Origin of the sequence: Paractinoplanes atraurantiacus, from assembly GCF_900215205.1 — a bacterium.
GTDB classification, from domain to species: domain Bacteria; phylum Actinomycetota; class Actinomycetes; order Mycobacteriales; family Micromonosporaceae; genus Actinoplanes; species Actinoplanes atraurantiacus.
The window spans coordinates 55,938-103,686 of record NZ_OBDY01000037.1; the positions used below are offsets into that span (position 1 = coordinate 55,938).

Below are 47,749 nucleotides of genomic sequence, written 5' to 3' on the forward strand. Positions count from 1 at the left end.
GGATTGCCCACCACCCAGAGCCGGTCGTCCATCAGGGTGCGGTTGCCCTCGGCCAGGTGCCGCAGCGCCGCGCCGACGTCGCCGAGCGACCACTGGTGGAGGCCCCAGCCCTGTTGCCCGTACTGGCGCACCACCGGATCGGCCGACGCCTGACCCTGGGCGTACAGCCGGCGCGCAAGGTCGAGGTGATCCGGTTGCACGGAACTGAAGGCGCTGATCACGCGTGTGAAGAGGAAGTCGGCCGCCTCACCCGTCCGGCCGATCGCGCCGGCCACGTATTCGGCGCGATCGAGCAGCTCGATGTAGGAGCCCGTGTAGCCGGCCTGCCGCTTGAACACGGCTACCAGCAACGACAGGGCCGGCAACTCGCGTTCGGGGAGACCGGCCGACCGCGCGAGCTGGACGGCCGAGCGCAGATGCTGCTCGGCCGCCACGAAGGCCAGCTTGGCCACCGCGCGGCGGCCCGCTTCGGTCAGCGCGTCGGCCGTCCGGGCCGGATCGGCGAGCGGACCGGCGGCCCACAGGTGATAGGCGAGGCGTTCCACGGCCGCGTCGTCCCGCGTCCCGGCCCGCTCCAGCGCCTCCGCGACCCGCAGATGCAGCGGGGTCGCCCGGCGCGACGGCATCGCTGCGGTGATCGACTCGCGGACCAGGTCGTGCACGAAGCTGAAGGCGAACGGATCGCCGGACACGGGCCGGAGCAGACCGAGCCGGCCGAGCGGCTCCAGACGGTCGAGACAGGTCTGCACGTCGATGCCGGCCACGGTCGCGAGCAGGAGGAGGTTGACATCCCGGCCGAGGAAGGCCGCGATCTCCAGCACGTCCCGCACCGCGTCGCCGAGCCCGGCCGTCCGGTCCAGGACGACGTCGCGCACGCTGAACGGCACACCCTCACCCGCCAGCGGGCCACCACCAGCCAGTTGCCGGGCGATCTCCCGTACGAAGAACGGGTTCCCGCCCGTCCGTACGTGAACGGTGCGGGCGACCGTGGCGTCGACCTCGTTCCCGGTCTCGTCCCGGATGAGCCGGGCGACCTCGGGCGCGCCGAGCGGACCGAGCCGGATCCGGCGGTGGCCGGGTACCCGGGCCAGCCCGGCCATCACCCGGGACAGCTCCGAGCCCGGCACCGGCGCGCTGTCCCGCATCGCGCCGGCCAGCGCGGAGCCGCCGGGCAACCGGGCGGCCAGGTGACCGAACAACCGCAGCGATGCCACGTCGCCCCACTGCAGGTCGTCGATCACCAGCAGCAGCGGCCGCGCGCCGGAGAATCGGGCGATCATGTCGACGACCTGCTCGAACTGGCGGAACTGGGCGCCCGAGTCGGGCAACTCCGAGTCCGGCAGCCCCGAGTCGGTGACCGGGCCGCTCCGGGGTGCGACCAGGCGGCCGACGTCACCGACCAGCCACTCGTCACGCGTCTCGACCGGCAGGTCGGCCACCAGCGCGCGGAGGGCCCGCATCCACGGCCACAGCGACGGTGCCCCGGCGCCCTCGACGCAGGCGCCCCAGACGACGGTCACGCCGCGGCGCCGCGCCTCGGCCGCGATCTCCTCCAGCAGCCGGGTCTTGCCCGCGCCGGGCTCGCCGTCGACCAGCGCGAGGCCGCTGCCGCCGCTCAGCGCGGGGTTCACCGCCTCCCACAGCCGGGCCAGCTCGTCGTCCCGCCCGATCAGGCCGGGCGGCGCCGGCGTCACGGCGACTGGTGCCGGCGCCGCGGTTGCCTGCGGCCGTCCCAGCACCTGACGGTGCGCCTGTTCCAGGGCCGGACCGGGATCGATGCCCAGGTCGTGGGCGAGACGTTCCCGGACGGTCCGATACAGCGCCAGGGCCTCGGCCTGCTGACCGGCCGCCCCCAGCACCGAGATCAGGCTCGCCTGCACCGGCTCGTGCAGCGGCCCCATCGACGCCGCGAGGCGCAGCGCCGGCACGACCCGCTCGGGCCGGCCGCGCGAAACGGCCAGCCCGGCCGCGGCCACGCAGGCGTCGAAGAACTCGCCGTTCAGCCCCGCGAAGATCGGCATCGCGGCCGGCGTATGAGCCAGGCCGTCGCCGGCCGGCCCGTGCCAGAGACTCAGCGCCGCCACGTAGTTGTCGAGCGCCGTGTCATCTCGTTCCGCCCCGGCCGTCTCGACCAAATTGCGGAACGCCACGAGGTCGACCATTTCCGGATCCGGTACGAAAAGGTAACCGTTGCCACGTCGCAACAAGTAGGTCCCGGTTTCGCGTGCGCGCAACCCGGGTTCCAGAACATGCCGCAGACCGCCGACATACTTGTGAAGCACATTGACCGCACTGGCCGGCGAGTCCTCGCCCCAGATCAGGTCGATCAGCTCGGTCACACTGATCGGGCGGCCGGCCTTGGCCAGCAGCAACGCCAGGAGATAGGCCTGCTGGCGAGGGCCGGCGCCCAACTCGGCGCCGTCGCGCCAGAGCCGCAGTGGGCCGAGGATCCGAAGTCGCAGAGAGCCGGATTCCATGGGCCGCATAACAGGCATGACCATGTTTGTCGACTCACAAAGTAATTGCCAATAAACCGTCGCGCAGTCCTTTTACGCGTCGCGTCAGCCTACACGCTCGCCCGGCTCGGCACTCATCGCACGGGCTGAGGCAGAATGCCTGACCTGTCGAAGTCCGCATCGAACCCGGCTCAGCGAAGAGCGAGTCAGTGCCGCTTCATCCTGCCCGGCACGCCGGCGCTCCCCTGCGCTTCCAGATCCACGGGCGCGGGCGGGTGTGGCGAGACAGTGCCGAACTGAATGCCGGTCCGCGGCAACAGGCCCTTCGCCTGGCCCTGCTTCCCGCCCGAACGGACAACCCGATCAGCACGGATGAATTGATCGGTCTGATCTGGGTGACAACGCTCCCGCGAGCGCCCTCAACCTCGTCCGCAAGTACGTCGGGCTCCCTCCGGCGGATCCAGACGCGGACGCGGTCTGCCCCTCATACAGCTGCGTCAGCCCGTGCGGTAGACGGCCAGCAGCCCGGCGAGGACCAGCAAGCCTGTCCAGGTAACTGCGGTGCCAACCACGCCCCTCGGCCATTGCAGCCGGGTAGCGGTGGACACGACGACTGCAACGACGGCGGCGCTGAGTACGACGCCAGTCAAGGCTAGCGGGGCGCCGTAAAGGATGACCCCGGCCAACGCCCAGTCGCGCGAGCTGGAGCATTCCGAGCCATCACAAGGGGCCACCGGATCCGTCGTGAACGCAACGAAGATATAGCACCCCGCCCAGGCGGCGAGCCACCACAGGACAGAAACGACCATTTCAGGAAAGAACCGCACGGTGTTCAGGCGGGGCGGGACGGCAGACTCCACGAGCACTTCATCGGCGACAGCGGCCGCAACCTGCGGAGTATTAAGTATGCAAGTTCCGGGGACGGTGATGGATAACATTCCAGGATCCCGTAGAGGTCGACATGGTCGAGCATCGGCGTCGCCCCCTTAGCACAGAGAGGTGGCAAGTGAGGATGCGTCGCGGTAGCCGCGCCAAGTAAGGCCGGAGGGGCAAGCGCGGTTTCTGGCACCAGCGTGAGAATCGCTCGGTAGGTTGAGGACGTGGGCGAGTTCGTGAAGGCGACCGCGCTACGTACGAACGATCTGAATGCCGTGCAGGCGGGCCTCCTTCGCCACGGGCGGATACGCGACGACGCAGAGGGCGACGAACTGCGGACCTCGGCGAGTGTCTGGGCGCCTGTCAACGGCTGGACCGTGGCGATCTGGCCGCGATGGTTCACCGACCTGAGTTTCGTCTCGCCTAAGCTGTCGGCCGACCTCGGCACCCTGGCGAGTGCCATCGACGTCTACGACGGAAACTTCTGGACTCACCAACTGTGGCGCGACGGCGTCGAACTCGACCGCTTCAGCTCCAGTCCGGAGCACTTCGCGCAGAGCCGGGCGGAACTCCGGCGTCTACGCCAAGAATGGGCCGGCAGGCCGGACGTGATTGCCAACGCCTTCGGCGTCAACGCCAACACGGTCGCGCGCTACCTCATCCCGCCGTACACCGGCTTCTTCGGCCGCCTCCGGGGCCGCCGCAAGCCCTTCCCCGATGACGCCACCACGCTCGACGACGTCTGGATCTTCGTCGACTTCTGGCGCCGCCTGGGCATCACGTCCTTTGACGGCACGCCGCCCGCCCGGACCGTGCGCCTTCCGACCCTCCGTTTCGATTAGCTAGGCGCTACTCAACCTGGCGGGCTCGCTACGTCTGCTGCGCGCACGGACAGCGGCAAGAGAGTACGTCGGTCTCCCAGAGCTCAGTCCCCGGAGTTGAACACCGTTCCGCCCACGCTGGCCGGTCGCCACGAATCAATCTGCATCCACTCCGCCTTGCCCAACGCGGCGGTGTCCACGCCGCCGAGCGGCGAGTCGAGCACCTGACGACTCATCACGACGAAGCCGATCTCGGAGAACCTCGCGGCCCAGGTCGGCGGGTGGACGAAGGCTTTCGGCTCGAGGTCACCAGTGCCCCCTCCCGCGAAGGCGATCAGCGGGTACATGGCGTTGCAGAGGATCGCGAGCTGGTCATTCGACGTGACGACTACGGCGGAGTGGAAATTGCGCGGATATGCGCTCTCAACAAGCTGTTCAACGGCACCACCTGCGGCCCGTGCGGCCTCGTAGCAACCACGCCGGAACGTGCGGACTTGGACCTCTGGCAGCTCTGGCTCCTTGGCGGAGCGAAAACCCGTCACTCCTCGTTCCAGCCGAAACACCGTATCATCCTCCCCGCGCCCGGTGACACGATACGACGGCGCACGGACAGAGCGACTCGACGCACTCGCATCGGCACTTCAGCACGTCTGACGGCCAGGAGGCCGCTCACGGAGCGTCACGGCTCGGCTGGTCTTCCGCGCACGCTCGGCGGCAAGAGAGTGCGCGACAAGTACAGTCGATCCCTAGCGCTCCGCTTTACGGACGTCGCACAGGCCACCAGTCACGCGCCTTCGAAAAGCATCAGTAGATCGAGTGCCGCTAGAGCGCTCTTCTTATCCGCCCGAGCGCTCGAAAACTTCTTCGCCGCATCGGCGCTTTTCAAGACGCCTGCAGTCAGCAGGCTCGGCCCCAGGTGGCCGCCTAGGACGGTTCCAACGGTGGCGGCGACGCCCGAAATTGCGAAATCCGCGGTCCCGAGTCGAAGAGCGCTGATGGCTGGTGATTTTCGTGCGGCGCCTTCAATGCGTCGCCTCATCGGCTCCATGCCTTGGCGCATATCTTCACGGGCGGCATGCATTTCCTCCGGATCGTCAACGTTTAGATCGCCTAGCCGACCCAAGCACGAACCTAAAGCAACCCTCCATTCATTGAACCGTTCATCGTCGTGTCTAATATTTACAAGGGACCGGATTTCAGGCTCGAATGTTGGTACCGTGACATCTAACAGTTTCAGCATGTCTGTGGCACTGATGGCGCCTCTATTGTGGGTGCGAGCCATCCTGAACACGGCTTGCTCGGCCTTGCATTGAAAGAGGCGATGGACTCGTTGGGCCAGCACCGGATGTAAGTCTCGTGCTCGAACGCATCTATGCAAAGCTGCCCGACCGCACGAGCGTACTCGCCATCATCAACGGTCTTAGATTCTTGACTGCCGCGCTGAATCCACGCTTCAACGTAGGGATCTCCCTTCTGCGCAATTTCGATGGCTAGAGCCTTTCGGAGACTGACTGGATGCAACTTAAGCGATGTCGTGGGAGCAAAATGCACAGCCCCCTCATTGAAGAGAGACTTGATACCAAGGAGATACGCCACAACCGTCCGACGAACGGAGGATTCCGCGTGCGTAAGCGCTGCAAGCGGGTCGTCAACCACTATCTCGTGGGCGTACAGTAGGACTGTTAGCGCGGTTCTGATTAGGGTCTCGTGCGAGGCCACTGACTTGGCGGATTGACTAATCCTGGCTGATCTTCCACTCACCACTGGGCGAATGTGGCCTACCGGAAGCTCGGGCACAAATCCAATTCCCGGAAGCTCGGCCTCCGAAGCGCAGAACTTCGAGAAATCGATTAGGTGCTCAGATGGCGCTTCGGCGATGCGCTCCGCCAGTTCGGGTGTAAGGTCTTCACCCCAATAAGATTTGATTACCGCGTATGGATTCCATCTCGTAGTCTCGTTCACCGCACCCCCTCCTTTATGCGATGATAGCTAATCTCGTCACGTGCGTTCTGCACCTGATCGAGTGCACTCACATCGGCCAGATCCGCGCATGCGCGCCTCCGCCGCTTCATGAGCGTCTGCACAGAAAGCGAACACGCTTCGGAGCTACCGCCGGTGGAGATCCAATATTGGTGCCGGTTCTCGCCAACATCTCGGCATGCGGCGGCAGCAGCGTGGCGCCGGAAGTCGCGAAGGAAGCCAAGGCGGCTCCGGCCACCTGAAATGGACCCAATCAGAAAGCATGCTCCCGGTGCGGCCCAGTCATCCATGATGGCGGGATTGGCCGCACCGTCCGAGGCCAGGTACAGCACCACGCCGTAGCCGACGGCATTCGGGCGAATGCCGGCCGACGCACTCAAGGCGACGGCGGCTCGACCCGCTTGACTGAGTCGCCGTCGGCGTTGACATGAGCCTCGATCAACGCCACGGCCTCCTCCGGATCGACGTACTCGCCGCGCTCCAAGCGTTCCAGCAGACCGGGTGGCAGGGGCACCTCGTCCTCCTCAGGGCCGGGCCGGAAGAACTCAGGCGCGATCCCGTCGAGCGACGGCTCCGGCAGCGGTGGCGGCGGACCCAGTCCGAGCTGCTCTCGGGCCAACTCGAACAGGTCGCGGAGATCCCCGGTGACCAGGGCGAGCATCGCTGCCGGGTCGTTCACCGGGATCGGGCCGGGATCGCGCGTCATCGTGACCCGCACCCGCTTGCGGCCTTTCTTGACCGACGCCTCCGCCGGCGTCGAGTCCATGCCGTCGAGCATGAGCCACAGCTCGCAGGTCGGCACCCCGGCACCCGCCCACCAGCGCCGCCACGCCGGATCGGCGATGACGGCGTCGAGGATCTCGGTCTGGATCAGGTCGTACGCGCGGGGCAACCCGCCCGGGATCGCGCTGCCACCGGCGAACTCCAGCCACGCCAGCTCACCCGGTTCCTCGTCCGTGACTTCCTCAGGGGCATTGTCTCCCCAGGCCGCGACGTTGCTGCCCGTCTCATAGCTGAGCGGCGGCTCGTGCTCCCACAGCAGGCCGGTCGCCCGCTCGTAGGCCTTCCCGGCGACGGTCAGCAGTACCTCGGCCTCCCGGTCCACGAACTTGCTCAGTGCCGACGGCGTACGCGCAACCCGCTCGTAAGCCTTCCGGCCGGCCGCCACCACGGCGCAGCGCACGTAGAGGAACCCGTCGGCGCCGATCGGCCGCGCGGCCGCGAAGTGCGCCGGCGTGTCGAGCGCCCACAGCAGCGCGGCCAACCGGTCCTCGAAGCCGGTGATGTCGACCTGCGGCCGCCCGGCCAGCCGAGCCACCAGCCGCTCGACGTCGCCATCGCGCCCCACGGCGCGCATGAGCTGCCAGAACACGGCCTCGTCAATCATGATCAAGACGCTATAGCACTCCGCCGTCGTGTCAGGGCAGCAGCGACCCCCGGGACGCTGTGGCGCACATCGCGGCACGCACCGACGATGTGGTCCGGACGGAGGTGGCCGCGACCGGCTACCCGATCGCACTGGCGGTCAGCTAGCACCGTGCGGGCCGAGGGCCGGTCCGGCACTCACCTCGCACCGAGCCCATCGACACCGGATCGCCGAGCAGCAATATCGATCTACCGGGGCCGGGCCGGTGTGCGAAGGTTCGCTGCCGTTCGCGCTCACAGGCCGGGCGGCGGATCCGTACCGCCTCACGACAGGGCATGACACCACAGATGAGTATTTCCACGCTCGCCGCCGAGGATGCCGATCGCTGCCGCCGCGCGCTCGCCGACGAGCAGGCCGCCAGTCTCGCCGCGACCGCCGGCTGGGCGCATGTCGACAAGGACCAGGTCCACCGCGACTGGCACGACCTGTACGGCGAGATCACCGCCGCCATCACCGCAGGCGCCCAGCCGGGCGACGAGGCGGTCCAGAAGCCGATCGCCCGCCACCACGCCGTCGTCAGCCGGTTCTACATCCCGAGCATGGACGCCTACCTCGGGATGGCCCTGCTCTACGCCGAGGACGAGGGCATGCGCACCTGGCACACCTCCTACCACCCGCAGATGGTCGACTTCCTCGGCGCGGCGATGCGGTACTACACCGACACCCGTCGCTGATCGCTGGTCGAGCGTGTCGGTGAGAAGTTCCCGATTGCCGCGGATGGATGCCAACGGCGGCGCTGCTGCCGGACGCCACCGACCCCCGCAAGCTGACCCTCGCCGGCGATCTGCGCCACGGCATCGAACAGAACCAGCTCGTCCTGCACTACCAGCCCAAGGCCGACGCGCGGACCGCAGCCGTCCTGGGCGTCGAGGCCGTGCGCTCCACCGTCGAACTGGGCCGCAACCTGGGCCTGCGCGTGGTCGCCGAAGGGGTCGAGGACCTGCCGACGTGGCGGCACCTGGACGCGGTCGGCTGCGACGTGCCGCAGGGCTACTACATCTCCCGGCCAATTTCCGCGGAGGTGTTCGACCAGTGGCTGACGAACCGCACGACCGAAGCCGTCGCCGTGCCGTCCTGAGTGACCTGTTCCCCGGGCCAGACGTGCGGTTGCACGGGAGGCCGTAGTGTGCGGTGACCAATGTGGCTGGAGGGTTCGATGGGTGCGAAGACGGCGCTGCTGGCGTTCACCGACGGGGATCTGCGGCCTGCGATGCGGGGTGCGGTCCAAGCTGATCCGGTGGAGGTTCTCGAGCTCGTTCGGGAGTTTCATCCTGACTATGAAGTGACGCCGATCGGGGACGGCTCACTCGATGACCATTGCTTTCCGGAAGACGACGTCACCTATGCCACCGTGCTCGCCGGGGCCGAGCTCTTCTGCGATCAGCGACTCGTCGGCCTGCCGTCGGAACTGCCGGAACGGCTGCTCCGGGCCGGGGCCGGACGGCGCATTCTCATGCACGCGATGCACTCGATGTCGGACGCTCTGACTTTCGCCGTGTGGGAGGACGGGGAGCTGGTTCGCTCGCTGAGCGTTTCGCCGGACAGCGGGGTTGTGGAGAACATTGGTCAGCCGTACGAGTTCGAGCTGCCCTACTGGGCGGGCGAGCATCCCGTCGAGACGACGTTCCCCGGCCAAGGGGCGTACCCGCTGGACTTCCACCCGCTCGTGCTGGGCGAGGAGGCGTTGCGCGCGTTCTTCGGCTTCAACCTCGAAGGGTGGCGCGAACCGGACGACGTCGATCCGGTCGAGGTTCCCCTGCATGGGTTCCGCGTGGCCGACCCGACCGGCCGGGAGCAGGCCGAGCGCGAGGCCCGGATGGAAGAGCTTCTGCGGCGCATGCGACCGCCGCGCCGCTACAGCATGAACCCGGACGGGAGCCTCCGGGAGATCGGGGACGCTACAGCAATGCCGTGAGCGGGCTGTCTCGCTCTGACCGGACTCAGTAGTAGAAGGGCTGAGCGGCGGCCCGGTCGGCCGGGACGACGTCGAGGCGGGGGTCGGCGATCAGGGCGGCGATCGCCGAGGCGGAAGCGCCGATGCCGGCCCAGTGGGGGTCGACGTCGGCGGTGAGGCACCAGGCGTGGTCGGCGGGCCAGACGAACGCCGGGGGCTGGAAGTCCGCGCGTACGCCATAATCGCCGTAGTCCGTCAAAGGGCCCCGGAAAAGGAAGAACTCGCGCTCCGGGAGCAGGAGCTTGGGCGCGGGGAAATTGTCGCCCCAGCCGTCCCAGAGGGCGAAATAGCAATCGCCGGGTGTGGTCGTGTGGTGGGACAGGGTCTCCGCGGCGAAGCCGAGCTTCTGGGTGTCGGTCACGTCGTCGGCAGCGCCCTCGAAGTCGGCCTCCTGCTGGCCGGGGCGCACGGGGTCGGGGATGAAACGCAACCTTGCGTACGCCTCGAAGCCGTCCGGGCCGAAGGTGAGCAGGTGGTGCCAGTCGACGTCGCTGGAGGCGATCCAGTCGGCGGCGGTCAGGTCGGTGCACAGTCGCAGAGTCATCTCAACCGACCAGGCTACCGATGCCGTACGTGACGGCCATCGCCAGCGCACCGCCCACGACCAGCCGCAGGATGGCGCGGCTGCGGTGGGCGCCGCCGAGCCGGGCGCTGAGCCAGCCGGTCAGGGCGAGGGCGACGATCACCACGACGAACGCGACGGGGACCCGGGCGCCCGGTGGCGGCAGCAGGATGGCGGCCAGGGGCAGCAGGGAGCCGGTGGTGAAGGCGATCGCGGAGGCGCCGGCGGCCTGCCACGGGCTGGTGAGCTCCTCCGGATCGAGGTGCAGCTCGACGTCGGCGTGAGCGGCGAAGGCGTCGTTCTCGGTCAGCTCGAGCGCCACCTGCCGGGCGGTCGCCCGGGTGAGGCCCTTGGCCTCGTAGAGGGCGGCCAGCTCCTCGAACTCCTCCTCGGGGAAGTCCGCCAGCTCCGCCTTCTCCCGGGCCAGCAGGGCCTTCTCGGTGTCGCGCTGACTGCTGACCGAGACGTACTCGCCGAGCGCCATCGAGACGGCGCCGGCGGTCAGGCCCGCGATGCCGGCGGTCAGCAGCGGCCCGGTCGAGGTGGTGGCGCCGGCCACGCCGACGACGAGGCCGGCGGTGGAGACGATGCCGTCGTTGGCGCCGAGCACGCCGGCGCGCAGCCAGTTCAGCCGGCCGGACAGCGAAGCATCGTGCGGCTCGTTCGGATGCGTACTCACACCGAATTTTAAAGGTCTTCCATTCTCCTGATCTCACTGCCCTGCTCGACGGCCATCTCGCCGGCGGTCTCGCGCAGACGCTCGTCCTCGCCGCTCTTCATGACATCGCCGGCCATCTGCATGGCGCCGCGGTGATGGGAGCTCATCATGGCGATGAAACGCTCGTCGAAAGCGGCGCCTTTCAGCCCGGCCAGCGCCGTCATGTCGGCCGCGGTCTGCATGCCGGGCATGGTGCTGTGATCGTGCGAAGGGTCGTTCTCCGGCAACTTGCGCTGGGTGAGCCAGTTGCGGAGCCATCCGATCTCCGGTTCCTGTACGGCCAACATGCGCTGGGACAGGGCGAGAAGCTGCCCGTTCTGACCGCGCCCGGGCACGAGTTTCGCCATTTCGACGGCCTGACCGTGATGGGCGATCATCATCTGGACGAACGCGACGTCGGCCGCGTTGTAGGTGACGCCGTCGGGCGCGCGCACCTTGTCCGAGTCGGTCACAGTGGACGACTCGCCGGGCTTACCGGGCACCACCACCCGAACCGGCGGGCCGGCACTCTCGCCGGCCCGCGGCGCGGCGGCTTTCTGGCCGGAGCCGGAGCGGGCCGCCAGGGCGATCCCGGCCGCCGCGAGCACGATGACCAGCGCGATCAGCATTGACGTCCGTGAACGGCTCATCAAATCCCTTCATCGAAGCCTGAAGATGTTCCCGAGGCGGGCCCCGGCAATTACTGTAGCGACAGAAGTGAATACGGTCGGTGGGGCTCCATCCTGCCTCGCCGTGCCGTCATCCGGAAGGAGCTCCATGACGCACCCACGAGGGCGCCGTGCCGCAATCGGCGCGGTGGTGCTCGCGGCCGCCCTGCTCACGGCACCCGTGAGCGGCGTGGCACAAGCCGCCGAACCGAACACGATTCCGGGCGTCGACGAGATCGTCAGCAGCCCGAACCTCAAGCAGGTCGCACACCGGGACAAGATCGGCCCGTTCGCGAACTCGACGAACTCCGACTGGGCTTTCCAGGGCAAGTACGCCTACAGCGGCAACTACAACGGCTTCACCGTCTACGACATCAGCAACCCGAAGGCGCCGTTCGAGGCGGCCCAGGTGGTCTGCCCGGGCTCGCAGAACGACGTCTCGGTCAGCGGCAACCTGCTCTTCCTGGGCACCGACTCGCAGCGCACCGACGACGGCTGCACCAGCACCGGCTCCACGACGGACAACCCGGGCGCCCGCTGGGAAGGCATCAAGGTCTTCGACATCAGCAACCCGCTGACGCCGGTCTACCTCAAGTCGGTCAAGACGGACTGCGGCTCACACACGCAGACACTGGTCCCCGGCAAGAAGGGCGACCCGAACGTCTACCTCTACATCTCCTCGTACAACCTGTCGACGGTGGACCTGCCGAACTGCGCCCTGCCGCACGACAAGATCTCCATCATCAAGGTGCCCAAGCGCAACCCGGCGGCGGCCGCGGTGGTGGCCACACCGGTCATCTTCCCGGACGGCGGCTACGAGGGCGACGGCGAGCAGAAGAGCGCCACGACCGGCTGCCACGACATCACGGTCTACGCCGACAAGGACATCGCGGCCGGCGCCTGCATGGGCGACGGCGTCCTGTTCGACATCTCAAAGCGCACGGCGCCGAAGGTCATCACCACGGTCCGCGACACCGTGAACTTCTCGTTCTGGCACTCGGCGACCTTCAACAACAACGGCACGAAGATCGTCTTCACCGACGAGCTCGGCGGCGGCGGCCTGGCCACCTGCAACGAGCGCTTCGGCCCGAAGCTCGGCGCCGACGCCGTCTACGACATCGTGGGCAAGCGCAAGCTGGTCTTCCGCAGCTACTTCAAGATTCCCCGTACGAACGCGGACACCGAGAACTGCGTGGCCCACAACGGCTCCCTGATCCCGGTCCCCGGCCGCGACATCATGGTCCAGGCCTGGTACCAGGGCGGCATCTCGGTGTGGGACTTCACCGACTCGCGCCGCCCGAAGGAGATCGCCTACTGGGAGCGGGGCCCCATCTCCCTGACCACCCCGGTGGGTGGCGGTTCGTGGTCCGCGTACTGGTACAACGGCTACATCTTCTCGAACGACATCGCGAAGGGCATCGACGTCCTCGACCTGAAGGACCCGAGAACGAACATCGCGAAGTTCTTCCGCACAAAGGAGTTCAACGCCCAGACGCAGAACAACTTCCTGCGCTGGTAGACGAGCTCATCGGCCGGGTCCTGCTTCGCGCGGGGCCCGGCCTTCGTCTGCCAGGATGGCCGCATGGACGAGAAGATCACGCCCATCCTGCATACGGAGAACGCCCAAGCGTCAGAGGCCTGGTACGGCCGGCTCGGTTTTGTCCGACAGTGGGAGCACCGCTTCGGGCCCGGCTTCCCCTTGTTTCTCTGCATCTCGCGTGGGCCGATGCAGATCTTCCTGTCGGAGCATCGCGACGATGCTCGACCCGACACGCTCCTGTACCTGCACGTCGGCGATATCGAGGCCGTAGCCGCCGAGTTCGGGGTCGCCATCGAGGAGGCGCCCTGGGGGCGGGAGATCCACCTGACGGACCCGGACGGAAATCGCCTGCGCATCGGCAGCACTTGACGTCCCCGTTTCCGCCGGGTAGCCAGGTGCGGACGCTCGGCGGCGAATCCGGAGGACGATCAAGTAGGCGGCCCGCATGGTCTTGTCGCCCCCCTCACCAACCCTTGGCTTCGGTTCGCTGTTGCCCGCTTGGACATTCCTCATGCGCCCGCACTGGTCGTTGCAGATGTGCCAGCCAACGGTCGAGCCATGACCGCCATTGCGCCCTGCCAAAGGCCATCACGCGCGGCAGCGTCGTATTGGCATCACGAGGAGACCCGATAAAGTTTCGCCTCGGCTCGAACACTCGGGTTTAGGGCTCTAGAGTCCAGGAACAGCAGCCGGCAGCAACGGTGCTCGTCGCTCTTACCCAGCAATGTAGAGGGAGGCCAGGGCGGTCGCGCCCAGCCGATTTGCGGATCAGGATTTTACGCTCGCTCGGCTCAGTAACTTATGTGGGCAGCTGAACGAACTGTGGGACATGGTCCGGGAGATTGAATATCTGGAATTCCCTCGCTGGGAGCCCGGGATTCTGATCCTACCGGCACTCAACCCCCATGTCGCGGCTCTGGGAATGCAATCACCCCTGTGGATGGAGCTGTTATTTCCAGGCGCAGGCGCGGGCGCCGGCGCAGCCGCGATACATTTACTGGTCAAAGTGTTACGTGATCCGGGAGCTGTAGCGGAATGGCTGCCGACTTTTGTTGAGCGTTGGCATTCGAAGTGGGCTGCGGCGGAACGCGCACGCTTGGAGCACGCTGTGGCTCATAAACAAAGGCTTGAAGAACTAAGTAGACAGGTAGTCGGGAGCGCCGCGAGTATCGAAGTATCTCCAAGCTCAGTAAACGCCGTTGGTCTCCCCGACCCACCCCCTGAGATCGAGTAACCATTAAAAGCACCACTTAATCACGGGAGATCAGAACGCAATGGCCGATAGCGGCGTAGACACGCGGCCATCCAAAGCGGTGCCCGACTACCGACTCGGCGTCCAGGGCCTTCCGGGGCCCTCGCGTTCTACGCACTCCCCCGGGGCCAGGTCGAGGATGTCGAGCAAGGTGGGGTCCTCGTCGACGGCGTGGGAGAGGTGGCCCAGCTTTCCGGTTTTCGGGTTGGCGTCCGAGGCTCCGATCAGCTGCCACATGCCGTCGTCGGCGTCGTGGCTTACGTACAGGATGGGCTCGGTCTTTTCGAAGACCTCGCCGGTCTGGATGCTGGTGGTGCCCAGGAGCCAGTGTTGCAGCCACCACGCACGGCGGTCGCGTTCCATGACCGCGTCGGCCACGGCCCAGATGAACGGCAGGTCCTCGTGGGCGCGGGCCTGGTCGGCGGTCAGGTCGGGGCCGCCCTCGGGGACCTTCTCGAACGGCTCGTCGATCAGGGAGAAGGCGTGGCCGTCGCCGTGGTCGAAGATCACCGCGTGGAAGGTGCCGCCGCCGGGGTTGCCGGCGCCGATGCCGACCGACAGCCGGCCCACGTGCGGGTCGGCGCCGGTGGTCCAGCCCAGGGCATACGAGGCCAGCTCGCCCCGGGGACCGATGAACTCGCCGAAAGCCCGCCGGTCCATGCCCGTCGCGTCGGCTGTGGGCACTTCGACGAGCGCCCCTTCCACCACCTGAATCCGCACTCGGGCAAGATAGCCGATCATGATAGGCGAGTGGGAAGGCAGTGACGGGCGGCGTGGTCCGAGGACACCTCGGGTGCGGTGCTGGCCGCCCACATCACCGCGGCCGGCCACCGGCTTCTCTAGCGTCTCAGCGCGACGCGAGGACCTCGTTCAAGCGGGCGACCGCGGCCTCGCCGACGTGGGTGTTCAGGGTGGAGGCCACTTCTCGGAGCTCTGCCTCGGTGACACCCGTGTTCAGCGCGACGCCCACATGGGAGCGCAGCTGCGATTCGAGGCCGTCCAGGGCCGAAAGGGCGGCCACGGTGGCGACCTCGCGGGTCTGCCAGTCGAGGTTGTCGCGGGCGAAGATGTCGCCGAACAAGTGGGACTTCAGGAACTGGTCGATGGTGGGGGCGAACTCGAACAACGGGCCGGTCACCGGGGCGCCGACGAGCTTGGTCTGGTTGTCGGTGCCCAGGCTCAGCATGTCGGTGCCGGGTGGGGGCGGTGACGGCTGGGTGCCTGGCTGGTCTTCGATTCCGTTTGTACGCCGGGTGGCCAGCACCTCCATGAAAGCGCCGAGGCCGTTGAGGCTTCTCGGGAAGCCCGTGTAGGCGTACATCTGAATCAGAATTTCTTTGATCTCGCTGATCGTCAGGCCGGCGTCGAGAGCGCCGTTCAGTGCCTCTCGCAGCTGCGGGATGCGGCCGGTGGCGGTGAAGGCGGCGATCGTCGTCGTTGCTTCCAGGCGGGTGGTCACTGCTGGGCGGCTTTCAGGTAGAGGTCGTCGGGGACAGGCTCGAGCCAGGTGGTGGGGTCGCCGCCGTCGGGCTTGGCCTCGAGCATGGCCAGGTGGCTCATGAAGGTGCCGGGGGCGGCGCCGTGCCAGTGTTCCTCGCCGGGCGGGCAGATGACCGTCTCGCCGGCGTGGATGTGCAGGACCGAGCCGTCGCGGATGCCGACCAGGCCCACGCCCTCGGTGACGTGCAAGGTCTGTCCCACGGCGTGCGAGTGCCAGTTGGTGCGGGCGCCCGGCGTGAACCGGACGAGAGCAACGGTCATCCGTGACGGGCCGGTCCCGTTGTAGATCGGGGTCATGTAGACGTCCCCGGTGAACGCCTGCGCGGGCGTCTTCACTGTGGGACGGACGGGTTGAAGTTCCATGCCTTCCATGTAACCGCTTTCGGCGCTCTCCAGGGAGGCACTGTCAGAGCACCCCAGATTTCGGTGCCGCCCCTTCTGGTGTGAGGTCCCGAACTATCGCGTCTTCGCTCGCGACGAGACCGGCGTGGCGATCCGCGGGGCGAGGCTGAGGAGTTGACTCGGCTGCTTGATCTCGGGTCCAAGCGGTCGAGTATCGTCGGCCGCGGGTCTTGGAGGACCCGGAGGGCGATGAATTTTGCCTGATGGCGAAGCAGATCCCCGCGGGACCAGCTCCATTCCACGACGCGTAGTCACGCAGCGTCAACAAGGCCGCGACGTTCGGCTCTGATCCGCTCTGTGGACCTACTGGACCGCGAAGCGGTACGGGGTTAAGGTCACGCCATGATGACGATCGATGGGTTCAGTCGTCGGCCGTTAATGAACTATCCAGTACGTCCATCGGGTCGGCGGCTGACGATCGCCACGCACTGTCTGTCGGGGACGTTGGAGGACAAGCTGGCGGCGGCCGCGGCGGCGCGGTTCCATGGGGTTGAGCTGGCCGAGAGTGACCTGGTCAGCACCTCGTGGGGGCCGCGGAGGATCCGGGACGAGTGTGCGCGCCGCGGGCTCGCGGTGGACGCCTATCAGCCGTTCTCGGATTTCGAGGCGGTGCCGCCGGCGGTGCTGCGCGGCCATCTGCGGCGGGCCGAGCGGACCTTCGCCGTGCTGGGCGAGATCGGCGTGCGGACCGTGGTGGTCAGTTCGTCGATGTCCGGGGACGCCGTCGATGACGACGAGCTGGCGGCGGAGCAGCTGCGGGCGCTGGCCGGTGTGGCCGAGCGGAACGGGCTGCGGCTGGCCTATGAGGCGCTGGCCTGGGGGCGCTTCGTCAACACGACCGCGCACGCGTGGCGGATCGTGCGCATGGCGGATCATCCGGCGCTGGGGCTGTGCCTGGACAGCTTCCATGTGCTGATCAAGGAGCCGGACGCCAAGAGCATCCGCGTTGTTCCGGGCGGGAAGATCTTCCACGTTCAGCTGGCGGACGCGCCCGGCACGGCCATGGACGTGGCCGAGCGGAGCCGGCACCACCGGCTCTTCCCCGGCCTGGGCGAGCTCGACGTCGCCACCTTCGCCCGGTACGTCGACGACACCGGCTACGACGGGCCGCTGTCGCTCGAAGTGTCGAACGACGTCTACCGGCAGGCCGATCCGCGGCACGCGGCCATCAACGGGATGCGCTCGGTGCTCGCGTTGAAGGCCGACGAGAAGCCGCCCGAGCTGACCGGCATCGTCTTCACCGAGCTGGCCGTCGACGACATCTCCGGGCCCGAGGTCTCCCATGCGCTGACGGCGCTCGGTTTCGTCAACTCCGGGAAGCATCGCTCCAAGCCGGTGCAGCTGTGGCAGCAGGGCACGGCTCGCATCCTTCTCAACTTCGCGGCGCAGCGGACGGTCGCCCCGGGCACGGCGACCGTGTGCGCGCTGGCCGTGGAGACCGCCGATCCGGCCCGCTCGACCGCACGGGCCGAACGGCTGCTGGCCCCGGTGCTTCCCCGGCTGCGGCAACCGGAAGAGGCCGACCTCGCTTCGATCGCGGCCCCGGACGGCACTTCGATTTTTCTCGTACGCAACGAGAGTTGGCTCCGGGACTTCCAGAAGGTGACCTCTCCACATGAGAAACACATCGACGGAATCGACCACGTATCCCTCACCGACGAGGTGGACGACTTCGACGAATCCACGCTCTTCTACCGTGCCGTGCTCGGCCTGAGCGCCGAGGGGACCACCGAGATCGCGGCGCCGTTCGGGCCGATCCTCAGCCGGGCCGCCGCCGACCCCGGCCGCCGGGTGCGGATCGCGCTGAACACCGCACCGATGCGCCGCGGCGACTGGGCCCCGGTCATCCCCAATCCGCAGCACGTCGCCTTTCGCACCGGCGACGCGATCGCCGCCGCCCGGGCGATGCGCGAGCACGTGCTGAAGATCCCGGAGAACTACTACGCCGACCTCGACGCCCGTTTCGAGCTGGCGCCGGACTTCCTGGCCGCGCTGCGCGAGCACTCCGTCCTCTACGACCGCGACGAGCACGGCGCCTATCTGCACTTCTCCACCGAGATGCTCGGGCACCGCGTCTTCTTCGCCGTGGTCCAGCGCCTCGACGGCTACGACGGGTACGGCCCGGCCGGCGCGCCCGTCCGGATGGCCGCCCAGCGTGAGCGGCGCCTGCTCAAACTACGGCAGCGCAAGGAACCGGACCAGCGCCACGACTTCTCCCTGGCCCATCTGACCGCACTCAGCCTGTCGCCGCCCGAGCTGGTCGACGCGGCGGCCGAGGCCGGATATCGCTATGTGGGCCTGCGATTGACACGGGTCACGCCGCAGGAGCCGCACTATCCGCTCGCCACCGACCCGGCCCTGATGCGCACGACCAAGGTGCGCCTGGCCGCCACCGGCATCGAGGTACTCGACATCGAGCTGGCCCGGATCAGCCCGGACGAGGACCCGCGCGACTTCCAGCGCTTCCTGGAGGCGGGCGCCGAACTCGGAGCGCGGCACGTCATCTGCCAGCTTCCCGACCCCGACCGGGCCCGCAAGACCGACCGGTTCGCGCTGCTGTGCGAGATGGCCCGGCCGCTCGGGCTCACCGTCGACCTCGAGTTTCCCTCCTGGACAGAGACACCGGACCTCAATTCGGCCGTACGGGTTCTGCGCGGCGCCGCCCAGCCCAACGCCGGCATCCTCGTCGACCTCCTGCACTTCGCGCGATCCGGTTCGAGCGTGGCCGACCTGCGGCAGTTGCCGGCCGAGTGGTTCCACTTCGTGCACGTCTGCGACGCGCCCCCGGCCGTGCCGGCCACCAACGAGGGCCTCATCCACACCGCCCGCTTCGAGCGCCTCTTCCCCGGCGAGGGCGGCATCGACATCACCGGCATCCTCGGCGCGCTGCCGCCCGGCCTCCCCTACGCCTTGGAGATTCCCCGCGCCACGCTCGTCGCCCAGGTCGGCGGCAAGGAACACGCCCGGCTGGCCCTGAGCCGCACCCGCGACCACCTCGAACCCCGAAAGGACGCCCCATGGACCGACGCACCCTCCTAGGTGGCAGCGCCGCCCTCGCCGTGGCCGCCGGCTTGTCCCCCACCCCGGCATCGGCGTCGACCGGCGCCGCGCGTTCCCTCGACGGCCGCCCGTTCCCCGGCTACGACTACTCCCGGGCCAACAAGCTGCCCCGCGAGATGGCCGGCTGGTGGACGAAGTCGTTCGACAATGGCCGTACGGCAAAGGTCTACATCTCCCCCGAGACCCCGATCCGCTCCTACTTCACCGTCATCGCCGTGCCGGAGGGCGGATCGGACGCCGTCGTCCGCGAGTGGCGAAGGATCGCCGACGAGCGCGAGGAGGGCCTGTTCATCCTCGAACCCGGGCCCGGTGGCTGGGGAACACCCGAGGAGGAGGCCGCGTACGTCGGCGCGGCCCTGGCCTTCTTCCAGAGCAACCGCTACTTCTCCATCTTCGGCCTGCACTATCTGGTCGGTTACGGCGCCGGCGGCCCCGCGCTCGAGGCGTGGGCCGTCGCTCACCCTCTCCGGGTCATCGCCCAGGCGTACGTCGACTCGCCCGGCCTGAGACAGGACTACCTCGACGGGTACGCGTCGCGGACGTTCGACGGGACGACCGACGGCTACACGCCCGTCGTGTTCCCGCCCGGATTCGACCTGATCCGTTATGACGAAACGGTTCTGCCGACCCTGTACGCCGATCCCCGCCGCTCCATCGGCCCGAGCCTCGCCTACTGGAAGAAGGCCAACCGTGGCGACCGCTGGATGACGTCGCACGCCGGCCCGATCGCCCGGACCGTGGTGCGGCACGGACGTGTGTCCACGCGGCAGATTCTCGCCTTCCTGACCTTCTACACCCGGTACGAGAACTTCTTCGCGTACGGCAATCAGCTCTTCGAGCGCGCCGACTACGACCGCCTCGGCGTCGAGGTCCACACGATGACCGTGAACGGCTTCGTCCGCGAATATCTGGTCTACCGCCCCGAGTCGGCCCGCCGGAACGCGCCGGTCCTGTTCGTCTGGCCCGGCAACAGCCAGACCGACAAGGTGTTCCTCGACGCCACCCAGTGGTGGAAGGTCGCCCGGCGCGAGGGCTTCCTGCTCGTCGTCGTCTGCGAGCAGTACAGCGTCAACTCCGTCTCGGTCAGCCACCGCGACTCGCTGTCATTCTTCCGGCAGCTGCGCGAGACCGTCATCGCCCGGTACGACGTCGACCCCACCCGCTTCTACTCGACCGGCCAGTCGGCCGGCAGCTCGGTCACCCAGAACCTGGCCATCGCCTTCCCCGAGTATTTCGCCGCCGTGGCCTCGACCTCGTTCACCGCCGCTCCCGACGCGGCCGGCAACGTCACCCTCGACGGCGTCGCCCATCCGGCCAGCAACCGCCCGATCCCCACGTATCAGATCTACGGCTACGGCGATCTGGCCTTCCTCGAGGGCACGCTGTGGGACGACATCGACAACCAGCTCGACGCCTGGGCCGGCTATCACCTGCGGGTCAACGGGCTCACCCTGGGCGACGTCGTCCAGGAGGGCCGCAGTGGATATCGCCGCCGCTTCCAGACCTGGAGCTGGAAGCGGCGCGGCATCCCGGTCGTCAAGGTGACGAAGAACCTCTACCGGTCGCACAACACCATGGCCGAGGAGTGCCCGCTGCTCTGGGACTTCCTCAAGCACTACCGGTGTGTGCCGGAGCCGGACGGGTCGGTGACGCGCTACTACGACCACCGGCGCCTCTGAGGATGCCCCAGCCGACCAGGGCCGCGGCGACTACGGTGAGCGTGAGGCCGGCGGCGGTCAGGGCGCCGTGGAACTCCGCGGTCTGGCCGGCGGTCCAGGGTGTGGCGGTGAGCGGGCCGGTGAACATCGCGGCCAGGATGGTGCCGGCCGCGGCCAGGCCGGCGCCGCTGCTCACCTGCGAGGCGGTGTCGGTGAGGGCCACGCCGATGGAGGTCCGGCTCTCCGGCAGGCCGCGCAGCACGCTGGTGCCGGCGAGGACGCCGACCAGGCGCAGGCCGGCCGCCATGAGGACCAGGGCGACCGCGACCCACAGGTAGCCGTGGCGGCCGAGCAGGGCGTAGACGGCCAGGCCGGCCACGACCGCGACCGCGCTGAGCCGGCCGGTCAGTTCCAGGCCGAAGCGCTTGACGAGTGGGTTGAGCAGCGCGCCGCCGGCGATCAGGACGACGACCTGCGGCAGCATGCCGAGGGAGGCCAAGCCGGCCGACCAGCCCCAGTCGAGCTGCATCTGGAGCGTCATGAGATAGCCGGCGCCGGCGATGGCCAGCCCGGTCGCGGCCTTGAAGGCCAGGCCGCTGGAGACCAGCGGGTGGGCGACCAGCTTCAGGTCGACGATCGGGTGCCGGGCCGAGCGCTCGCGGAGCACGAAGAGCACCGCGGCGGCGACGGCCGCCGCGGTGAGGGCCCAGGGCGCCCAGGCGCCGGCGCCCTCGTCGACGAACAGGGTCGGCGCGACCAGCGCGGCCACGATGGCGGCGGTGCCGAGGACCGCGCCGGCCACATCGACCGGGTCGGTGTTGAGGCCGGCCGCGTCGTCCGGGGCGATGCCGGACCACACGCCGGCCATGGCGAGCAGGGCGATCGGCACGTTGACCAGCAGCAGGGCCTGCCAGGGGGCGATCGCGAGGGCGAAGCCGCCGACCGTCGGGCCGATGGCCAGGCCGACGATGCCGACGGTCGAGATCACGTTGAAGGCCCGCACGCGCAGGCGGTCGTCGTCGAACAGGCGGAAGGCCAGCGCGGCCGAGCCCGGCGTGGTCATGGCGGCCGCGACACCCATGGCCACGCGGACCGCGATCAGCTCCTCGGCGGTGGTGACGAAGGCGGTGGCCAGGCTGGCCACCGCGAGCAGGGCCAGCCCGATCAGCATGACGCGGCGGCGGCCGTAGCGGTCGGCGACCGCGCCGAAGGCCAGCATGAGCCCGCCGAAGACGACGGCGTAGGCGGCGGTGACCCATTGCAGGGCGGTGGCCGACGCGTGGAGCTCCCGCCCGATCGTGGGCAGGGCGACGGTGAGGATGGAGTTGTCGAGCATCTCGAACAGGAACACGGCGGACAGCCCGGCCAGGGCCACCCACGCCTCCCGCAGGGATCGCGGTGATGTACGCATACGACGACCATGAATCAGAACAGTGTTCGGGTCAATACGAACGCTGTTCTTAGTGAAACAGAACACTGTTCGCCGAATGCGCTAAGCTGCTGGTATGTCACCGACTCCGGAGCAGCGGCGCACGGCTCGGCGCCAGTTCGGCGCGGTCCCGGCCGATGCCGGCCTGCGCCGCGGCCCGTCCCGCGGGGCGAAGAAGCCCATCACGGTCGACCTCATCCTCGACACGGCGTTCGACATCGTGGCGCGGGAGGGCTTCGAGGCCCTGACGATGCGGCGGGTGGCCACCGCGCTGGAGACGGGCCCGTCGTCGCTCTACGCCCACGTGGTCAACAAGGAGGACCTGGACGAGCTGCTCATCGGCCGGCTGTGCGCCGAGATCGACCTGCCCGAGCCGGACCCCGCCGCCTGGCGGGAGCAGATCATCAGCGTCTGCGGCCGGCTGCGCGAGCAATATCTGCGCTTCCCCGGCATCTCCCGGGCTGCCCTGGCCTCCGCGCCGACCAACACGGACACGCTGCGCGTCGGCGAGGGGATGTTCGCCATCCTGCTCGCGGGCGGCATCGAGCCGCAGACCGCGGCCTGGGCCGTCGACGCGCTGAACCTGTACGTCACCGCCCACAGCCTCGAGGTCTCCCTGGTCGGCGGTGACGGCTGGGTGGCCGGCCGCGACGAGCTCATGAGCCGGCTGACCGGCCTGCCCGACTCCTTCCCGAACACGAGGCGGTACGCGGCCGAGCTGACTTCCGGCTCCACCGCGGACCGCTTCACGTTCACCCTCAACCTGATGCTGGACGGCCTCAACCGACCTTGATCATTACCCGGTCGTAGCGGGTGAGCGGGTGCTCACCGTTGTCGGTGGCCTCGACGATGACCGAGATGGTCTGGCCCCGCTCGGCGTCCGACGGCACCTTCACCGTCGCCCGGTCGCCGCGGGCGGTCACCGTGACCGCGCCCGGATAGGTGCCCTCCTCGCGGTACTGCCACCAGCGCACGGCCACCCGGTCGCGGTCCGGGTCCGGCGTGCGGGCGGACAACGAGACGGAGGCGCCCGGCTTGGCGCGCACGGAGTCCACGGCCTGGACCGCCGGGGCATGGTTTCCCCGCCGGTACGACGGCATCAGCGTCCACTGGATGCGGGCGGCGAAGTCGTTCTGGGCGGCCGCGGCCCAGCGCAGCGTCGTCAGATCCTCGACGTCGGCGCCGGAGGCGTCCTTCTCGGTGGGAACGAGCTTCCAGAGGTTGGGCGAGGCCGAGACCTGCGTGGCCCGGCCGCCCCAGCCGCCGAGGGCCGGGCGGGAAGGCGCTTGGATTCCCGTGTCCAGCAACGGGTTGAAGGCGACGTTGTCCCCTTCGGACAGGAAGTCGTACGGCTCCAGGGGCTTGCACCAGCCCTTGGGGGCCTCCGAGGGGAGGCCGAAGATGTCGAGCGGGTCGCCCGGCATGGCCTGCCCGTCGAGCCAGGAGCGGTACAACGACCCGTACGGCCCGATCTGAATGTTGGCTTTGGTCCAGGCCCCGGTGAAGTAGACACGGTCGGCCGGCAGACCGCGCACATTGCCGGCGCCGCCCCAATCGCAGTTGTAACCCCAGGTCGCGTACCCCGCCGAAAGCTCCTCGACGCGCAGCGCCGGCCACTTCACCGCGATGTAGTTCGCGTAGGTCTCGTCCTGGAAGCCACTGGCGAGGATGACCGCCTTGGCCGAAACGGCGGCCTGCACCCGTTTCCACTGCGGTGTCCGCGCGTAGCGGTCCTCGATGGACTTCAGCGCGCGGGCGATGGTCGAGGTGCCGCCCCACGCCTGGAGGTACAAGGGTCGCGGGTCCTTGTCGAGCAGCAGGTCGCGGATCAGGTCGGAGCCGGGCGTGTCGGCCGACATCTCCCCCTCGAAGTCGATGTTGCCGACCCGGACGAGGGAGCGCAGCCTGGCCGGCGAGGGATAGTCCGGGTCGTGCTTCTTCAGATTCCCATAGACCTTGGCATACGCCGGGAGGACCTGATCCTGGATGGTCCGCGTTCCCGTCCAGCGCCACGAGGTCTGCGGTGTCGTGTATTCGCGATCGGGCAGGAAGAACTCGGTGCCCTGGCCGTCGCCCGCCCAGTGGAACTTGCTGCTGGTGTAGACGATGCCCTGCGTGTCGACGTCGTTGGTGTAGAGCAGATAGCGGATCAGCGAGGCGAGGTCGTCCTGCTCCATGTCCGTGGTGACGACCGTGCGCGGTTTCACTGAGGAGGCGGAGGGGTGCGCGGCGGCGGGCGCCGAGATGGTCAGGGACGCGGCGACCGCACACACCGCCAGCAGGCGAAGGCGCATGGCTACTCCTTGACCTCGCCGAACAGGGCGTTCTGGACGATGCGCTGGGCCGCCATCGCGTCCTGCCGCTCCTGGGCCTCGGCCAGCGCGGCCGTGTCGAGGCGGTCGAGGGCGCGGTAGATGCGCTTGAGGATGCCGATCGACGTACGGGCGGCGTCGACCGAGTCCTCGCGGAACGGGAACTGGTCGAGCTGCCAGACGCCGTCCCAGTTGTTCTTGCGCAGCGTGTGGAAGAACTCGAAGATCTCGGTCAGGTGCACGGTGCCGACGACCAGATCGTCGTCCCAGCCGCGCAGGTTGTCGTTGACATCCATGCCGTACAGGCGGCCGTGGTCGATGATCAGCTGGGCCGCGTCGGCCGGCGACTCGCCGCCGTACAGGCTGTGGCCGAAGTCGAGCAGGATGCCGACGTTGTCCAGGCCGATCTCCTGGATGCCCAGCAGCGAGCGGGCGGCCGAGTCCCAGGTCATCTTGACCCGCGGCTCGCGCGGCTTGTACTCGATGGCGAACTTGAGGTCGGGGTGGGCGCCGGCCAGCTCGCGCATGCCGTCGACGGCCAGCTTCCACAGGGTGCGGTGGTCGACCTGGAACGGGTAGTCCCAGCCGTCCTGGCCGGGCCAGATCTTCACGTAATCGGCGCCCAGCTCGCGCACGATGCCGGCCGCCTCGTGCATCAGGTCGAGCGCGGCCTTGCGGACGGCCGGATCGGGGTTGGTGAACGAGCCGCGGCTGAACTTGCGCAGATAGATCTCGGGGGTGATGCCGATGGCCGTGAGGCCCTGCGCGGCCAGGGCGTCCTTGACCTCGGAGAGGCCGACGCCCCGGGTGAACGGGTAGTTGAGGTCGACCACCGACAGGTCCTCGACCTGCCCGGCCAGCTCGATCGCCTCGAGAGTGGTGCGCGACGGGCCGTAGCCGTCGGTGGCGTAGCGGTCGACGTAGGTGGCGAAGTGCCACAGTCCGGCGCCGAAGCGGGGGTACTCGGTCATCGGGACTCCTTGCTGGAAAGGGCGCGGCGGACGGCGTCGCGCCAGGCGGAACGGGATGCCGTGGCGTCACCGGAGGGAACGAACTCGTCGTAGGTGACGGCCGGGGTCAGGCCACCGGCCAGAGAGGCGGCGCCGAGGGCGGACAGGGAGGAGGTGCGGGCACGCTTGACGGGTACGCCGAGCAGGTCGGCCTGGATCCGCATGAGCACGTCGTTGCCGCTGGCGCCGCCGTCGGCCAGGACACGGGAGGCGCCGCCCATGGCGTCGACCACGTCGGCCACCTGGTGGGCGATGGACTCGACGGCGGCCCGGGCCAGCTGCGGCGGGCGGGTGCCCAGGGTGAGGCCGCTGATCAGGCCGACGGCGGTGTCGTCCCACCAGGGCGCGGCCAGCCCGCCGAACCCGGGCACGAGAAAGACGCCGTCACTCTCCGCCGTCGCCGCCATCTGCCCGATCTGCTCGGGCGAGAGGGACAGGAACGACGCCAGCCACGCGACGGTGGCTCCCGACGACCGGATGTTGCCCTCGGCCGCCAGCCGGTCGTTCCAGGCCACCGTGAGGCAGACGTCGCCGGAGGCCGGCGCGCCGAGGCGCATCACCGACGAGCCGGTTCCGTAGGTGACCTTCACCCCGTCGTCGGCCTCGGAACCGTGCGCGTAGAGGGCCGCGTGCGAGTCGCCGAGCACGGCGGTGATCGGGAGGCCGGCCAGCACTCCCCCGCGCTCGCCGATCCGGCCCAGCTCCCCCTGCGACGGCGTGATCTCCGGTAGCGCTGTCGACGGGATTCCGAAGAGGCCGAGGAGCTCGGGGCTCCAATTCTGCGAGCGGACATCCAGCAACTGGGTCCGCGAGGCGTTGCCGACCTCGATCTGGTGGGAGCCCGTCAAGGCGTACAGAAGCCAGGAATCTATCGTGCCGACCAGCGCGCCCGGCGTGCCGTCGAGCAGCCACCGCAGTTTGGCCGCGCTGAACATCGGGTCGAGCGGCAGCCCGCTGATCGCGCGGATCCGGGCCTCGTCGCCGCGCAGCTTGTCGCAGACGCCGACCGCCCGCTGGTCCTGCCAGCCCAGCACCGGCCCGAGGGGCGCGCCGGTGTGCCGGTCCCAGATCAGCGCCGACTCGCGCTGGGTGCTGAACCCGACGGCCACCACCGCTGATCGGTCGATCCCCTCCAGGCACGCCGCCGCCGCGGCCAGGACGCTGTCGAGGATCTCGATCGCGTCCTGCTCGACCCAGCCCGGCCGGGGGTAGCGGATCGGCACCGGCGCCGATCCGCTCGCCACGACCTGGCCGTCGGCGGCGGCCAGGAGGCACTTCGTCGAGGAAGTGCCCTGGTCGATCGCGAGGACGAGGCCGTCAGGCATGGGCCAGCTCGACGGCCGCCCGCCGGATGTCGCCGGCGGTCAGCCCGAAGTGCTCGAGCAGGAACGCGGTGGTGCCGGTGGGGGCGAACTCGCGGTGCACGCCGAGCATGCGCATCGGCACCGGGGCCGGCTCGGTGACCACCACGGCGGCCACCGCGGCGCCGAGCCCGCCGGTCGTGGTGGCCTCCTCGGCCGTCACGATCGCCCGGGTCTCGCGGATGGCCCGCCGGATCGCCTCCTCGTCCAGCGGCGCGATGGTGGACATGTTCAGCACCCGCACCGACACTCCCTCGTCCGCCGCGGCCGAGGCCGCTTCGAGGGCGCGGGAGACCATCGTTCCGGTCGCCACCACCGTCACGTCGCTCCCGTCGCGCAGCAGCCCGGCCGTGCCGAACTCGAACGAGCCGTCGGTCACCGCGGGCACCTTGAACCGGCCGACGCGCAGGAAGACCGGCGTGGCCGCGGACGCCGCCCAGCGTACGGCCGATCTTGTCTCGCCCGGATCGGCCGGAACGACGATGCCGAGCCCGGCGATCGCCCGCAACCAGGACAGATCCTCGATCGAGTGGTGGGTCGGGCCGAGCTCGCCGTACGCCATGCCGGGGCTCATGCCGCACAGGACCACGGGCGATTGGCTGTACGCGACGTCGGCCTTGATCTGTTCCAACGCCCGCCCGGTCAGGAACGGCGACGCGCCGCACACGAACGGCACATAGCCGCTGAGGGCGAGGCCGGCGCCGACGCCGACCATGTCCTGCTCGGCGATGCCGACGTTGATCAGCCGGTCGGGGAACTCCTTCTGGAACCCGACGAGATTGCTGGAACCCACCGAGTCGTTGCAGACCGCCACGATCCGCTCGTCCTCACGGGCCAGCGCGATCAGCTCCTCGGCGAAAGCCACCCGGCAGTCGAAGACCTCCTGCGTGGGGGCGCTCATCGGGCCAGCTCCACGGCCGCGGCCTCGATCTGCGCGGCGCTGGGCACCTTGTGGTGCCACTCGACGCGGTCCTCCATGAACGAAACGCCTCTTCCCTTGGTCGTGTTGGCGATGACGCACAGCGGGCGCTCGCCGCGGGGCGCGGTGAAGACCTCCAGCAGAGCCAGGTGATCGTGCCCGTCGACCTCGGCGACGTCCCACCCGAAGGCTTTCCATTTCGCGTCGAGCGGGTCGAGCCCGTTGGTCTCCTCGGTGCGGGCGCCCTGCTGGAGGCGGTTGCGGTCGACGACCGCGGTGAGGTTGGCCAGGCGGCGGTGCCCGGCCGTCATCGCGGCCTCCCAGTTGCTGCCCTCCTGCAGCTCGCCGTCGCCCAGCACCACGTAGACGTGCCGGGACGAGGAGGCGAGCCGGGCGGCCACGGCCATGCCGACGGAGACCGGCAGGCCGTGGCCGAGCGGGCCGGTGTTGGTCTCCACCCCGGGCACCTTGACCCGGTTGGGGTGGCCGTTGAGGGCCGAGAGTGGGCCGGCGAACGTGTCCAGCTCGGCCGCCGGGAAGAACCCGGCCGCCGCCAGGGTCGCGTACAGGGCGCCGGCCGTGTGGCCCTTGCTCAGCACGAACCGGTCACGGTCGGCCCACTCCGGCTTCTCCGGGTCGACCCGCAGGACGGCGAAGAACAGGGTGGTCAGGATGTCGAGGACCGACATGTCGCCGCCCACGTGCCCCAGGCCGGCTCGGCCGATCATCTGGAGGTCGGTGGTGCGGGACTGGTTGGCGCGCTGCCGCAGCATCTCGCGGCGCCGCTGCGGTGCGGCGCCGGCGAAGTCCTGCCGGAATCGATGCCAGGCGGCGGCGGCCGTGGGGTCGGCGACCAGCATGGGTGTCCTCGTTTCTTTCCTTGTTGCGGGGAGCGTCAGGAGCCGGCGACCGCGAAGTTGGTGACCGACTTCGCGTTGTCGGGATTGACCAGCACGCAGTCGATGGACTGCTTCTCGGGCTGGCTGGCCTTGCCCGTCTTGATGTATTCGTCGGCCTGGGTCACGGCCATCTCGGCGATCTTGCTGGCCGGCTGGAGCACGGTGGCCTTGATGCCGTCCTTGAGGATCGAGTTGACGACGTCCGGGCTGCCGTCGAAGCCGACGACGACGATGTCCTTCTTCGCGGCCTGGACCGCCGCGTACGCACCGAGGGCCATGGTGTCGTTGCCGGCGATGATGCCCTTGATGTTCGGGTGGGCCTGCAGGATCGTCTGCGTCTTCTGCAACGCCTCGGCCTGGTCCCAGTTCGCGGTCTGCTGGGCGACCATCTTCAGGTCCGGGTACTGGTCGAGGATGCCGTGGTAGCCCTGCGAGCGGACGCCGGCGTTGGTGTCGGTGGGCTTGCCGGTGAGCTCGGCGTACTCGCCCTTGTTGCCCATCAGCTTGGCGAACTCCTGGCCGCCGAGACCGGCGCCCTGCGCGTTGTTCGAGACGATCTGGGCGACCGCGACGCCGGTCTTGTTGATCTCACGGTCGATCAGAAAGGTCGGGATGTTGGCGTCCTTGGCCCGCTGGATGGCGGTGACCGAGGCGTCGGCGCCGGCGTTGTCGAGGATGATGGCGGCGGCCTTGCGGGAGATCGCGGTGTCGATCTCCTGGCTCTGCTTGGTCGGGTCGTCGTCGTGGCTGAGCACCAAGGTCTCGTATCCGAGCTTCTTGGCCTGGGCGTCGGCCGCGTCCTGCTCGGCCTTGAAGAAGACGTTGTCGGGCGACGGGGTGATGATGACGATCAGCTTCGAGGCGGCCGGGGTCTGGCCACCGCCGCTGCTGCCGGAGTCGTCGGAGTCGCCGCCGCCGCAGGCGGTGAGGGCGAGCAGGGCGGCGACGCCGATCGGGAGTATGGCGCGGCGAATTCTCATGGCGGATCCTTTCAGGCGGTTCGTTTGCTCAGGGAGGACTGGAGTCGTTGCTGGGCCTGCTCGGTGACGACCGCGAAGACGATCACGGCGCCCTTCACCACGGACTGCCAGAAGGTGGAGACGCCGATGAGGACCAGGCCGTCGCTGAGGAAGCCGATGACGAAAGCACCCATGACGGTGCCGACGATGGTGCCGCGGCCACCGGCCAGGGCGGTGCCGCCCAGGACGGCGGCGGCGATCGCGTTCAGCTCGTAGGTGGTGGCGGTGTCGGGATAGGCGGCGCCCAGCTCCGAGGTGAGCAGCAGGCCGGCCAGCGCCGCGCAGGCGCCGGAGATGACGTACACGGCAATCTTGATGCGGTTGACCCTGATGCCGGAGAGCACGGCCGCCCGCTCGTTGCCGCCGACCGCGTAGACCCGGCGGCCGAACGGGGTCTTGGTGGTGACCACGATGGCCGCGGCGGCGACCACGATCATGATCCAGACGGCGACCGGGATGCCGAGCCAGCTGTCCACGCCGATGAGGTGGAAGCCCTGGTTGCCGCGGGCGGGCGTGCCGGCCAGGTCGGGAAAGGTGCCGCCGTCGCTGATCAGCTGGGCCACGCCGCGGGCCACGTAGAGCATGCCGAGGGTGGCGATGAACGGCGCCACTCGGAAGCGGGTGACCAGCACGCCGTTGACCGCACCGACCAGCGCGCCGACCACGATGCCGATCAGGATGACGACCGCGACCGAGAAGAAGAGGTGGCCGCCGGGCACGGCCAGGCCGGTGAAGAGCAGGCCGCCGCAGACCATGCTGGCCAGGCCGGCGATCGAGCCCACGGACAGGTCGATGCCGCCGGTCAGGATGACGAAGGTGACGCCGATGGCGAGGATCGCGTTGATGGCCACGTGCTTGGTCATCAGGATCAGGTTGCTCTGCGTCAGGTATTCCGACGAGATCGCGCTGAAGATGACGACCAGGACGACCAGGACCACGAGGGTACGGCCGCGCAGCAGCCACAGTGCGGCCTTGGCCAGCGCCCGGTTGCCCTCCGGGTTCGGCTCGGGCGGCGCCGCCGGGCTCTTCGGCGGGGCCACGTGGGTGTCGGTCATGAGCCAGCCTCCAGGACGCTGTCGGATGCGGAAGCCGTCACCAGGGCTTCTTCGGTTACGTCGGCCGAGCTGAACTCGGCCGTGATGCGGCCGCGGGCCATGACCAGCGCCCGATCGGCCATGGCGATCACCTCGGCCAGCTCCGAGGAGATGAACAGGACACCGAAGCCCTGCGCGGCCAGGTCGGCCATGAGCGCGGCGATCTGCGCCTTGGCGCCGACGTCGATGCCGCGGGTGGGCTCGTCGAGCAGCAGCACCACCGGCTCGGTGAGCAGCGCCCGGGCGAGCACGACCTTCTGCTGGTTGCCGCCGCTGAGCGAGGTGACCAGCACGGCCAGACCGGGGATCTTGATGGCCAGCTCGCCCACCTTGCTCCTGGCTGTGCGCTGCTCGGCCCCGCCGTCGAGCAGGCCGCCGCGGGTCATCCGGCCGACGGTGGCCAGCAGGATGTTGTCGCGCACGGACATGCTCTGCACCAGGCCGTCACGCTGGCGGTCCTCGGGCACGAGCGCGAGCCCGGCCGCCATCCGGGCCTGGACGGTGCCCTTCGGCTCGGCCTGGTTCTTGATCAGGACCTCACCGGTGGCCGCCTTGCGCATGCCCATCAGGGTCTCGACGAGCTCGGTGCGGCCCGCGCCCATCAGCCCGTAGATGCCGACCACCTCGCCGGCGCGGACGGTCAGCGACACGTCGTCGACGAGCGGGCGCGCCGGGCCGGGCACGGTCAGGCCCCGTACCTGAAGAAGAATCTCGCCGACCGGCGAGCTGTTGCGGACGTAGAGCGAGTCGGGGTCGCGGCCGACCATCTCCCGGACGATCCAGGCGGTGTCGGTCCGGCTCATCGACTCGTGGGCGACCAGGCTGCCGTCGCGGAAGACGGTGACCCAGTCACCGATGCGGCGGAACTCGTCGAGCTTGTGCGAGATGTAGATGACGGTGACGTCGTGCTCGCGCAGGTCGGCCATCACCTCGAAGAGCACGTCGACCTCGTGGTTGGACAACGCGCTGGTCGGCTCGTCCATGATGAGCACCCGGACGTCCTCCAACAGCGCCCGGCCGATCTCGACGAGCTGCTGCTGGCCGATCGGAAGGTCACCCACGGGTGTGTTCGGGTCGAGGTCCTGTCCGAGCCGTTTCAGGACTTCGGCCGTACGGCGACGCTGGCTCGCGCTGTCGACGAAACGCTTGCCCCGGCGCAGCTCCCGGCCGGCGAACATGTTCTCGGCGATCGAGAGGTTCGGGAACAGGCTCAGCTCCTGGTGGATGATGCCGATCCCCCGGGCCTGGGCGTCGCGCGGGCTGCCCAGGTGCACCGGCTCGCCGTCGAGCAGGATCTCGCCCGAGGTCGGCTGCTCCGAGCCGGACAGGATCTTCATGAGCGTCGACTTGCCGGCGCCGTTCTCACCGACCAGCACGTTGACCTTGCCCCGGTACGCGGTGAAGGTGACGTCCTTGAGCGCGCGCACGCCGCCGTAGTTCTTGCTGATGTGGTGGGCCTCGAGGATCTCCATCAGCCCACCTGGAGCTCGGTCGGCACGAGGAAGATGCCGCCGCCGGGCAGCCCCGAGAAGGCGCCGTAGAAGCTGACCTTCTGACCCTCCTGGAGGTCGGCCTTGGCCACGACGTCGGTCTTGACCCGGTTGTTGATCTCGTTGGCGACGTTCGCGTATTCGATCTGGTTGGTGAAGTCGCCGAACGAGATGAAGCCGACCGCGTCGCGGATCGCGGTGCCGGCGATGACCGGGCCGGTGGCGATGGTGACGGTCAGCGGCTTGCCGCCGGCCCGCGGCACCTCGACGGTCACCGGGCCGGTCGGCACCGACTTGTCGACCTTCGTGACCGTGCCGGCGCCCTTGACCATGTACGCGTACGGGCTACCCGTTCCGGCCTGGTGTCCGTACTGCTCGCCCGCGGCCTTGGGGTCCTTCTCGATCGCGGCGGCGACCGTCGTGACGTCGACCGCCTTGTCGTGCACGGTCGACACGATCTTGGACCAATTCTCGTCCACGTAGGACTTCGCGTCGGCGGCCTTCTCGCCGGTCGCGGCCTGACCGTCCTTCTCGTAGACGAAAACGCCGGGGACCTTGGAGCAGGCGGCGAGCGCGGCCATCAGCAGCAGAGCGGCCGCCAAACGAGGGAACACCTTCATGCTGAATATCCATTCATAGGCGATTGGCCATGCGCCTACTGTGAACGCTGGATGTCGCGGATGTCAATGGGTCGGTGCCCTTGACTCCTCGGTCACGGCCTCATTACGGTGCGAACGCGGTACCGATGCACTTGTGAATTTCTATTCATCTGGAGTGCGTATGAGAGCTCGTCTTCTGATCGCCGCGGCGCTGGTAGCGGCCCTACCTCTGTCCTTTTCGGGCCCCGCTCAGGCTCATCAATCGGACAAACCCCGCATCATCGTTTCGCAGGACGGCGAGGTGGACGACATGGACTCGTTCATCCGCTTCCTGTATTACGCCAACGAGTTCGACATCGAGGGCATCGTCTACTCGAGCTCGCGCTACCACTGGGCCGGCGACGGAGCGACCGTCGCGCCCTACCGGTGGACCGGCACCGCATGGGTCAACGAGTACATCGACCTCTACGCGAAGCTCTACCCCAACCTGCGGCGGCACGCGTCCGGATACCCCACGCCGGCCAAGCTGCGGTCGCTGTACAAAATCGGAAACGTCTCCAACGTCAGCGAGATGTCGCAGGTCACCGAGGGCTCGCGGCTCATCGAGCAGCGGATCCTGGCCGACGAGCCCGGGCCGCTCTACATCCAGTCCTGGGGCGGCCTGAACACCACCGCACGGGCGCTCAAGTCCATCCAGGAGAAATATCAGGGCTCGTCCCGCTGGCCGGCTCTTCAGCGCAAGATCAGCGAGAAGGTGGTCATCTACAACATCCTCAACCAGGACGCGACGCTCGACGACTACATCAAGCCGAACTGGCCCGACCTGAAGATCGTGGACAACCAGAGCCAGTTCTGGAGCTTCGCCTACCTCTGGACGCGGCAGGTGCCGGCCTCCCTGCAGTACGCGCTGAAGGCGCCGTACATGGAGGAGAACTTCCTTACCGGGCACGGCAAGCTACTCGAGCGGTACCGGACCTACCGCGACGGCAAGCCGACGCCGGGCGACGACGAGAACAACCGCTGGCGGCCTGATCAAAATCTGACGTACGCCGTTCACGACTTCATCTCCGAGGGCGACTCGCCCTCGTTCCTCTACCTCCTGGACTTCAACGGGCTGCGCTCGTCGGAGGACCCGACCTACGGCGGCTGGGGTGGCCGGTTCGCGCCGAACGCCTCGGGCTGGATCGACACCTCCGACATCAACCCGGCGACCGAGGCGGCCGACCGGACATATCCGCAGACGCGCTGGGTGGCCGATCTGCAGAACGACTTCGCCGCTCGCGCCGACTGGGGCGTCTCCGCTCGCTATCGCGATGCCAACCACAACCCGCGGGCTTCCGTACGGGAGGGCGTTGATCTCCGAGTCTCCCCCGGCCGCAAGGTCACATTGCACGGGCGCGGATCGGATCCGGACGGCGACCGCCTGTCGTACAGGTGGTGGCAGTACACCGACGCCGACTCTTACGCGGGCGCCCTAGATCTTGACATTTCGAACAGATCAAACATTTCCTTCACCGTGCCAGCCGACGCTGTCCACGGTGACACGATCCACCTGATCTTCGAGGTGACCGACGGCGGCACGCCCGCTTTGAAGCGCTACCAAAGGGTCATCCTGACGGTGCGTTAACCGCTTTCGACTGAATGGATATTCTGCTCCGCATGGAAGCCAACGCGCTGGACGAGATCGCCACCGATCAGATCCGACTGCTCACCAAGGTGGCCCGCATGTACCACGAGCGTGGCATGCGGCAACCGCAGATCGCCCAGCAGCTGCACATCTCCCAGCCGCGGGTCAGCCGGCTTCTCAAACGGGCCGTCGAGCTCGGCATCGTCCGCACCACCGTGATCGCGCCGCGGGGTGTCTACGCCGAGCTCGAGGAGCAGATCGAGCAGGCGTACGGCCTCACCGAGGTGATCGTGGCCGACGCCGACGACCAGGACGGCGAGCCCGAGATCATGCGGGCGCTGGGCGCGGCCGCCGCCGTCTATCTGGAGACCACCCTGATGGGCGGCGAGCGCATCGGGGTGTCCTCCTGGAGCTCGACCATCCTGGCCACGGTCGAGGCCATGCACCCCCGGCCGACCAAGGTGGCCGACCAGGTGGTGCAGATGCTCGGCGGGGTCGGCAACGTGACCGCGCAGACCCAGGCGACCCGGATCACGGGCCGCCTGGCCGCGCTGACCGGCGCCCAGGCCGTCTATCTGCAGGCGCCGGGCCTGCTCGCCTCGGCCGACATGCGGCAGATGTTCGTCACCGACCCGAACATCGAGCCGGTGCTGAAGGCGTGCGACGACCTGACCATGGCCCTGGTCGGCATCGGCAGCATCGAGCCGTCGCCGCTGCTGCGCGAGAGCGGCAACGCGGTGGCCGAGGGCGAGCTGCCGGCGCTGCGCACGGCGGGCGCGGTCGGCGACGTCTGCATCCGCTTCTTCGACTCGAACGGCGAGCACATCGACTCCGAACTGGACGACCGGGTGCTGGGCATCGGCGCCGACACGCTGCGCGCGGTCCCCCGCCGGGTCGCGGTGGCCGGCGGCGCCCGCAAGACCACCGCCATCAAGGCCGCCCTCCGCGGCGGCTGGGTCAACGTCCTGATCACCGACCTGCAGGTGGCCCGCAGCCTGGTCTCACCCCTCAACAGTCCTGTGGGATGAGGCGACGCGTGCCGGTGACGGCGCCCTCGGTCTCGGTGAAGACGTAGACCGCGTGCAGCGTGCCGATCGGCGTCTTCAGGTCGACGTCCCAGGTGCCCAGGATGGGTAGCACGGTCCATGCCTTGATGGTGTGTCACCGCGTGGCGGCCCTCGATCAGGCCGGCCATGGCCAGCGCGAACGATCCGCCGCAGACAGTCGCCACCGCCGACCACCTCGCGCGGGCCGTCCGCCGCGACGAGTCGCACCTCCAGCGCGCCGGCGGACGCGTCGCCTCCGGCGGCCAGGACTTCGAACGGGCCGATGACGTCGAGCGGGTCGAAGCCGTCGAACAGCAAGATCTGTACGAGCATGCAGATGATCCTCACCGTGCTCGATCCGGCGCACGAGTGGCAACCTCGCCAATCACCGACTGATTTTGGCCAGCTCTCAGCTGAAGCGGCGCGTGGCGTCCTCGACCACCTCGGTGACCGCGAGACCCGCGGCTTCGAGATCGGCCCGCACGAACTCCTCCGCCGTGCCCGCGCGCCACCGGACAGCCTTCGCGGCCAGGTCGGCGTACGAGGGGAAGAGCTTGGAGAGATAGTCGCCGGCGGCGGACTTGGAGATGATGTCGCCGTAGGCCAGGGTGTAGTGCAGGCGGGCCGGGCCGAGCACGTGGAAGGTCACGATCTCGGGGTCGAGCACCTGGTCGGTGATCGTGGGCAACGCTTCGGCGATCTGCGCGGCCTGGTTCTGCCAGTAACCGCCGAGGTTGTCCAGCAGGTAGCGGCGCAGGTTGTCGTAGTCGACGCGGACCTCCGGGGCCGGGCCGCGGACCGCGATGCCGTACTTCCGCAGGATCAGCCACACGACCGGGGTGAGCTCGCCGCACGGGCGGCCGGTGACCAGGGTGCCGTCCACGGCGAACGGGACCTCCCGTCGGTCGTCCGGCCACGTCGCGGCCAGCTCGGGTGACAGGTAGACGCCGTCGAAGTGCGGCCGGCCCAGCGATGTGTGGATCTCGGCCAGCGCCGCCAGGTCGTCCGCCGACGCCGGGCGGGAGGTCAGGATGACGGCGTCGACGTCGCTGACGCCCGGCTGCCAGGCGCCGATCGCGGCCGAGCCGACGATGTGGAGCCCGGTGACCAAGCCGGGCAGCCGGTCGTCGGCCAGCTCGAGATATCGACGGGCGACGTCTTCGGCGATCATGCGCGGGACCGTAGCAACGGCCCGCCACCCTAGGCTTCGTCGGCGCGTTCCCGGCGCAGGTGGGCCGCGGCGCGGCGGGCCAGGTCGGTGTCCTCGGCCTCCAGACCGGCGTACATCTGGTCGATCTTCTCCTGCGGCTGCAGCGGCGGAAGCAGCGGGATCGCGGGGTCGACCACGGCGTGGATCAGGGTGGGACGGTCGGCGTGCAGGGCCTTCTCCCAGGCGCCGGTCATGGCGCCGGGGGTGGTGACCTCGATGCCGCGCAGGCCCAGCAGCTCGGCGTAGCGGGCGTACGGGACACGGGGCAGATCCTGGGAGGCGGCGAAGCGGGGCTCGCCCTCCATCTCGCGCTGCTCCCAGCTCACCTCGGCCAGGTCGCCGTTGTCGAGCACGCACACGACGAAGCGCGGGTCGGCCCAGTCCCGCCAGCGGGCGGCCACGGTCGCCAGCTCGGCCAGGCCGAGCATCTGGAAGCCGCCGTCCCCGGAGAGGACCACGACCGGGCGGTCGGGGGCTTCGAGCTTGGCCCCGAGGCCGTACGGGATGCCGCAGCCCATGGAGGCCAGAGTGCTCGACAGATGCGCGGGCACGCCGGCCGGCAGGCGCAGGTGCCGGGCGTACCAGTAGACGACCGAGCCGACGTCGACCGCCACCTGGGCGCCGGCGGGCAGGTGACCGGAGAGCGACCGGACGACGTGCTGCGGATTGAGCGGCTCGGCCGCCGCCGCGGCCCGGGATCCGGCGATCTCGTGCCAGCGCCGGACCCAGCCCTCGACCTTCTCGCGCCACTCTTTGCGTGGAGCCGCCTCGACGAGGGCGAGCAGCTCGCGCAGCGTCGCGGTGGCGTCGCCCAGCAGCGGCACCTCCACCGGGTAGCGGACGCCGAGGCGGCGGCCGTCGATGTCGATCTGCACCGCGCGGGCCTGGCCGGGCGCCGGGTAGAACTCGGTCCAGGGGTCGTTCGTGCCGAGCAGCAGCAGGGTGTCGCAGGACCGCATCAGCTCGGCGCTGGCGGTGGTGCCCAGGTGGCCCATCACGCCCGTGTGGAAGGGCAGATCCTCGTCGAGCACCGGCTTGCCGAGCAGCGACGCCGCCACGCCCGCGCCCAGCCGGTCCGCCAGCTCCGCGATCTCGCCCGCCGCCCCGTACGCCCCCTGACCCACCAGGATCGCGACGCGCTCCCCCGAGCTCAGCAGATCGGCCGCCTCGCGAAGGTCCTCCTCGCGCGGCAGCAGCCGCGCCGGGCGCAGACCGGGGCTGGTCACCAGCACGCCGTGCTCGTGCTCGGTGGGGTCGGGCGCGGGCTCGGACTGCACGTCGTGCGGCAGGATCACGCAGGTGGGCCCGCGGGTGGCCAGCGCCGCCCGGAACGCCCGGTCGATCAGCATCGGCACCTGCTCGGCCGTGAAGGCGGTCTGCACGAACTGGGCGCAGACGTCGCCGAACAACCGCTGGAGGTCGATCTCCTGCTGGTACGCGCTGCCGAGCACCGTCGCCGCCTGCTGCCCGACGATCGCCACGACCGGCTGGCTGTCCAGCTTCGCGTCGTACAGGCCGTTGAGCAGGTGCACCGCGCCCGGGCCCTGCGTGGACAGGCAGACGCCGGCGCCACCGGCGTACTTGGCGTGGGCGACGGCCATGAACGCCGCCGCCTCCTCGTGCCGGGCCTGCACGAACTCCGGCTTGCCGGCCCGGCGCAGGGCGCCCAGCACGCCGTCGATGCCGTCGCCGGAATAGCCGAACACCCGCTCGACACCCCACGCCGTCAGCCGCTCCACCAGCAGATCGGAAACCGTCGACTCACCCATATGGGCCGACTACCCGCTCCAGCGCTGCTCAACCGGGGAGATCCCCGGTGTCGAGCAGGTGCTGTGCCACCTCGGCGATCCTGCGCCGCTGGCTCCGGGCCGTGCTGCGCAGCAGGTCGAAGGCCTGCTCGGCGCCGGTCTCGCGGCGGGCCATCAGATAGCCGACCGCGCGCTCGATGACGATGCGGTAGTCGAGAGCGTACTGGAGCTGACCCGCGAGCTCGCCCGCCCGCTGCGCCGCCAGCGCCGTGCTCAGCGTCGCCTCGATCAGGCCGGTGTAGCGCTCGAGCGCCGCCGCCTCGGTGTCGTCCCAGTCGTGCGGCCGGTCGAGGAAGACGTCGAGCGTGCCGACCGGCACCCCGCCCAGGCGCACCGGCGCGCCCAGCACCGAGACGACGCCGTGCTCGAGGAACGTCTCGCGGATGCGTGGCCAGCGCGGGTCGGCCTTCAGGTCGTCGGTGTGCACCACCCGGTTGTGCACGAACGCCGACACGCACGGCCCCTCGCCGACGTGGCTCTGCACCTGCTCCATGACCTTGCTGGGCCCGTTGCTGGCCGCGACGTAATGCAGGCTGTTCTCCTCGTCGGCGATCATCAGGCCGCTGCCGGTCACCTGGAACAGGTCGACCGCCGCGTGCACCACGTCGGCCACCGCGCCGGGAACGTCACCGGTGCCCAGCTTCTCGAGCCGGCGCAGACTGCCCGCGAGAACCTCCGGATCGATGTTCGGCATGGAGCTTCCTCATCTCTGAGCGGTGGCGCCGAGCCGGAGCAGGACCGAGATGACTTCGGCGTACGCCTCGACGGCGCGCACACTGTCGTCGTCCCAGCGCTGCGGCCGCGAGCGGAGGGCGTTCAGGGTGCCGGCCACGGATCCGGTGACGAGCACCGGAACGGACACTACCGCTCTCACCGGCGCCTCACCTCCCTTGAGCTCCTCCCACACGGGGGCGTAGTCCTCGCTGGCCGCCAGGTCCGTCACCGTGACGGTCTCGTTCCCGCGGACGCAGTCGATGCCCGGCCCGCAGTCCAGCCGCAGCTGGGCCTGTTCGAGTGCCATCCCGGCCGGTACCGACGCTCCGGCCACCCGCAGCGCGCCGGCGTCGTCGAGCAGCATCAGGCCGACCCCGTCGACCTCGATCATGTCGCGGGCGGCGGTCAGCACCTGGTCGAGACGCTCCTCGAGGCCGCGACGGTCGTGGGACAGGCCCGCCGCACTCAGGTTTTCGAGGCTGGTGGCGAGGGCGTTCTGGTCGACTGGCATGGCGCCCTGGCTTCCCGGCATCACCCGGAAGAAACCTCCGAGGTTTAGGCCGGCCGGACGAGGGCACCACGAAACCCAGCTGGTCAAACCCTCCGCCCTGTGTCCGCGGACAGACACCGGAGGAACAGCCATGTCCGCGTATTCCACGCTGGAAGATCTCGACGCGATCGCCGAGACGTACGCCGCCGACCGCGACGCCTCCGCCGACGAGCGGGCCGCCCGCCGCCTGCGCGACGCCACCATCCAGCGCATGCTCCCGATGGCCGACCGGCTGGCCCGCCGCTACCGCTTCGGCTCCGAGCCGGCCGACGACGTCGCCCAGGTGGCCCGCCTCGGCCTGGTCAAGGCGGTGGAGCGCTACGACCCGGAGCGGGGCTCGTTCACCGCGTACGCCGTCTCGGTCATCACCGGCGAGATCAAGCGCCACTTCCGCGACACCGGCTGGAACGTGCACGTGCCGCGCCGGCTCCAGGAGCTGGCGCTGGCGGTCGGCCGGGCCAAGCAGGACCTGACCGCCGAGCTGGGCCGGTGGCCGACCGAGGCCGAGCTGGCCGCGCGCTGCGGCGTCGACCGCGAGGACATGCGGGCGGCGCTGGTCAGCGGGGCCGGATATCGCGCGGTCTCGCTGAGCCAGCCGACCGGCGACGGCACGGCCGAGCTGGGTGACCTGTTCGGGTCGCCGGACCGCGACATCGACCTGGTGCCCGACCGGGTGAGCCTGGCCGACCTGCTCGACCGGATGCCGCAGCGGGAACGGCACCTGCTGACCATGCGCTTCCAGGGCAACCACACCCAACAGGAGATCGGCGACGAGCTGGGCATCTCACAGATGCACGTGTCGCGGCTGCTGAGCCGGGCGCTCGGCTGGCTGCGCGAGGCGCTGCTGACCGACGCGGTGCCGCCATGGCCGGGCGAGAACGACGAGCCCGGAATGCTCCAGGTGATCCCGGAGCTGGGCGGCCGCGCACGGGTGATCGGCGAGATCGACCGGGACAACACGGCCCGGCTCCGCGCGGGTGTCCAGCCGTTGCTGGCCCGCACCCACGCGGGTTCCCGCCTCACGCTGGACCTGTCCCGGGTCCCGCTCCTCGACGCGGCCGGGGCCGGCACCCTGCTCACTCTGCGCCGCGCGGCGGCCGGCCGCGACGTCCGGCTGGAGCTAACCGGCATGCAGCCGCACGTGCGCCAGGTGGCCTCTGCGCTTCTCTTGAGGTAGGGCGGGCACACTCGGGCGGTGCGTGTATTCCGGTTCGCCGCCGTCCTGGTCCTGCTCGCCGCGCTTCTCGCGCCGGCGCGGGCGTTCGCGGCGCCCGCGCTGGCGGTGACACCGCCGATGGGCTGGAACAACTACAATGCGTACGGCCTGGAAGTGACCGAGACTTTGATCCGGGAAACCGCGGATCGCCTGGTCAGCATGGGGTTGCGGGACGCCGGATATGTTTACGTCAACATCGATGACGGCTGGATGGCGTCCACCCGCACCACGCAGGGTGAGCTTCGGGCCGACCCGGTCCGCTTCCCGCACGGGATCAAGGCGCTCGCCGACTATGTGCATGCCAAGGGCCTCAAGCTTGGGGTGTACGAGGATGCGGGGCTCAAGACGTGCGGCGGGTTTCCCGGCAGCCTCGGTCACGAACGGGCCGACGCCGCCCTCTTCGCGGCCTGGGGCGTCGACTACCTGAAGTACGACAACTGCTACGCCGGGATCGGCTGCCCCCAGACCGGATGCGCCTCGGCCGCGCCGGCGAAGGACCGCTACGCCGCGATGAGCGACGCGTTGGCCGCCGCCGGCCGGCCGATCGTGCTGAGCCTGTGCAGCTGGGGCACCGAGGAGGTGTGGCGATGGGCGCGGCAGTACGGCAACCTGTGGCGCACCACCGGTGACATCCAGCCGACGTACGACAGCATGTTGTCGATCTTCAAACAGACGATCGGGCTGGGCCCTTACGCGGGCCCGAACGCCTGGAACGACCCCGACATGCTCGAGGTGGGCAACGGGATGACGGCGACCGAGGACCGCACCGAGGTCATCCTGTGGGCGATGATGGCGGCGCCCCTGATCATCGGCACCGATCTCACCGCTGTCTCGCCGGCCACGCTGGCGGTGCTGAAGGATCCGGCGGTGATCGCGGTCGATCAGGATCCGATCGGCCGGGCGGCGACGGTCGTCTCGTCCGCGGGCGGGCACTTCGTGCTGACCCGGCCGCTGGCCGACGGCCGAACCGCGGTCGTCCTGTTCAACTCCACGTCCGCGGCCGCCAATGTTTCACATGGAACAATCCGGGCAAATCTGCCACCCCACGGGGCCGCCCTCTATCTCGTCTGATCGGGTAGTCGCATATTCGGGCCGCCGACCTGCATGCCCAGCGGCTCGGCGCGGCCCTTCGGCTCCTCCCACTCCTCCTGGCGGCCGAGCGCGGTGAGGTCGAGGTAGCGGTAGCCGTTGTGGAACTCCTCGATGCCGCGGCGGTAGGTCGAATACGTGTGGAAGACGTCGTCGCCGACCCTCAGGAAGGCGGAGATGGCGGGCACCTCACCCTCCGTACGGTCGGTGGCTTTGAAGTCGTCGTTGAAGTCGCCGCCGTGCGACGAATACCAGGGAAAGGTCCAGCCCATCCGCTCGCGGAAGGCGGCCAGCTCCGGGTACGGCGCCCGGGAGACGGCGGCGAGCGTGGTGCCGCGGGCGTGCAGCTGGCGCAGGCCGCTGATGCCGTCGGCGGCCGACATGCAGCTGGAGCACGGATGGTCGGCGAACATGAAGTGGTGAACGACGAGCTGGCGTCGGCCCTCGAAGAGATCCAGCAGGCTTGTCTTTCCGGCCGGGCCTTCGAAGACGTACGCCTTGTCGATGCGGACCATCGGCAGGCGGCGACGAGCCGCGTTGACACGATCGCTGGCCTTGGTGAGCTCTTTCTCCTGGACGAGCAGTTCCTGGCGCGCGGCGAGCCATTCGTCGCGCGACACGACGGTGGGATTCATTCGAGCGTCTCCTTCAGTGCGGCGAGGGGGCCGTCCCAGTCGCGGGCGAGCGCGGCCAGGAACTGCTGGGCCACCTTCATCGGCGCCGAGTAAACGCGGTAGCGGACGCGGCGCCGCTCCCCCGGCTCGGCGATCACCAGCTCGGCCTCGGCCAGCAGGTTGAGGTGTTTCGCGATCGCCTGCCGGCTGATCGGCAGGCGGGCGGCCAGGTCGGTCGCGGTGGCCGGCCCGCCCGCGGCCAGCGCCGCGACGATCTGGCGGCGGGTGGGGTCGGCCAGCGCGGCGAAGACCTCCTGGGCGACCGCCTCGCTCTTGTCAGAGTCGGCCATCGAGGTACGCGACCAGTTCGCCCAGCTCGTTGGTCCAGCCGCCGGTGTTGCCGTCGAACGCGGTCTTGTGCGCGTCGTCCGGCAGCTGGGCGAAGCCGCTCTCGACCATGGTGAGCGTGGTGCCGTCGCCGGCGGGCTCGAGGGTGAACTCCACATACGTACGCCGGGGGTCGCCCTCGGGAAGGCCGTAGATCGCCCACGTGTAGCCGAGGACGCGGGGCGGCTCGAGGCGCTCGATGGCCAGCGTGGCGGTGTCGCCGCTGGTCCACGCGAGCTTGATGAGCCCGCCGACCCGCAGGTCGACCTCGGCGCTGTTGCCGAACCAGGTGCCGAGGCCCTCGGCGGTGGTCAGCGCCGTCCAGACCCGCTCCGGCGGCTGGGAAAGCTCGAGGGTGCGCTCGATGCGATTCGGGAATGCCATGACTGCCTCCAAGTAGCAACCGTTTGGTTGCTACTCAACTTATAGCAACCGAAGGGTTGCGTCTAGTCCCGTCAGCAACTCGGACAGGGCGGCCGCGTCGCCGGCGCCCATCGGGGTGGTGCGGGCGACCTGCCAGTGGTCCGAGCCGGCGTCGTCGATCCAGATCTCGGTGATGCGCTGCTCGTCGACCGAGTTGAGGGACGAGGTCGAGACGCCCGGATCCACCTCGATCAGCAGGGTCAGGTCGCCGGGCAGCGCGTGGGCGAGTTGGGTGTGCAGGCGGGTGCCGTTGTGGAAGCCGTTGCCGAGCCAGCCCCGGTTGAGCAGGCCCACGACCGCGCCCGTCGCGACCGGGCCGAAACCGGGAAGGCTCGTCGCCGCTCGCTGCTCCTCGGTCAACGCCACGAAAGGCCGGTTGAGCTGCGGAAAAGGTTGCAGGATCTCGTAGTCGGCGAAGATCTGCCGCCAGTCGGCCAGCTCGGCCGGCTCCAGCTCGGCCGGATGCACGATGCGCAGCACGGCGTCGTCGTCGACCCTCGCGGTCGCGTCGTGGACGTCGGCGAAGCTGCCGTCCTCAGCGATTCGCAGACGGCGACCGGGCTCGGCCCAGAGCAGCCGCCGGGCGAGAGGCCCCAGAATCGGGTGCGGCGCTCGCACGCCGGCGGCGGGACGGACCCGATGCGCGAGCATGTCGCGTTCCAGGCGCGCGGTCTGCGCCGACACGGTGAGGCGGAGCTCTTTCTTCAGCCGTACGAAATCCTGGAAGCTCTCGGGCTTGAAGTCCTTGACGCCGGGCTTGGGAGGCTTCGCGAGGCGGCGGCCGTCCGCGCCGACGACATGCGGGGTGAGGTGGTCGTCGAGGACCACGGTGAAAGAGCGCGGACCGTAGTCGAGAGTGACGCCCCGGCCGAGATCGTGGGTGGCGGCAAGGCGATCGGCCAGCTGGGTGACCGACAGGCCCCGGCGGGCGGCCGCCTGGGTGAGATAGACGAGGGCGCGATCGTTGGTCGGCCCACCGGACATGCGCTCCTCCATGGCCAGCAGATGCCGCAGGGCCACATCGGTGCCGGCCGTGGCCAGCACGGCCAGCCCGTCGATGGCCCGGGCCCACCGGCTGCGGGCCGGCCACGACCGGATCAGGGGCGCGAGCTTGTCCATGGTGGAGTCGTCGCCCAGATGCGCCTGCGCGAGAAGCACCCAGGCCTCGCTCGCCGGCATGTCGTCGGTCAGCCACTGATCGAGCAGGGCCCGCCCGAACTCGGCCAGGCTGTGCCGGTCGCAGCCCGCGAGGATCTCCGGATCGGGCGCCCGCACCTCGGGCTGCGCCGCCGCCGACGACTCGACCGCCCTGCCGCCAGGGGCGGGATCACCCGGCGCCGGCTCCGGAGCGTCCTCCAGCCGCGACCGGGTCAGCCCTTCGATCAACCGCCCGACCTCGTCCTCGCCCAGCATCCCACCGCCGATCCGGCGCACGCCGGGCAGCCGCTCGGGCCTCGCCCAGTCGGGCATCTTCCGCGGTTTGGCCGTCTTTCCCGCCGCGACCTTCAGAAGGGTCGCCTCATGGCCCGTCGCCCTTAGATGGTGCAGCGCGTCTTCCGCGTTCTGGCGCGCCCGGCCCGGCTTACCGAGGGCGACCGGCATGAGCGCCTGGGCCGCCACCGTGGCGTGCCGTTGAAGCCAGAGCCGCGCCCACAGCCGAGCCGACCCGAGATGCCGCAGCCATCCCGCCACCAGAGCCGCCGGCTCGGGCCCTCGAAACGGCAGCAGAAGCGATCCCAGGCGATCGGCGCTCTCCCCGGCCAATCCCAGCGCGAGTTTCAGCGCATCCACTTCGAACCGCGCGACCGCCACCCGCCCGATGTCGAGGCGCTGCCGCTGCCGCAGCAGCATCGGCCCCGCCAGCATCGCCCGGGCCGCCGCCTCAGGCCCTTTCGCGAACAGCCAGGGAACCTGCATCGGACTCAGATCGGAGAGCCGGTCCGCGTTGTTGGCCTCCCGTGTCCACCCGTCCTCCTCCCGCCCGTGCTCGAGCAGCGCGGCCCGAGCCAGCCAGCGCTCCCGCTCCCCTTCCTCCCAGGCCATGACGGTCGGATCCGCACAGACCAGCCCCTCGCCCGACGCCATACCCGAGCCTCCACACTTGTCCTGACCGTTGACCGGCCCGGTGATTATGGCCGCGGAAGCGCGAGCCCTGGACCTCAGGGCTCGCCGGAGGACGCGATGAGCGAGCTCTACATCCGGGTGATCCCCACGGATCCCGCATGGCAGCCCACGAGGGCGGCGGCCACTGCCGCGGCCGCAGACGTCGCCGGCCTCTTCACCGGGCCGGGAGACGACGTCGAGTCCGTCGACCCGGTGTTCTACGAAGACATCACGGTCATCGACGGCGGCGAGTACATGGAAGACCTCTTCTGTACCCGCTGCGACGCCGAGATCGGCCTGGACTGGTTCTGGAGCCTGCTAAACGCGAGGAACGGCGGGCCCACCATCCGCGATCTGAGCGCGACGACGCCGTGCTGCGGGACCACCCTCACCCTCCCCGACCTTCGCTTCGAGGCCCCGATCGGGTTCGCGCGCTTCGAGGTCAGCGCCCGAAACTGGACACGCCGGGAGTGGGAGCTCAGCGCCGAGGAGCTGACCGCGATCGGCTCCGTGCTGGGACATCCGGTGACGCAGGTGCTCGCTCACTACTGAGCTATCACGCGGGAGCCATCAGCGGATCTGGAACCGGCCGATCTCCGTCGTGATGCGGCTGCTGACCGTCGCTCCCCACCCGATCGCGACACCCATCCCGTGCATGACCCGGAGCGCGGCGCCCCGGCTCCGCACGCCGGGGCGGGCACTGGCCTCGGAGGCGTTGCGAGCGACCTCCTCGTCCGGCATCAGCGCGCTGGCGTCGGTGAGGCCCACGACCCGCGTGACGATCCGCCGCAGCTGCTCCCTGGCCTGCAGTCGCTCACGGCCGGGCAGCGACTCGTCGCGGCACAGCTCGAGCGCCTCGCGAATGCCGCGGTCGGCGAGCAGCACGCCCAGGTGACCGGGCAACCGGACATACGACGACACGGCCTGACAGTCGACGATCCGTGGCCGAACACCGGCGGCCGCGCCCCCGAGGCGTCACCGGGCCGCGGCACGCAGCGCCAGGCCTCCTACGCCGGCCCTTCCAACGTTTCGCCGATCAACCGCAGGCATCGCCTCAGATCGGAACCGCCCCGCTCTTCGAGCTGTCGAGCCAGTTCCGCGCGATTTCGTACGAATGGCAGCGCGACCACCTTATGGATCAGCGCCCTGACACGTTCCAGTTGCTCGTCGGCCTCGCGCTGCCGGGCGGCCTCCCGCTTCTGGAATCCGGCCAGACCTGCTCGAAAACCTCGGCCTCGGCCGGTTCCCACCCCTGATCAGGAGCGTCACGCCCCTCAGCCGGAAGCTCCCGTCCCTCAGCCAGAGGCTCTTGCGACGCCGCCGATGCCGGTCGATTCGACCGTCTCCCCGCCGGGGAAGCCGAAATCATCGATGTGCGAAGCCCGCTGCTCCGATCTTGAATCCTCCGGGCCGTCGGGCGTCGGGGAGTCGGCAGATTCGCCTTTGATGTCTATGGCCAAAGGGCCGGGACGCGTGATGCTGACAAACGGGACCGGGTACCGATGCGGGTCCGGCAAAGGCTTGCCCGATCCGGCGCTCGGCGTTGCCGGAGAACTCCTTCATCGGACCTCCCGCCATGGCCCGCAGAGGTTGATCGATGCCACCGCGGAAGCCGATCGAACAGGACCCACAGTCGGGAGCCTAGTGTCGCGTGTCTGAGTTCTTTTGACGGTTGGCTTTGGTGAGGATTTGGTCGGCGGTTTTGGTCCAGCGGAAGGGTTCGCAGCGCTGGTTGTAGGCGTCGATGAAGGTGCGGATCGCGCCGATCAGGTCGGTGACGCTGGTGAAGGTGCCGCGGCGGATGGCTTGGCGGGTGATGATGCCGAAGAAGATCTCGACCATGTTCATCCAGGACGCGCTGGTCGGGGTGTTGTGCATGGTGATGCGGGGGTTCTTGGCCAGCCAGGCGCGGACGTTCGGATGGTTGTGGGTGGCGTAGTTGTCGGCCACCACGTGCAGTTTCACCCGGGGGTGGGCT

Annotated in this window: 49 protein-coding genes (1 of these 49 running past the window's edge); 15 read left to right on the top strand and 34 right to left on the bottom strand. The window is 69.3% G+C overall.

All coding sequences use genetic code 11. From position 1 onward, the window contains the following. Together CRP55_RS45700 and CRP55_RS45705 are read right to left on the bottom strand one after the other, a co-directional pair. Positions 1–2,477, bottom strand: the 5' portion of a protein-coding gene (locus tag CRP55_RS45700) for a BTAD domain-containing putative transcriptional regulator (protein ID WP_218855022.1). The gene continues 655 nt to the left of window position 1, outside the view; 2,477 of the gene's 3,132 nt are visible here — the first part of the coding sequence; the start codon lies at positions 2,475–2,477; its stop codon lies beyond the left edge, outside the window. 476 nt (positions 2,478–2,953) lie between these two features. Beyond that, positions 2,954–3,316 (bottom strand): hypothetical protein, encoded by a 363-nt coding sequence (locus tag CRP55_RS45705; RefSeq protein ID WP_097328365.1) that lies wholly within the window; start codon positions 3,314–3,316, stop codon positions 2,954–2,956. Between the two features lie 240 nt (positions 3,317–3,556). Here CRP55_RS45705 and CRP55_RS45710 point away from each other — a divergent pair, with 240 nt between their 5' ends. Continuing rightward, on the top strand, positions 3,557–4,174 hold the full coding sequence (locus CRP55_RS45710; RefSeq protein ID WP_097328366.1) for a hypothetical protein: 618 nt from the start codon (positions 3,557–3,559) through the stop codon (positions 4,172–4,174). An 83-nt stretch (positions 4,175–4,257) separates the two neighbouring features. Here the strand turns inward: CRP55_RS45710 and CRP55_RS52560 are convergent, their stop codons facing one another. The 5 genes from CRP55_RS52560 to CRP55_RS45720 all read right to left on the bottom strand — a co-directional run bounded on the left by CRP55_RS52560 (position 4,258) and on the right by CRP55_RS45720 (position 7,520). After that, positions 4,258–4,716 carry a hypothetical protein gene (locus CRP55_RS52560; RefSeq protein WP_143235405.1) on the bottom strand — a complete coding sequence of 153 codons (459 nt, stop codon included), beginning with the start codon at positions 4,714–4,716 and terminating at the stop codon, positions 4,258–4,260. Between the two features lie 221 nt (positions 4,717–4,937). Next, positions 4,938–5,393 (bottom strand): hypothetical protein, encoded by a 456-nt coding sequence (locus CRP55_RS52565; RefSeq protein ID WP_143235407.1) that lies wholly within the window; start codon positions 5,391–5,393, stop codon positions 4,938–4,940. Next, positions 5,387–6,115 (bottom strand): hypothetical protein, encoded by a 729-nt coding sequence (locus CRP55_RS52570; RefSeq protein WP_143235409.1) that lies wholly within the window; start codon positions 6,113–6,115, stop codon positions 5,387–5,389. The genes CRP55_RS52565 and CRP55_RS52570 overlap by 7 nt, the downstream gene beginning before the upstream one ends. After that, the gene (locus tag CRP55_RS52575) at positions 6,112–6,468 is read right to left on the bottom strand and encodes a hypothetical protein (protein WP_143235411.1); all 357 of its coding nucleotides are present in this window, start codon (positions 6,466–6,468) and stop codon (positions 6,112–6,114) included. The genes CRP55_RS52570 and CRP55_RS52575 overlap by 4 nt, the downstream gene beginning before the upstream one ends. A gap of 41 nt (positions 6,469–6,509) precedes the next feature. Further along, positions 6,510–7,520, bottom strand: coding sequence for a DUF4240 domain-containing protein (locus CRP55_RS45720; protein WP_097328368.1), 1,011 nt, complete (start codon positions 7,518–7,520; stop codon positions 6,510–6,512). Positions 7,521–7,846: 326 nt separating this feature from the next. Here CRP55_RS45720 and CRP55_RS45725 point away from each other — a divergent pair, with 326 nt between their 5' ends. The 3 genes from CRP55_RS45725 (at position 7,847) to CRP55_RS45735 (ending at position 9,474) form a co-directional block, all read left to right on the top strand. Beyond that, positions 7,847–8,233, top strand: coding sequence for a TipAS antibiotic-recognition domain-containing protein (locus CRP55_RS45725; protein ID WP_097328369.1), 387 nt, complete (start codon positions 7,847–7,849; stop codon positions 8,231–8,233). A 47-nt stretch (positions 8,234–8,280) separates the two neighbouring features. Further along, positions 8,281–8,637: an EAL domain-containing protein gene (locus tag CRP55_RS56590; protein WP_097328370.1), complete on the top strand. Its 357-nt coding sequence runs from the start codon at positions 8,281–8,283 to the stop codon at positions 8,635–8,637. Positions 8,638–8,715: 78 nt separating this feature from the next. Beyond that, positions 8,716–9,474: a DUF6928 family protein gene (locus CRP55_RS45735; protein WP_097328407.1), complete on the top strand. Its 759-nt coding sequence runs from the start codon at positions 8,716–8,718 to the stop codon at positions 9,472–9,474. 25 nt (positions 9,475–9,499) lie between these two features. Here CRP55_RS45735 and CRP55_RS45740 read toward each other — a convergent pair whose 3' ends face one another. From CRP55_RS45740 to CRP55_RS45750, 3 genes are read right to left on the bottom strand one after another with little or no spacing between them, the layout of a single operon-like run. Further along, complete coding sequence (locus tag CRP55_RS45740) at positions 9,500–10,057, bottom strand: hypothetical protein (protein ID WP_097328371.1); 558 nt, start codon at positions 10,055–10,057, stop codon at positions 9,500–9,502. 1 nt (position 10,058) lies between these two features. Beyond that, entirely contained in the window at positions 10,059–10,754 is a 696-nt protein-coding gene (locus CRP55_RS45745) for a VIT1/CCC1 transporter family protein (protein WP_097328372.1), read from the bottom strand. Between the two features lie 8 nt (positions 10,755–10,762). After that, positions 10,763–11,422, bottom strand: a complete 660-nt coding sequence (locus CRP55_RS45750; RefSeq protein ID WP_097328373.1) for a DUF305 domain-containing protein — start codon at positions 11,420–11,422, stop codon at positions 10,763–10,765. A 127-nt stretch (positions 11,423–11,549) separates the two neighbouring features. Here CRP55_RS45750 and CRP55_RS45755 point away from each other — a divergent pair, with 127 nt between their 5' ends. Continuing rightward, a complete protein-coding gene (locus CRP55_RS45755) occupies positions 11,550–12,959 on the top strand; it encodes an LVIVD repeat-containing protein (protein ID WP_097328374.1) in 1,410 nt (469 codons plus the stop codon). Positions 12,960–13,022: 63 nt separating this feature from the next. Continuing rightward, positions 13,023–13,349, top strand: a complete 327-nt coding sequence (locus tag CRP55_RS45760; protein WP_097328375.1) for a glyoxalase superfamily protein — start codon at positions 13,023–13,025, stop codon at positions 13,347–13,349. Between the two features lie 952 nt (positions 13,350–14,301). On the opposite strand, the gene CRP55_RS45765 is transcribed toward CRP55_RS45760, so the two are convergent. From CRP55_RS45765 to CRP55_RS45775, 3 genes are all read right to left on the bottom strand, one after another. Then, a complete protein-coding gene (locus tag CRP55_RS45765) occupies positions 14,302–14,952 on the bottom strand; it encodes a hypothetical protein (protein WP_097328376.1) in 651 nt (216 codons plus the stop codon). 127 nt (positions 14,953–15,079) lie between these two features. Further along, positions 15,080–15,691, bottom strand: a complete 612-nt coding sequence (locus CRP55_RS45770; RefSeq protein WP_097328377.1) for a carboxymuconolactone decarboxylase family protein — start codon at positions 15,689–15,691, stop codon at positions 15,080–15,082. Further along, complete coding sequence (locus tag CRP55_RS45775; RefSeq protein ID WP_097328378.1) at positions 15,688–16,095, bottom strand: (R)-mandelonitrile lyase; 408 nt, start codon at positions 16,093–16,095, stop codon at positions 15,688–15,690. The genes CRP55_RS45770 and CRP55_RS45775 overlap by 4 nt, the downstream gene beginning before the upstream one ends. A gap of 483 nt (positions 16,096–16,578) precedes the next feature. On the opposite strand from CRP55_RS45775, the gene CRP55_RS45785 reads away from it, so the two are divergent. Further along, complete coding sequence (locus tag CRP55_RS45785; protein WP_245923776.1) at positions 16,579–19,173, top strand: TIM barrel protein; 2,595 nt, start codon at positions 16,579–16,581, stop codon at positions 19,171–19,173. After that, positions 19,152–20,873: a CE1 family esterase gene (locus CRP55_RS45790; RefSeq protein WP_097328379.1), complete on the top strand. Its 1,722-nt coding sequence runs from the start codon at positions 19,152–19,154 to the stop codon at positions 20,871–20,873. Before CRP55_RS45785 ends, CRP55_RS45790 begins: the two co-directional genes overlap by 22 nt. On the opposite strand, the gene CRP55_RS45795 is transcribed toward CRP55_RS45790, so the two are convergent. Continuing rightward, the gene (locus tag CRP55_RS45795; RefSeq protein ID WP_097328380.1) at positions 20,803–22,263 is read right to left on the bottom strand and encodes an MFS transporter; all 1,461 of its coding nucleotides are present in this window, start codon (positions 22,261–22,263) and stop codon (positions 20,803–20,805) included. The genes CRP55_RS45790 and CRP55_RS45795 overlap by 71 nt on opposite strands. Positions 22,264–22,357: 94 nt before the next feature. Here CRP55_RS45795 and CRP55_RS45800 point away from each other — a divergent pair, with 94 nt between their 5' ends. Then, positions 22,358–23,074 carry a TetR/AcrR family transcriptional regulator gene (locus tag CRP55_RS45800; protein WP_097328381.1) on the top strand — a complete coding sequence of 239 codons (717 nt, stop codon included), beginning with the start codon at positions 22,358–22,360 and terminating at the stop codon, positions 23,072–23,074. Here CRP55_RS45800 and CRP55_RS45805 read toward each other — a convergent pair. Genes CRP55_RS45805 through CRP55_RS45845 form a run of 9 tightly spaced genes read right to left on the bottom strand, consistent with a single transcriptional unit; the run spans position 23,061 to position 33,005 of the window. Beyond that, positions 23,061–24,575, bottom strand: coding sequence for a DUF1593 domain-containing protein (locus tag CRP55_RS45805; protein WP_097328382.1), 1,515 nt, complete (start codon positions 24,573–24,575; stop codon positions 23,061–23,063). The two genes, CRP55_RS45800 and CRP55_RS45805, sit on opposite strands and share 14 nt — an antisense overlap. A 2-nt stretch (positions 24,576–24,577) precedes the next feature. Then, positions 24,578–25,564 (bottom strand): TIM barrel protein, encoded by a 987-nt coding sequence (locus tag CRP55_RS45810; protein WP_097328383.1) that lies wholly within the window; start codon positions 25,562–25,564, stop codon positions 24,578–24,580. After that, a complete protein-coding gene (locus CRP55_RS45815) occupies positions 25,561–26,928 on the bottom strand; it encodes an FGGY family carbohydrate kinase (protein WP_097328384.1) in 1,368 nt (455 codons plus the stop codon). The genes CRP55_RS45810 and CRP55_RS45815 overlap by 4 nt, the downstream gene beginning before the upstream one ends. Continuing rightward, the gene (locus CRP55_RS45820; protein ID WP_097328385.1) at positions 26,921–27,865 is read right to left on the bottom strand and encodes a transketolase family protein; all 945 of its coding nucleotides are present in this window, start codon (positions 27,863–27,865) and stop codon (positions 26,921–26,923) included. The genes CRP55_RS45815 and CRP55_RS45820 overlap by 8 nt, the downstream gene beginning before the upstream one ends. Beyond that, positions 27,862–28,743, bottom strand: coding sequence for a transketolase (locus CRP55_RS45825; RefSeq protein ID WP_097328386.1), 882 nt, complete (start codon positions 28,741–28,743; stop codon positions 27,862–27,864). The genes CRP55_RS45820 and CRP55_RS45825 overlap by 4 nt, the downstream gene beginning before the upstream one ends. A gap of 35 nt (positions 28,744–28,778) precedes the next feature. Continuing rightward, complete coding sequence (locus CRP55_RS45830; RefSeq protein ID WP_097328387.1) at positions 28,779–29,762, bottom strand: D-ribose ABC transporter substrate-binding protein; 984 nt, start codon at positions 29,760–29,762, stop codon at positions 28,779–28,781. Positions 29,763–29,773: 11 nt separating this feature from the next. Beyond that, a complete protein-coding gene (locus CRP55_RS45835) occupies positions 29,774–30,856 on the bottom strand; it encodes an ABC transporter permease (protein ID WP_097328388.1) in 1,083 nt (360 codons plus the stop codon). Beyond that, complete coding sequence (locus tag CRP55_RS45840; protein ID WP_179855635.1) at positions 30,853–32,367, bottom strand: sugar ABC transporter ATP-binding protein; 1,515 nt, start codon at positions 32,365–32,367, stop codon at positions 30,853–30,855. The genes CRP55_RS45835 and CRP55_RS45840 overlap by 4 nt, the downstream gene beginning before the upstream one ends. Further along, positions 32,367–33,005, bottom strand: coding sequence for a DUF2291 family protein (locus tag CRP55_RS45845; RefSeq protein WP_097328390.1), 639 nt, complete (start codon positions 33,003–33,005; stop codon positions 32,367–32,369). The genes CRP55_RS45840 and CRP55_RS45845 overlap by 1 nt, the downstream gene beginning before the upstream one ends. Positions 33,006–33,165: 160 nt before the next feature. Here CRP55_RS45845 and CRP55_RS45850 point away from each other — a divergent pair, with 160 nt between their 5' ends. Both CRP55_RS45850 and CRP55_RS45855 read left to right on the top strand, forming a co-directional pair. Further along, on the top strand, positions 33,166–34,611 hold the full coding sequence (locus CRP55_RS45850) for a DUF1593 domain-containing protein (protein WP_097328391.1): 1,446 nt from the start codon (positions 33,166–33,168) through the stop codon (positions 34,609–34,611). A gap of 32 nt (positions 34,612–34,643) precedes the next feature. After that, on the top strand, positions 34,644–35,639 hold the full coding sequence (locus tag CRP55_RS45855; protein ID WP_097328392.1) for a sugar-binding transcriptional regulator: 996 nt from the start codon (positions 34,644–34,646) through the stop codon (positions 35,637–35,639). Here the strand turns inward: CRP55_RS45855 and CRP55_RS55925 are convergent. Continuing rightward, complete coding sequence (locus tag CRP55_RS55925) at positions 35,620–35,751, bottom strand: hypothetical protein (protein ID WP_281260859.1); 132 nt, start codon at positions 35,749–35,751, stop codon at positions 35,620–35,622. The genes CRP55_RS45855 and CRP55_RS55925 overlap by 20 nt on opposite strands. A gap of 53 nt (positions 35,752–35,804) precedes the next feature. On the opposite strand from CRP55_RS55925, the gene CRP55_RS56595 reads away from it, so the two are divergent. Further along, positions 35,805–36,053 (top strand): hypothetical protein, encoded by a 249-nt coding sequence (locus CRP55_RS56595; protein WP_179855636.1) that lies wholly within the window; start codon positions 35,805–35,807, stop codon positions 36,051–36,053. A gap of 13 nt (positions 36,054–36,066) precedes the next feature. Here CRP55_RS56595 and CRP55_RS45865 read toward each other — a convergent pair whose 3' ends face one another. The 4 genes from CRP55_RS45865 to CRP55_RS45880 are packed head-to-tail and all read right to left on the bottom strand — an operon-like array spanning position 36,067 to position 39,900. After that, entirely contained in the window at positions 36,067–36,828 is a 762-nt protein-coding gene (locus CRP55_RS45865; protein ID WP_097328393.1) for a nucleotidyltransferase domain-containing protein, read from the bottom strand. Positions 36,829–36,857: 29 nt separating this feature from the next. Continuing rightward, positions 36,858–38,636, bottom strand: a complete 1,779-nt coding sequence (locus CRP55_RS45870; protein WP_097328394.1) for a thiamine pyrophosphate-requiring protein — start codon at positions 38,634–38,636, stop codon at positions 36,858–36,860. Positions 38,637–38,664: 28 nt separating this feature from the next. Next, positions 38,665–39,369 (bottom strand): GAF and ANTAR domain-containing protein, encoded by a 705-nt coding sequence (locus CRP55_RS45875; protein ID WP_097328395.1) that lies wholly within the window; start codon positions 39,367–39,369, stop codon positions 38,665–38,667. A gap of 9 nt (positions 39,370–39,378) precedes the next feature. Then, positions 39,379–39,900, bottom strand: a complete 522-nt coding sequence (locus CRP55_RS45880) for a GAF domain-containing protein (protein ID WP_179855637.1) — start codon at positions 39,898–39,900, stop codon at positions 39,379–39,381. A gap of 130 nt (positions 39,901–40,030) precedes the next feature. Here CRP55_RS45880 and CRP55_RS45885 point away from each other — a divergent pair, with 130 nt between their 5' ends. Then, positions 40,031–41,116, top strand: coding sequence for a sigma-70 family RNA polymerase sigma factor (locus CRP55_RS45885; RefSeq protein WP_097328396.1), 1,086 nt, complete (start codon positions 40,031–40,033; stop codon positions 41,114–41,116). 18 nt (positions 41,117–41,134) lie between these two features. After that, positions 41,135–42,226: a glycoside hydrolase family 27 protein gene (locus tag CRP55_RS45890; protein ID WP_245923777.1), complete on the top strand. Its 1,092-nt coding sequence runs from the start codon at positions 41,135–41,137 to the stop codon at positions 42,224–42,226. Here the strand turns inward: CRP55_RS45890 and CRP55_RS45895 are convergent. The 4 genes from CRP55_RS45895 to CRP55_RS45910 are packed head-to-tail and all read right to left on the bottom strand — an operon-like array spanning position 42,214 to position 45,753. Continuing rightward, the gene (locus CRP55_RS45895; protein ID WP_097328397.1) at positions 42,214–42,879 is read right to left on the bottom strand and encodes a DUF899 domain-containing protein; all 666 of its coding nucleotides are present in this window, start codon (positions 42,877–42,879) and stop codon (positions 42,214–42,216) included. The two genes, CRP55_RS45890 and CRP55_RS45895, sit on opposite strands and share 13 nt — an antisense overlap. After that, positions 42,876–43,208, bottom strand: coding sequence for an ArsR/SmtB family transcription factor (locus CRP55_RS45900; protein WP_097328398.1), 333 nt, complete (start codon positions 43,206–43,208; stop codon positions 42,876–42,878). Before CRP55_RS45900 ends, CRP55_RS45895 begins: the two co-directional genes overlap by 4 nt. After that, positions 43,195–43,629: an SRPBCC domain-containing protein gene (locus CRP55_RS45905; protein ID WP_097328399.1), complete on the bottom strand. Its 435-nt coding sequence runs from the start codon at positions 43,627–43,629 to the stop codon at positions 43,195–43,197. The genes CRP55_RS45900 and CRP55_RS45905 overlap by 14 nt, the downstream gene beginning before the upstream one ends. A gap of 39 nt (positions 43,630–43,668) precedes the next feature. Next, positions 43,669–45,753: a DUF4132 domain-containing protein gene (locus CRP55_RS45910; protein WP_097328400.1), complete on the bottom strand. Its 2,085-nt coding sequence runs from the start codon at positions 45,751–45,753 to the stop codon at positions 43,669–43,671. A gap of 96 nt (positions 45,754–45,849) precedes the next feature. On the opposite strand from CRP55_RS45910, the gene CRP55_RS45915 reads away from it, so the two are divergent. After that, positions 45,850–46,323: a hypothetical protein gene (locus CRP55_RS45915; protein WP_097328401.1), complete on the top strand. Its 474-nt coding sequence runs from the start codon at positions 45,850–45,852 to the stop codon at positions 46,321–46,323. An 18-nt stretch (positions 46,324–46,341) separates the two neighbouring features. Here CRP55_RS45915 and CRP55_RS45920 read toward each other — a convergent pair whose 3' ends face one another. Together CRP55_RS45920 and CRP55_RS45925 are read right to left on the bottom strand one after the other, a co-directional pair. After that, complete coding sequence (locus CRP55_RS45920) at positions 46,342–46,692, bottom strand: hypothetical protein (protein ID WP_097328402.1); 351 nt, start codon at positions 46,690–46,692, stop codon at positions 46,342–46,344. A 720-nt stretch (positions 46,693–47,412) separates the two neighbouring features. Next, on the bottom strand, positions 47,413–47,749 hold a 337-nt coding region (locus tag CRP55_RS45925; protein WP_179855591.1), incomplete at its 5' end, for a transposase.

Bases quoted from the DNA above. Each gene is read 5' to 3' on its own strand.
- CRP55_RS52565 (WP_143235407.1), bottom strand. From the start codon at position 5,393: ATGCTGAAACTGTTAGATGTCACGGTACCAACATTCGAGCCTGAAATC.
- CRP55_RS45720 (WP_097328368.1), bottom strand. From the start codon at position 7,520: ATGATTGACGAGGCCGTGTTCTGGCAGCTCATGCGCGCCGTGGGGCGC.
- CRP55_RS45725 (WP_097328369.1), top strand. From the start codon at position 7,847: ATGAGTATTTCCACGCTCGCCGCCGAGGATGCCGATCGCTGCCGCCGC.
- CRP55_RS56590 (WP_097328370.1), top strand. From the start codon at position 8,281: ATGCCAACGGCGGCGCTGCTGCCGGACGCCACCGACCCCCGCAAGCTG.
- CRP55_RS45735 (WP_097328407.1), top strand. From the start codon at position 8,716: ATGGGTGCGAAGACGGCGCTGCTGGCGTTCACCGACGGGGATCTGCGG.
- CRP55_RS45740 (WP_097328371.1), bottom strand. From the start codon at position 10,057: ATGACTCTGCGACTGTGCACCGACCTGACCGCCGCCGACTGGATCGCC.
- CRP55_RS45750 (WP_097328373.1), bottom strand. From the start codon at position 11,422: ATGAGCCGTTCACGGACGTCAATGCTGATCGCGCTGGTCATCGTGCTC.
- CRP55_RS45755 (WP_097328374.1), top strand. From the start codon at position 11,550: ATGACGCACCCACGAGGGCGCCGTGCCGCAATCGGCGCGGTGGTGCTC.
- CRP55_RS45760 (WP_097328375.1), top strand. From the start codon at position 13,023: ATGGACGAGAAGATCACGCCCATCCTGCATACGGAGAACGCCCAAGCG.
- CRP55_RS45775 (WP_097328378.1), bottom strand. From the start codon at position 16,095: ATGGAACTTCAACCCGTCCGTCCCACAGTGAAGACGCCCGCGCAGGCG.
- CRP55_RS45790 (WP_097328379.1), top strand. From the start codon at position 19,152: ATGGACCGACGCACCCTCCTAGGTGGCAGCGCCGCCCTCGCCGTGGCC.
- CRP55_RS45795 (WP_097328380.1), bottom strand. From the start codon at position 22,263: ATGCGTACATCACCGCGATCCCTGCGGGAGGCGTGGGTGGCCCTGGCC.
- CRP55_RS45800 (WP_097328381.1), top strand. From the start codon at position 22,358: ATGTCACCGACTCCGGAGCAGCGGCGCACGGCTCGGCGCCAGTTCGGC.
- CRP55_RS45805 (WP_097328382.1), bottom strand. From the start codon at position 24,575: ATGCGCCTTCGCCTGCTGGCGGTGTGTGCGGTCGCCGCGTCCCTGACC.
- CRP55_RS45810 (WP_097328383.1), bottom strand. From the start codon at position 25,564: ATGACCGAGTACCCCCGCTTCGGCGCCGGACTGTGGCACTTCGCCACC.
- CRP55_RS45815 (WP_097328384.1), bottom strand. From the start codon at position 26,928: ATGCCTGACGGCCTCGTCCTCGCGATCGACCAGGGCACTTCCTCGACG.
- CRP55_RS45820 (WP_097328385.1), bottom strand. From the start codon at position 27,865: ATGAGCGCCCCCACGCAGGAGGTCTTCGACTGCCGGGTGGCTTTCGCC.
- CRP55_RS45825 (WP_097328386.1), bottom strand. From the start codon at position 28,743: ATGCTGGTCGCCGACCCCACGGCCGCCGCCGCCTGGCATCGATTCCGG.
- CRP55_RS45830 (WP_097328387.1), bottom strand. From the start codon at position 29,762: ATGAGAATTCGCCGCGCCATACTCCCGATCGGCGTCGCCGCCCTGCTC.
- CRP55_RS45835 (WP_097328388.1), bottom strand. From the start codon at position 30,856: ATGACCGACACCCACGTGGCCCCGCCGAAGAGCCCGGCGGCGCCGCCC.
- CRP55_RS45840 (WP_179855635.1), bottom strand. From the start codon at position 32,367: ATGGAGATCCTCGAGGCCCACCACATCAGCAAGAACTACGGCGGCGTG.
- CRP55_RS45845 (WP_097328390.1), bottom strand. From the start codon at position 33,005: ATGAAGGTGTTCCCTCGTTTGGCGGCCGCTCTGCTGCTGATGGCCGCG.
- CRP55_RS45850 (WP_097328391.1), top strand. From the start codon at position 33,166: ATGAGAGCTCGTCTTCTGATCGCCGCGGCGCTGGTAGCGGCCCTACCT.
- CRP55_RS45855 (WP_097328392.1), top strand. From the start codon at position 34,644: ATGGAAGCCAACGCGCTGGACGAGATCGCCACCGATCAGATCCGACTG.
- CRP55_RS56595 (WP_179855636.1), top strand. From the start codon at position 35,805: ATGGCCAGCGCGAACGATCCGCCGCAGACAGTCGCCACCGCCGACCAC.
- CRP55_RS45865 (WP_097328393.1), bottom strand. From the start codon at position 36,828: ATGATCGCCGAAGACGTCGCCCGTCGATATCTCGAGCTGGCCGACGAC.
- CRP55_RS45870 (WP_097328394.1), bottom strand. From the start codon at position 38,636: ATGGGTGAGTCGACGGTTTCCGATCTGCTGGTGGAGCGGCTGACGGCG.
- CRP55_RS45875 (WP_097328395.1), bottom strand. From the start codon at position 39,369: ATGCCGAACATCGATCCGGAGGTTCTCGCGGGCAGTCTGCGCCGGCTC.
- CRP55_RS45880 (WP_179855637.1), bottom strand. From the start codon at position 39,900: ATGCCAGTCGACCAGAACGCCCTCGCCACCAGCCTCGAAAACCTGAGT.
- CRP55_RS45885 (WP_097328396.1), top strand. From the start codon at position 40,031: ATGTCCGCGTATTCCACGCTGGAAGATCTCGACGCGATCGCCGAGACG.
- CRP55_RS45895 (WP_097328397.1), bottom strand. From the start codon at position 42,879: ATGAATCCCACCGTCGTGTCGCGCGACGAATGGCTCGCCGCGCGCCAG.
- CRP55_RS45900 (WP_097328398.1), bottom strand. From the start codon at position 43,208: ATGGCCGACTCTGACAAGAGCGAGGCGGTCGCCCAGGAGGTCTTCGCC.
- CRP55_RS45905 (WP_097328399.1), bottom strand. From the start codon at position 43,629: ATGGCATTCCCGAATCGCATCGAGCGCACCCTCGAGCTTTCCCAGCCG.
- CRP55_RS45910 (WP_097328400.1), bottom strand. From the start codon at position 45,753: ATGGCGTCGGGCGAGGGGCTGGTCTGTGCGGATCCGACCGTCATGGCC.
- CRP55_RS45915 (WP_097328401.1), top strand. From the start codon at position 45,850: ATGAGCGAGCTCTACATCCGGGTGATCCCCACGGATCCCGCATGGCAG.